At 50.8% G+C, this 57,671-nt stretch carries 42 protein-coding genes (1 of these 42 running past the window's edge); 1 reads left to right on the plus strand and 41 read right to left on the minus strand.

From position 1 onward, the window contains the following. The 23 genes from NNL21_RS24430 to NNL21_RS24540 all read right to left on the minus strand — a co-directional run. A partial coding sequence (locus tag NNL21_RS24430) for a hypothetical protein (RefSeq protein WP_256555453.1) occupies positions 1 to 753 on the minus strand: 753 nt, incomplete at its 3' end. A 376-nt stretch (positions 754 to 1,129) separates the two neighbouring features. Continuing rightward, the gene (locus tag NNL21_RS24435; RefSeq protein ID WP_204820043.1) at positions 1,130 to 1,846 is read right to left on the minus strand and encodes a glycosyltransferase family A protein; all 717 of its coding nucleotides are present in this window, start codon (positions 1,844 to 1,846) and stop codon (positions 1,130 to 1,132) included. Positions 1,847 to 2,051: 205 nt separating this feature from the next. Then, positions 2,052 to 2,771 (minus strand): hypothetical protein, encoded by a 720-nt coding sequence (locus NNL21_RS24440; protein ID WP_204820044.1) that lies wholly within the window; start codon positions 2,769 to 2,771, stop codon positions 2,052 to 2,054. Continuing rightward, the gene (locus NNL21_RS24445) at positions 2,768 to 3,994 is read right to left on the minus strand and encodes a hypothetical protein (RefSeq protein ID WP_204820045.1); all 1,227 of its coding nucleotides are present in this window, start codon (positions 3,992 to 3,994) and stop codon (positions 2,768 to 2,770) included. The genes NNL21_RS24440 and NNL21_RS24445 overlap by 4 nt, the downstream gene beginning before the upstream one ends. Positions 3,995 to 3,996: 2 nt before the next feature. After that, entirely contained in the window at positions 3,997 to 4,509 is a 513-nt protein-coding gene (locus NNL21_RS24450; protein WP_204820046.1) for an anti-sigma factor, read from the minus strand. After that, a complete protein-coding gene (locus tag NNL21_RS24455) occupies positions 4,506 to 5,156 on the minus strand; it encodes an RNA polymerase sigma factor (protein WP_309145356.1) in 651 nt (216 codons plus the stop codon). The genes NNL21_RS24450 and NNL21_RS24455 overlap by 4 nt, the downstream gene beginning before the upstream one ends. 191 nt (positions 5,157 to 5,347) lie before the next feature. Continuing rightward, positions 5,348 to 6,079 (minus strand): response regulator, encoded by a 732-nt coding sequence (locus NNL21_RS24460; protein WP_204820048.1) that lies wholly within the window; start codon positions 6,077 to 6,079, stop codon positions 5,348 to 5,350. Between the two features lie 6 nt (positions 6,080 to 6,085). Next, positions 6,086 to 7,246 carry a sensor histidine kinase gene (locus tag NNL21_RS24465; RefSeq protein WP_204820049.1) on the minus strand — a complete coding sequence of 387 codons (1,161 nt, stop codon included), beginning with the start codon at positions 7,244 to 7,246 and terminating at the stop codon, positions 6,086 to 6,088. 73 nt (positions 7,247 to 7,319) lie between these two features. After that, positions 7,320 to 10,019, minus strand: coding sequence for a stalk domain-containing protein (locus NNL21_RS24470; RefSeq protein WP_204820050.1), 2,700 nt, complete (start codon positions 10,017 to 10,019; stop codon positions 7,320 to 7,322). A gap of 283 nt (positions 10,020 to 10,302) precedes the next feature. Beyond that, positions 10,303 to 14,703: an Ig-like domain-containing protein gene (locus tag NNL21_RS24475; protein ID WP_204820051.1), complete on the minus strand. Its 4,401-nt coding sequence runs from the start codon at positions 14,701 to 14,703 to the stop codon at positions 10,303 to 10,305. 291 nt (positions 14,704 to 14,994) lie between these two features. Beyond that, the gene (metK, locus tag NNL21_RS24480) at positions 14,995 to 16,197 is read right to left on the minus strand and encodes a methionine adenosyltransferase (RefSeq protein ID WP_204820052.1); all 1,203 of its coding nucleotides are present in this window, start codon (positions 16,195 to 16,197) and stop codon (positions 14,995 to 14,997) included. Between the two features lie 220 nt (positions 16,198 to 16,417). Then, positions 16,418 to 16,702: an alpha/beta-type small acid-soluble spore protein gene (locus tag NNL21_RS24485; protein WP_204820053.1), complete on the minus strand. Its 285-nt coding sequence runs from the start codon at positions 16,700 to 16,702 to the stop codon at positions 16,418 to 16,420. A 156-nt stretch (positions 16,703 to 16,858) separates the two neighbouring features. Further along, positions 16,859 to 17,377, minus strand: a complete 519-nt coding sequence (locus NNL21_RS24490; protein ID WP_204820054.1) for a hypothetical protein — start codon at positions 17,375 to 17,377, stop codon at positions 16,859 to 16,861. Between the two features lie 32 nt (positions 17,378 to 17,409). Further along, positions 17,410 to 19,923: a hypothetical protein gene (locus NNL21_RS24495; RefSeq protein ID WP_204820055.1), complete on the minus strand. Its 2,514-nt coding sequence runs from the start codon at positions 19,921 to 19,923 to the stop codon at positions 17,410 to 17,412. A 136-nt stretch (positions 19,924 to 20,059) separates the two neighbouring features. Beyond that, positions 20,060 to 23,059: an S-layer homology domain-containing protein gene (locus tag NNL21_RS24500; RefSeq protein ID WP_204820056.1), complete on the minus strand. Its 3,000-nt coding sequence runs from the start codon at positions 23,057 to 23,059 to the stop codon at positions 20,060 to 20,062. A gap of 515 nt (positions 23,060 to 23,574) precedes the next feature. Further along, entirely contained in the window at positions 23,575 to 27,723 is a 4,149-nt protein-coding gene (locus NNL21_RS36615; protein WP_204820057.1) for an S-layer homology domain-containing protein, read from the minus strand. 235 nt (positions 27,724 to 27,958) lie between these two features. Beyond that, positions 27,959 to 29,089 (minus strand): glycosyltransferase family 4 protein, encoded by a 1,131-nt coding sequence (locus NNL21_RS24510; protein WP_204820058.1) that lies wholly within the window; start codon positions 29,087 to 29,089, stop codon positions 27,959 to 27,961. Positions 29,090 to 29,304: 215 nt separating this feature from the next. Next, positions 29,305 to 30,120 (minus strand): WecB/TagA/CpsF family glycosyltransferase, encoded by an 816-nt coding sequence (locus NNL21_RS24515; protein WP_204820059.1) that lies wholly within the window; start codon positions 30,118 to 30,120, stop codon positions 29,305 to 29,307. Positions 30,121 to 30,144: 24 nt separating this feature from the next. Then, the gene (gene csaB / locus NNL21_RS24520; RefSeq protein WP_204820060.1) at positions 30,145 to 31,356 is read right to left on the minus strand and encodes a polysaccharide pyruvyl transferase CsaB; all 1,212 of its coding nucleotides are present in this window, start codon (positions 31,354 to 31,356) and stop codon (positions 30,145 to 30,147) included. After that, positions 31,302 to 33,407 carry a DUF5693 family protein gene (locus NNL21_RS24525; protein WP_204820061.1) on the minus strand — a complete coding sequence of 702 codons (2,106 nt, stop codon included), beginning with the start codon at positions 33,405 to 33,407 and terminating at the stop codon, positions 31,302 to 31,304. The genes csaB and NNL21_RS24525 overlap by 55 nt, the downstream gene beginning before the upstream one ends. An 18-nt stretch (positions 33,408 to 33,425) precedes the next feature. Then, positions 33,426 to 35,123, minus strand: coding sequence for a phospho-sugar mutase (locus tag NNL21_RS24530; RefSeq protein ID WP_204820062.1), 1,698 nt, complete (start codon positions 35,121 to 35,123; stop codon positions 33,426 to 33,428). 69 nt (positions 35,124 to 35,192) lie between these two features. Next, positions 35,193 to 35,630 carry a 3-hydroxyacyl-ACP dehydratase FabZ gene (gene fabZ, locus NNL21_RS24535; RefSeq protein WP_204820063.1) on the minus strand — a complete coding sequence of 146 codons (438 nt, stop codon included), beginning with the start codon at positions 35,628 to 35,630 and terminating at the stop codon, positions 35,193 to 35,195. Between the two features lie 206 nt (positions 35,631 to 35,836). Continuing rightward, positions 35,837 to 36,412, minus strand: a complete 576-nt coding sequence (locus NNL21_RS24540; protein ID WP_204820064.1) for a CDP-alcohol phosphatidyltransferase family protein — start codon at positions 36,410 to 36,412, stop codon at positions 35,837 to 35,839. Between the two features lie 253 nt (positions 36,413 to 36,665). On the opposite strand from NNL21_RS24540, the gene NNL21_RS24545 reads away from it, so the two are divergent. Continuing rightward, positions 36,666 to 38,852, plus strand: a complete 2,187-nt coding sequence (locus tag NNL21_RS24545; RefSeq protein WP_204820065.1) for an Ig-like domain-containing protein — start codon at positions 36,666 to 36,668, stop codon at positions 38,850 to 38,852. 193 nt (positions 38,853 to 39,045) lie between these two features. Here NNL21_RS24545 and NNL21_RS24550 read toward each other — a convergent pair whose 3' ends face one another. From NNL21_RS24550 to NNL21_RS24635, 18 genes are all read right to left on the minus strand, one after another. Further along, the gene (locus NNL21_RS24550) at positions 39,046 to 39,390 is read right to left on the minus strand and encodes a DNA-directed RNA polymerase subunit beta (RefSeq protein WP_256555454.1); all 345 of its coding nucleotides are present in this window, start codon (positions 39,388 to 39,390) and stop codon (positions 39,046 to 39,048) included. Positions 39,391 to 39,404: 14 nt separating this feature from the next. Then, positions 39,405 to 40,226 (minus strand): flagellar hook-basal body protein, encoded by an 822-nt coding sequence (locus tag NNL21_RS24555; RefSeq protein ID WP_204820066.1) that lies wholly within the window; start codon positions 40,224 to 40,226, stop codon positions 39,405 to 39,407. A gap of 17 nt (positions 40,227 to 40,243) precedes the next feature. Then, positions 40,244 to 41,107, minus strand: coding sequence for a flagellar hook-basal body protein (locus NNL21_RS24560; protein ID WP_204820067.1), 864 nt, complete (start codon positions 41,105 to 41,107; stop codon positions 40,244 to 40,246). Between the two features lie 232 nt (positions 41,108 to 41,339). Then, the gene (gene mreB, locus NNL21_RS24565) at positions 41,340 to 42,338 is read right to left on the minus strand and encodes a rod shape-determining protein MreB (protein WP_204820068.1); all 999 of its coding nucleotides are present in this window, start codon (positions 42,336 to 42,338) and stop codon (positions 41,340 to 41,342) included. A 103-nt stretch (positions 42,339 to 42,441) separates the two neighbouring features. Continuing rightward, a complete protein-coding gene (gene spoIIID / locus NNL21_RS24570; RefSeq protein WP_125663688.1) occupies positions 42,442 to 42,729 on the minus strand; it encodes a sporulation transcriptional regulator SpoIIID in 288 nt (95 codons plus the stop codon). Between the two features lie 185 nt (positions 42,730 to 42,914). Continuing rightward, the gene (locus NNL21_RS24575) at positions 42,915 to 43,643 is read right to left on the minus strand and encodes a M23 family metallopeptidase (protein ID WP_204820069.1); all 729 of its coding nucleotides are present in this window, start codon (positions 43,641 to 43,643) and stop codon (positions 42,915 to 42,917) included. Between the two features lie 186 nt (positions 43,644 to 43,829). Further along, complete coding sequence (spoIID, locus tag NNL21_RS24580; protein WP_256555455.1) at positions 43,830 to 45,074, minus strand: stage II sporulation protein D; 1,245 nt, start codon at positions 45,072 to 45,074, stop codon at positions 43,830 to 43,832. Positions 45,075 to 45,436: 362 nt separating this feature from the next. Further along, positions 45,437 to 46,879, minus strand: coding sequence for a UDP-N-acetylglucosamine 1-carboxyvinyltransferase (murA, locus tag NNL21_RS24585; RefSeq protein WP_204820070.1), 1,443 nt, complete (start codon positions 46,877 to 46,879; stop codon positions 45,437 to 45,439). Between the two features lie 215 nt (positions 46,880 to 47,094). Continuing rightward, positions 47,095 to 47,340 carry a DUF1146 domain-containing protein gene (locus tag NNL21_RS24590; protein WP_204820071.1) on the minus strand — a complete coding sequence of 82 codons (246 nt, stop codon included), beginning with the start codon at positions 47,338 to 47,340 and terminating at the stop codon, positions 47,095 to 47,097. A 77-nt stretch (positions 47,341 to 47,417) separates the two neighbouring features. After that, the gene (locus NNL21_RS24595; RefSeq protein WP_256555456.1) at positions 47,418 to 49,985 is read right to left on the minus strand and encodes a S8 family serine peptidase; all 2,568 of its coding nucleotides are present in this window, start codon (positions 49,983 to 49,985) and stop codon (positions 47,418 to 47,420) included. Between the two features lie 283 nt (positions 49,986 to 50,268). Then, positions 50,269 to 51,834, minus strand: a complete 1,566-nt coding sequence (locus NNL21_RS24600; protein ID WP_256555457.1) for an NADH-quinone oxidoreductase subunit N — start codon at positions 51,832 to 51,834, stop codon at positions 50,269 to 50,271. Between the two features lies 1 nt (position 51,835). Further along, positions 51,836 to 53,446: a complex I subunit 4 family protein gene (locus NNL21_RS24605; protein WP_204820072.1), complete on the minus strand. Its 1,611-nt coding sequence runs from the start codon at positions 53,444 to 53,446 to the stop codon at positions 51,836 to 51,838. Then, complete coding sequence (gene nuoL, locus NNL21_RS24610; protein WP_204820073.1) at positions 53,446 to 55,317, minus strand: NADH-quinone oxidoreductase subunit L; 1,872 nt, start codon at positions 55,315 to 55,317, stop codon at positions 53,446 to 53,448. Before nuoL ends, NNL21_RS24605 begins: the two co-directional genes overlap by 1 nt. 6 nt (positions 55,318 to 55,323) lie before the next feature. Next, positions 55,324 to 55,626, minus strand: coding sequence for an NADH-quinone oxidoreductase subunit NuoK (nuoK, locus tag NNL21_RS24615; RefSeq protein ID WP_204820074.1), 303 nt, complete (start codon positions 55,624 to 55,626; stop codon positions 55,324 to 55,326). 1 nt (position 55,627) lies between these two features. Next, a complete protein-coding gene (locus NNL21_RS24620) occupies positions 55,628 to 56,143 on the minus strand; it encodes an NADH-quinone oxidoreductase subunit J (RefSeq protein WP_204820075.1) in 516 nt (171 codons plus the stop codon). Beyond that, on the minus strand, positions 56,136 to 56,600 hold the full coding sequence (nuoI, locus tag NNL21_RS24625; RefSeq protein ID WP_204820076.1) for an NADH-quinone oxidoreductase subunit NuoI: 465 nt from the start codon (positions 56,598 to 56,600) through the stop codon (positions 56,136 to 56,138). Before nuoI ends, NNL21_RS24620 begins: the two co-directional genes overlap by 8 nt. A gap of 14 nt (positions 56,601 to 56,614) precedes the next feature. Continuing rightward, a complete protein-coding gene (gene nuoH, locus NNL21_RS24630; RefSeq protein ID WP_204820077.1) occupies positions 56,615 to 57,628 on the minus strand; it encodes an NADH-quinone oxidoreductase subunit NuoH in 1,014 nt (337 codons plus the stop codon). Continuing rightward, positions 57,628 to 57,671 carry the final stretch of an NADH-quinone oxidoreductase subunit D gene (locus tag NNL21_RS24635; protein ID WP_204820078.1) on the minus strand. The gene runs 1,057 nt beyond the window's last position, so 44 of the gene's 1,101 nt are visible here — the last part of the coding sequence; the start codon falls outside the window, past its right edge; it ends in the stop codon at positions 57,628 to 57,630. The genes nuoH and NNL21_RS24635 overlap by 1 nt, the downstream gene beginning before the upstream one ends.

Here is a 57,671-nt window from a genome sequence, read left to right on the forward strand (position 1 = left end):
GGGCGAAGCCCGCCGGCGCAGCAGGCTGCGCGGCGCCCGCTGCGGTGCGAGCGCGCGCCCCAGGCGCAGCAGGCCGAGCAGCTCGGCCAGCTGGAGCGCGGGAGCCGCCGCGCGGAAGCCCGCGGCCGCAGCTGCTCCGTCTGCGCCTACGTCTGCGGCTTCGAGCAGCGCAAGCAGCTCGGCGGTAAGCAGCGCTCGCCCCCTAAGCTGCGCTGCTAACCGGCAAGCTTGGACAGCCAGCGCTTGAATATCGAATTCTGTACGATACGGCGCTGTGAAAACCTGCACATCCCCCGACGTCTTCACTTCCGTTGTGGCCTCCCAAGCGGGGTCAGCAGCTCTCGTCCTGCCATGGTCAGCCTTCTCATCATCAGCCATATAAGCCTGCTTCACGGCTTCGGATAAAGCACGTACAACAGCAGGCTTATCCCACTCGCGCCTAGCATGAATTGACCACACTTCAACCAGATCAACCGCTCTGCCAAGTGGAATCGGCTTCGACCAGAACAGGCATTGACGCCCTGGAAGTTGTCCCCTGCTCTGCCTAGCTCCTCCTTCCCGGTCCGTTTCTGAACGCCCTTCCACCGACACTGCCCCGCCTCGTCTCTCCCCCGAACGCCATGCGCCAACTACCCGCTCCGCTGCCTCCTTACAGCCCAAACCTAACCAATACGCGCAATCGACCTCCGGCGCAACCGTCCAGTAGGCCTGAGCCCCATCAGCGTCCAATACCACATAAACATGTACTTGCATCCCGCATTCCCCCCTATCGCCCTTTAACTTGAGCTCTCCCCCAGCACCGCAGTATGTTTCACCATATCCGGTAAAGAGAACCGGCTCACGCAGTCCATTACGGCGCAGCTCGTTTCTTTCCATAGACCTGAACGATGTTTGCACATGTGTAACTTACAGAATCGATAAGGCTAACACAAAAAAAAGCACAGCGCTGGCTGCCTCAGGCAGCCGTACGCGTGTGCTTCACTCGTCCGTATTAGATGATCTCATTATACATGGCCGGCTGGACGCAGGCAATGTGTAATGGCGCATTCTCTCTAATACCACTCTCTCTTTCCTATCAGCCGCCCGGACACGATTATGCCGCTGGACTCTGCACTCCTCGTCTCACTCTCTACAAGGGAAGCTTAGAGAGATCGGAAGGATTTCTTAAATCGATGAGAACAGCGTGCGCTGCCTCTGTAATAATGCCTTCCGCTTGAAGCATCCACATCAGATGCGTCGGTTCCAAGGCGTCCCCGTGCACTTCTGCACCGTTCTGCCCGGTTAATCCTGACGCTTTGAACCTTCTGCGTAAGCGTTGCCATTTCGAGGGGCGCTTCTGTTGAATACGAGCATCCACGCGGATATCGTGCTCACCGTCCCCCTCATCAATCTCACCGCCCTGCTTGCGATCCGCCATTAACCGCTGCCGATAGATCCATCCTTCCTCATCCCCAGGGCCGTTCCAGCTCTCATCATCGCTGGTGCCGAAGCTCCCCGAATGAAAGCCGAATTCATGCGTGCCGTAACCGATTCGCCCGGAGCTTCCGAAGGGCAAGCCAGACGCGATGTTCACATTCATCCCCCGGCGCACGAATAACCGCGCGATATCCATCGTCTCGTCATCCGAACCGCGATTGACGACCGTCACCTGCACTTCCTTGCCGGTCTGAATCGCATAACGCCGCAGCGATCGCATATACCATTCCATATGCAGCTGTTCATTGCCTGCCAGAAGCACATAATGCTGTATCTTCCGTTCTTGCTTCCATGTATATCGGAACGCTGCATGCACAGCTATCGCAGCTAAGGCGTAACAACCGCAGACCCAGAGCAGGATTGGAATCATGGCCGCCACCTCCTTTTTGTGACATGATATGCTTCGATCCGCCCAGTGGTTCCGGGTATTGACAGACAAGTCGCAATAAACAGGCATCTGCCGTAAGCCAACAAAAAGAACCGGCATCCCTGCCGGCCCTTCACACTCCCTTATTCACCAATAAGCTGACCTGCACGCCAGCAGCTATCGCAGCATAGCACGCATGATACACCGATTAATACGAGGCAAACGTCCATTTCTTCGGAAGCTTTGCCTCCGATACCAGCACGGCGTTCACACTCCGCTGTACTTCCACGATTTTGTCGCTGGGCAGTACAACCGTTAGCATGCAGGATGTCTGGTTGTCGGTAAACAACAGACGGGGTTCTACCGGACGATTCACCGTCAGGTAGAGGGTATCGCCCGCTTGATGCGTACGAATCAGCTCCACCCCATCCGGCTGCTGCTCGGCTTTTCCGATGGTATATTTGCAGGCTCCGAATGCATGGATAGCCGGACTGCCCGCTTTGGAAGGATCCACCTGCAGGCGTCCGCCCCAGACATTATCCCCCTGCAAGACGATTCGTACAACTTCTGCCGGGATCGCAAGCTTCAGCGGCTGCGCCTCCACCTGAACCTCACGAGCCCCGAGCGTGCTGCGTAATTCGTCTATGATTCCGGTCGCGCTGGCGGTTGTGAACAGGAGGCAGCCTGCTCCCAGTAACCCGATGAAAAACATGCTGAAGACATCGTATCGGAGCACGGGATGCTCACCAGGACTGCGCCACAGGTACACCAGAATCTCCATACCCACGAGTATGAACAGAAGCGGCCACCACAGCAGACCTTGATCAAGCCACCTTGCGCCATTGAACTGCGAAGTGACCAGCAGCACCCCCATAACCGTCAGCGCAATACCCATCGACCACGTCCCGACACGCCATTGCCTGCTCATTCCGAGGAGTCTCCTCTGCTCTTCGTGCCGCTCACAAGAAGCTTAATACCCGCCGCGACGAGCAGCAGTGACGTGAATCCGGTTTTCAAATAGTAGCGGATATCGCTCGTCAGCTGGAAATTATCAAAGATCCGTTGAATGAAATCGATCAGCAGACGGTCTGCCATATAGTACAAGCCGAGCAGGAGAAGCGTGATTCCGATCCATTTTTGCCGGTGCATAAGCCAGTCAACGACCGGAACGTCCTCCACTCTACCGTCTTCAGCGGCATATCGGGATTGCTGCTGCAGCGAGTCAAAGAAGGAGAAGCACCATATGATCGGGACGATAAACAGGAACAGAGACAGCTGCAGGACATCCAACAAATAAATCGACAGCAGGAATCCTGCCATCAGCTGCAGGCCGCGTTTTTGCTGTCCGAGGTACATATGGCCTGCCCCTGGCAAAATGGAGAGGACCGTTGCGAACCAACGGCTGCGTTTGCCCCCTTGCCGGTGCTCGTCCCAATCATCCATAATGGACCGGTCTACGAGCTGCTCTCCCGCATGCTTGCGCTGCACAAGTCGAATGGCGTCAAACATCCCATACAGCCACACGATCGGCAGTGCAACGAGAAAGACGAGAAACCCATCTTCATTCGCTAGAATGGACACGAACATAATCATTGTCAGCAATCCGAAGAACCCGATCAATAACGTCAATCCGCGCTGCATCAGCCCCAGCTGCAGGTGACCGAGACCTGGAACGAACGACAGCAGAATGGTATAAAAGCGTTCTCCTGCGTCATCCCGTCTTGGATTCACAGGCATGGGGCCCCCTGGATAGGCACCACCGTATCCATATGCACGTTCATGCGCTCCCAAAGGAGGCGGAGGTGGACTGCCAAGCGGCATATCCGCCGGTGTATACGGAGCATCAACGCCCCCCGCATAGCCGTGATCGTATGGCGCCCCAAGGACGCCCCCCATCCGGTTCCCGTTGTTATGCCGAAGCAAGTAGATGACCAAATCTAGAATGTTAATGAGCCAGATGAAAAGCGCAACGAATGCTGCAAAAACGAGTGGCACTCCATCCCCTTCTGCAACAGCAATCAAAAAGCCTACTCCCAAAATGCCCAAAAACAGAAAAGGGTAGATGAAGCCTCTTCCCTTTCGATTGACCGCAAAATGGCCCAGTCCTGGCACAAGCCCGAGTAACAGGGCAACAATCGGATTTCTTACCATTCTTAATGCTCCTTCCCCGGGTTATGATGGGACATCGGTTTTTCAACCAAGGCTCCGATAACCGATGTCGTTTTTTCCATGATGGCGGTTGTCAGTGAGGCTCGCTCCGGTTCTTCCCGTTCCGCTCTCCACTGATTCGGTTGATTCGCTAACCGATCAAACACGCCTGTAGAGATGAGCAGCAGCATACAGCATACGGCAATGACATAGTGCAGCGCCGTCTGCCTGCGATTGCTGCCGCTGCGTGCGATCCTTCTTGTGGAACCTGATTCCTTCGATGATGCCTGACTCTCAAGCGGCGGCAATTCGCTGACCCACTCCATCACCTGATCTGTCAATACATCCGCCTGCTGCGGCGTCAAAGCCTCCGCGGTGTCGAGTCTCGCCATTAACTCAATGTAGACGGCCAAGCATTCATCGCATTCAGCCAAGTGATCATACGCCCACTCTCTGTCTTGGTCAGAGAGCATGTCATCCGCAAATGCTTTCCACATGGATCCCGCAGGGTGCTTCATTCCAGGTCCTCCTCCTTCCAGTGCTTGCGCATCCAACGCTTGGCGCGATAAAGTCTCGATTCCACGCTTTTCAGCTCAATTTGCTCCTGGGCTGCAATTTCTCGCTGATTCTTATCCTCCAAATAATAAGACCGCACTACTGTGCCATAGCCTGTCGGCATCGCTTCCACCAGCTCGCGGACACGCTCACGTCTCTCCCGTTCCATCGCTTCGGCTTCCGCCGGCGGAGAGTGACTGGCTAACGCCTCATCCTTCCTGCCGTCCGCCTCCACAGCTCCAACCCCTTCTCCCGATGATCGTCCGAGCTGGCTTTGACCTCTGCCTGCCCCTCTATCATCTGAAGCGTATCCGGTACCTTCATAGGCCCCTATTAGAATCTCGGATTTGCGAACGCGCTTCCGCTTCGCGTCGATCGCGATATTAACCGCAATGCGCGAAGACCATGCCTTGAATCCTTGGCCGCGATATTGCGGAAGGGAGAGATAGATCCGCACAAGCGCTTCCTGCAGAGCATCCTCTGCATCCTTGGCATGGCGAAGCACGCCCCATATCAAGCCGTACAGCGCATCGCGATGACATTCCACGAGCTTCCGATACGCTTCCTTGTCGCCTTCCCGTATACGGCTTATCCATTCTTCATCCTGAATCTCTCTCTCCCTCCCTTCTTCCGCGCGTCATTCTCTACTAGTAAGACGAATCAAACAGCCGTTAGCACTGCCTCCTATGAAAAATTATTTTTTCAGCCGTTGCCGTGAGTGTCTCAGACTCGCCTGTAAACACAAAAAAGCCCCGCCTACTTCATGGCGGAAGCTCTTCCTGACTATGTACAATGCTTGTCTTACAGCGTTACCCATCCGAACTTGATTGAGTTGATTACCGCTTGAGTGCGATCATCAACCTCCATCTTTTGGAGGATGCTGCTGACGTGGTTTTTAACGGTTTTCTCGCTAATGAACAGATATTCGCCGATCATCTTATTGCTCTTGCCCTCCGCCATGAGACGAAGCACCTCAGCTTCACGCCGCGTCAGCGGATTATTCTCGCCGGCAATGAATTTCACACCCGCTTCACGGCCTGCAGCAGCTCCCGAGACGGCGCCGATATCGTCCAAGTACGTCATTCGGCGCAGCTGATTGATCAGCTTGCCTGTCACCTTCGGATGGATGTAGGCATGTCCTCCTACTACCGAACGGATAGCGTTGATCAGCGCTTCCGCTTCCATGTCCTTCAGGAGATATCCGGTTGCGCCCTTGCGCAGCGTCTCGAACACGTAGCTCTCGTCATCATGAATAGAGAGAATGATTACTTTCACTTCCGGGAACATGTCCCGAAGCCGTTCCGTCGCGACAACCCCGTTCTCAATCGGCATATTAATGTCCATGAGAACGACCTCGGGCTTGGTGTGGTTGCAGAACTCCAGCACCTGAATCCCGTCGTTGCACTCGCCGATGACTTCCAAGTCATCCTCCATGTTCAGGATCCGTTTCAAGCCCTCACGGAATAGTTGATGATCGTCGGCGATTAACACTTTGATTTTTCGTTTGCCGTTTGCTGCTGGTTTTAGCTCCATCGTCAATTACTCCTTTCTTTGCTCCGCGTTAATGGGGACATGAATGGTAACCTTCGTCCCCTCATTTATGGCCGAATCGATCTCCATCCTCCCTTCTAATAGCTCGACTCGCTCGCGCATTCCGATTAATCCGAAATGAGTGCTGTCCTTCGCACGGGATTCAATTAGATCGACATGGAATCCGCTGCCGTTATCTCGAACGACAATCTTCACCATCTGTGCCTGGTACGTAATCTCCAGTGCTACATAAGTTGGGTTCGCATGCTTGAATGCGTTGCTGAACGCTTCTTGAATCATTCGATAGATGCCTGCCTCCATTGCGGAGGGCAATCTCATCTCCTTGCCGACCGTGTCGAATTTCGTCCTAATTCTTGTTTTCTCCTCAAAATCCTGGACATACTTCCTCAGAGTTGGCACCAGTCCCAAATCATCTAAGGCCATTGGACGCAAGTTGAAAATGATCTTTCGAATTTCTTCGAGGCCGGATCGCACTTGTCCCTTTAAGTCTATTAATTCTTCCTGCACTATTTGAAATTCCTGCTTACTTAGTAATCTTTCTGCAATTTCCGTCCTAAGAACTATATTGGCCAGGGACTGTGCAGGACCATCATGAATTTCCCGGGCAATACGCTTGCGCTCTTCCTCCTGGGCCAAAATAATCTTAAGACCGATTTGCTGTCGGTTCTTGGCTGATTCCAGAATACGGGTCACCTGATTAAGGTCGCCGGACAAGTACTCCAGCACCACATTAATCTGGGACCCGATCGATTCGGCGCGCTCAATCGATTTCTCGACGTTGCGCACCCTCTTCTGCAGATCGTCACGCCTGGCCTTCAGGTAGCCTTCCTTCTCTCGAAATACCATCAGGTCGAGCTGGAGATGTGTGGCTTTCTCATAGGCATTCTTAATGTCTTCTTCCTTGTACCTGACAAAATCCCGGCTGACTTCCGTAAGCCGGATGCGTGCACGGCGATAATCCAGCTCGAGCTTGTCGACCTTGTCGATAATCTCGGCTGTTTCGGCCAGGACTTGATTGAGCTCCTGGCCGAGCGAGTACAGCTCCTTGCGTGCAGATTCGCATATTTCGTATATTTGATATTTGCTTTCTTCCATAACGAGGACCGCGTTCTTGATCACACGATCAATATCGGTTATTCGATAATCCACTTTGGGCTCGGCTCACTTTCATCTATGGCGTTACCTTACTATCATATCACATATTGACGGGGGCGCGTCCATATCATTCGACTGTAATCGAGTTGGTTTTCGCATCCCATTTGACAACTAGGCCCAATCGCTCCGATACCAGCCTGATTGGAACCAATGTGCGTCCATTGCGAGAGATTGGCGCTACCGCTGCCTCCATCTTCGTTCCATTCAGAATATAGCTTTTCTTCCCGAGCCACATCTCGAGCAGATTGCTTCCGCGCAGCACGGTAACCCGCTTGAGCGTTTGATCCCAGTCCACTTGCGCACCCATTGCTTCGGTTACGAAGCGCAGCGGCAAATAGGTCGTTCCATGCAGTGCGATCGGCGCTGCATCCAGATTGTATGGCTTGCCGCCGACCTTTGCCGCCTTGGAACCGATATTCAGCAGAATAGACTGCTTGGCCGGCTCCGGCACCAGTGCCGGATATTGGAAAGTAATGTTATCGAATACAACTCCGCCCGAAAGTGCTCTTTCATCCTGACCTTCCTCAATCGAAGCGATATACAACCGTTTCAACGTGATTGGATGCGCCATATTCGCAGGCAGGTTTACTTTAATTTGCTTCCAGCCGCTCCAGGTCACTTTGTCGGCCAGTGTCACCAGATGGGCCTTCCCGCTCTTGTCGATGAACTCGGCACGCAGCCAGTTCAAGCTCTCGTCTCCCAATACGTCCAGCGTCATCGCGGATGGCGAGCCTTCCAATTGACGACCTGTTTCGTTCAGTACAGCGTAGGCTGCCTTCGTCCCTGTCGCTCCCGTGAAGTCATAGGTCAATTGAAGCGCTTGGGAGGCATTGCTTCCCGGAAGTCCTGTCACAAGACCAACGTTGCCCACTACATTATTCGTACCTTGGTACTTAATTGAGTACGTCGGTGCTTCAAAATCTTCAAATTTTTTGTCTGCTCCTGTCGCAAGCACGGTCACTGCGGAGAATCCGTCGTAACGCGCAATGGCGTAGCCCGCCGTCACCCCTGGAGTCACTGCCCCGACCGTTAACGTGCCATCCTGGACGGTGCCGCTGAAGCCGCGCAGCTCCCATTTGACAGAGGATGCCGGCAGTGTCAGCTTACGTCCATCGTTAAGCGTAACGCTAACTGGAACGGACAGCGATTTGCCTTGCTCCAGAACCGGTGAGCTCGCATCAATCGACATACGGGCGATTTGCTCTCCGCCGATGACCTCGACGGCCAGCTTGTCGCTGATGTCGCCTGCTTTGACCGATACGGTCGTTTTGCCGGACTTAGAGGCTGTGAATACGTTACCGCTGAATCCCCCGATTGCATTGTCCACTTTCCATACCGGTGTCATGCTGCCGGGATCTACAGGATTATAGAAGGTATCATAGCCTTTGATCTGATAGGATGCTTGCTGGCCCACAAACAGCACCGTACTGCCGCTCGCTTTAATGCCGCGCAGCTGGCCTTGCGGTGCTGTCGTAAACACGCCAATACCATTGGCTACTCCACGCTGGGAACCATTCTCCGTCGGATGCGCAAGGCCCGTCTCCACTTCGCCCAATGGACGGGTAATCATCGTCGTCGAGCCGCCGCCATCGAGGTTAATACCGCGCCACACCCCGAGCTTAACCATCATTTTCTGAAGCTCTGCCAGAGTCATCCCGTCACTGCTGCCCACATCCTCCACCGTGATAAGCATGACTTTGCCGCTATCCTGCGTGTAGCCGACCGCTGTCCGGGAACGCTCATAAGCGCCGCTAATGCCGCTCGTATCCCGCGAGAATGCCGTCGTCTTGCCTTGATCGACAAGAATGGTGTGACCGCCTACAAGCATCTGCAATGCCGCAGGATCCACCTTCTGTCCCGTCGATTGGGCGGTCAGCGCATAGTTTGAACTCACCGTCTGCCCGATCTGCAGGTGCTCAAGAACAAAGGTTGTCGCTTTCCCGTGTGTACGGAGTATGTAGCCGTTTGCCGGAGGCGTCCCCGGAATGGTTCCGTTCTCGGCAATTTGCTGGACGAACCCGTCCACCACCAATACCTCTGTTGGTGTCGTTGCGCTTTCTGCAACCGTTGGCCGCGCTGCCGTCCAAGCACTCGTATAGATATACATCGCATTCGAATGGCTGTAGCCATTGCCCGGTTCAGTTCGATAGGCGGCCTTATTGATGCCAGCCAGCTGGAAGGCGGACCCGTCACCTGATGTAACCGTCCCGTCGAAGCTGAATAAATCAATCATCGGCTTACGCTCGGCCGTTACCGCAAAGGCATACATTCCTTTTAGTTGGGAGGGGCTCGCAACCAGCGTACCGCTCGTCACCTGTGCGCCGAGGGTGGAGCCTTTGCCTGATGTATTAAAGAAATCCGCGTTCACGCCTGCAACGGCGCCGCTGTTCTTGACCATACTGCCGACAGAGCCAAGACCAGTCGCCAAGCCTTGCTTACCGCTCATTACATCCAATTTGACATAGGGGTTCGTCAAATCGATCTCGATGACATGAACATTGGAGTAACCGCCTTTACTCTTCGTCCACTTATAATCAATCCGCTTTGCGCCGGAAGTGATCATCTCTTCACTTTGCTTGATAAGCTGCTGTTGGACCGCAGCTGCGGTTTGCACGGCCGATTCGGCGGCTGCAGCCGTTGACATTGGTATTGTAAGACTAAGCGGCTGTACGAGAAGCGCAGTTCCAAGCGCTACTACGAGCAGCTTCTGGCCTTTTTTATTGGAACCTCTACGACCTTGCGTCTGATTGAAACTTCCATTATGCATAAACTAGCAACTCTCCCATCTCGAAATCTAATAGTAATAGACTCACGTTAGATGGAAAAAGTTACGGCCGATAGAAGACTCCTATCAACAAATTCCGACCGAAAAGAATAACCTATACGCTATAATTCGCCAATAAACCCATATATTATTGGGTATTCGATAGAGTCCCATTCTGCTTTCCTTCAACCCTATCCTTTCGCTTACTATCGATTCAATCTATCAGCAGTTGAAAGCAGAAACGGAGTCACCGTAGGCGCTCCGCTTCTGCTCTAGCTGCTTACTGCTAGCTATCGATAAATTCGACATATTCCAGCAGCCGTTTAATCATAACTGCGGCTTCTGCACGTGAGGCGTTGGACTTGGCTCCGTATGCCCCATTCGACATGCCGTTAATAATGCCGGACTGGACGGCTTTGGCTACATCGTTCTTGGCCCATGTTCCGATCTTGGCACGGTCGGTGAAACGTTTGAGAAGTGCCGTTACATCCTGCGACAGATCGATCTGTACGCCGGCTGCTCTCGCGGCACGAACCATCATGGTTGCGATTTCCTCACGCGTAATCGGACTGTTTGGCTTGAAGCTTCCATCCGTCATCCCCTGCACGATACCGGCCTTCGAGGCTGCACCGATGTAAGCGGCAAGTACAGTGGATGTATTCACATCCTTGAACTTCCCTGCTGCCTGCTTATCGCCTGAGAGTCCCAGACCTTTGGCGATAAACATCGCGAACTCTCCGCGTGTAATCGGCTTCGCAGGCTCGAACGCCGTGAGTGTCCGGCCTTCGACAATATATTTGTTGGCCATCAGCAGAATATCATTGCGTGCCCAATGCTTGCCGAGATCCGTATACGTTACCGAGCCCTTAATAAAGGCATACGTACTGTTCCCCTTACGTTCGAACGAAATGATAGACTTGCTGTTCTTGCTCTCCACGCGTGTCGGCACATAAGATAGCTTGCCGGTCTGCGGATCAAACCAGACGACCGCGGTCGACCGCGGATCAATAGCGACTGCCGTCGAGACGGTCCGTTTCACATAACTGCTGAAGTTCTCGATGACTTTGGTTGGACCGTTGTTCACAACCGAAGCCTCGAAATTAATGGGGCTAATCAGCTGCTGAGCTCTCGCGCCGCTAAGAGCCGTAACCAGCTGTGGCGTAACGCTGCCCGCGTTTGTATCGATTTGGATGAGCAACTGAGCACCTGATCCTGCACTCGACTGCAGAGCATCCAGCGCACTCAAAGGGATTTCGTACGTCACATCACGGTAAGCCACGACGAAAGTGGCATTAGCCGCATTCTTCTTGGCATCGTTAAGCGCACTTAGTGGCACTGCTACGATAGCAGCAAGTTCACTCTCAGGTACGGTGAAGACGACGCGCGGCTCCATGCCTCCTACCGAATTGACCGTATTGTAGGCTCCAGCCACTTTGTCAGCCGACAGCACATAGCGCTTGGCATTCCGATTTGCCGGCGAGGTGTCCGATTGAGTTGTTGCCGCAGATAGCTTGATACCGATACCACCATCGGCTGCCGTCTCGTAATCTCCATTCGGGTTATCGGCCCAAGTGGTTTGGTTCGCCACGCCAACATCCCCGAAGGCTGGAATTAGAGTGCCGTTCGTCGTCTGCAGGGCTGTCCCGCTAGTTAAGTAGCTGACGGAAACGCGATCTCCGATCGCGACCGGCGTGGAGAGCGTGAGCAGCACGTTCGAGTCGACAATCGATACTGAAGAGACATTCCGGAATGCATCATTGACTTTGACGGTAAACTGTGATGTCGATGGCTTATAGCTGCTATTCATCGTCGATGAGAACGACATCGTCAGGAGTGCGCCCTTGACGACTGCTCCATACAACGAATGTACATTCGAACCCGCATTGGCTGTCATCCCGCTGAATGCCGGTACAGAATTTCCGCCAAAATCCGCTATGCCCGGATATCCGCCTAAGTAGGAGACGAGAACCGTTTGCCCCGACGTAATGCCCGACGACAGGGTCAGAATAACCTGCGAACCCGAAACCTTCACTTGCGTTACCGATCTTGCGCTGCCGTTTACTGTAACGGCAAAAGCGCTGGTTGACGGTACCACATTCGGATTCAATGGCTCATCATAGGTCAATGTGACGGTTGATGAGACGGCAGTTACCGTTTGCAGCACTGGCGTTCTCGTATCCTGACCGTTCTGGATGAAGAAGCCGCTGAACGACGATACTCCATTGCCCGCTAAGTCACGGAGCGGATAAGACGACGCCGTATAGCTTAACGTCACATTCTGACCGTTTGTTACCGCACTGCCGTTGAACGTGAGGAATAGAAGGCTTCCCACGCCGGTAATGTTCGTTACGGATCGGTAAGATCCGGCCACATTTACGGAAAACTGGCTATAACCGTAAGAACTCACCGCCGCAAGTTCTTCATTAAACGTAAGCGTAATCGAGTTGCCCGTCACGCTGCCGTTCAATGGCTTAGGTAATGTGGTATCCGGTGAGTTCGTCACATCCCGGTTAGAAAAACCAACTGCCTTTAACCCGGTCAGATCCTGAATGGCGTATGTCGTGCCCGGCGTGTAAGACAATTTAATAACTTGTCCGTACACGATTCCGCTGGAAAGCGTCAAGATCACCGTCTGGCCGGTAACCTCCACCTTCGTAACGGTACGACCGGAATTGTTAACTGTCACATAGAAGCTCGCAGGCAGCGGAGCCACAGCAACAGCAGGATCGAGCGCCTTATTGTACGTCAGCACAATTCTTGTCGTGCCTGACATCTCGGATTTGAGAATGGCCGGCGCTCCAGTTGCACTGGTCGTATTGAACGTCCACTGATACTGATTCAGAATGCCGTCATACGCATTACCGGCCATATCTATAACCGCAGCTGCAGGTATTTCGACGTAATATTTGGTGTTGGCAGCAAGCGTGCCGTTAACGGCAAGATTCAGCTTCCGGTTATTTGACGGATCAATGGTGACCGAAGTCGTATACTCGGCATTGCCTGAGGAGCCTGAGATCCGCTTCACTCTAATTGTCCCGCTGCCAGGCTGTACCTGCTCGCTGAAGGTAGCGGTCAGAATGATTCCTGTAAGGCCCACATCTACGGCATTATTAACCGGCGTAATTGTAGCAAGCGTCGGCTTCACATTATCCTGCGTTACCCTGAAGCTCCAGCTTGTCGTGTCTGAGATGCCTGGATAATTGTTACCGCTGGCATCTACCAGGGCCTGACTGCCAATTTGAACATAATAAGACGTATTGTTGGTGAAGACGATACCAGGCTTCACCGTAATTTTGCTCGTGCCGCCACCCGTTACTTTATTGGATGTGATCGGGATGGTAGCCACCGCGGCTCCACTCGGATACGATTTGATGACGACGTTACCGGTACCTGGATACACCGGTTCATCGAAGTTCATCTCCAGATCGAACGAGGTCGTTGGCTGCGTACCGCCTGCAGCTGGTTTCCGCTCGGTTAATAAACGCGGCGCTTGTATGTCAAAGCCCGAATTTGTCGAGAATGTCCACTTCCTCGCATCTGTGATACCTTCATATAAATTCGTTCCAGTAGCGGTATCCTTGAAGGCGCCTGGATCGATCAGCACATAATAGCCCGTATTCGGTTTGAGATTGCTTGGTGGATTAATGATGACCTTGTTGCCGCCTTCAATTCTTACAGCTGATGGGGCCACCTGATAGAACAGCTCATTATTCGAGACTTGATTGATGGAAATCCATTTCGTCAATCCTGTTTCCGCAGTAACATTACCCGGGAACGTCAAAACCAAATCTCTGTCCACTTCAAAGCCATACGAATTGTTAAGCGGCGATAGCGATGGTACGCCTAGAGGAGGTAAAGCCGTGCGCCAGCTCCAATTGCCCGCGTTAACGCCTGTAAAAGAATTGCCTGAGGCATCCTGGAAAGCACCGGAAGGAATCGTAACCTCATATGGGCTGTCCCCTCTAAGCGGATACAGAGGTGATATCGTGACCGTATTTGTGCCGCTGCCCGTCACACTGGCGGATACGACAGGTATGTATTGCGTATCGCTGCTTTGGCCAGTCGCCGTATTGCGAATCACGATGTTATTGTTTACCGCATAGACCGGCTCGTCGAAGGTCAATCTCAATACGGAACCGATGGCAACGTTGGTTTCCCCATTGGCCGGCGACAGAGGCGAATTCAACACCAGCTCCGGCGATTTGTTATCCACGTCGCTAACCGTCCTGAAATTCCACTCCATCGTACTCGTAAGTCCATCATATGCAGCACTGTTCGACTCATTGAGGAACGCACCCGGATCAATATACACATAATAGCTCGTATTCAGCGCAAACGGTTTGGATGCGCCCGGATTGATCGTGACCACGTTCTTGCTGCTGCCCGGTCCGATCGTTACCCGATTGTCTGTCACGGCAAACGAATCGAATAATGTGCCGCTGTCCAGATTGCGAATATAAATCATCGCATTTCCGGTACCCTTTTTGACATTCTCATCAAAGGTCAGGATCAGCTTTGCATTCAGCGGTACATTGCTTGCACCGGAAGACGGCGACACGCTCTGCTTGACCGGTCCGGAGGATGCGGCCACCGCCTTCTGAGGCATGGTCACCAAACCGCCGAATCCGAGTTGGAACATTAGAAGAGCTGCAATAAAATAAATAAACATTTTACAATTACGGATCACCAATTACCCACTCCCTATAAAGACACTCGTACTTTATTTTTCGGTATATCGTGGGGAGAAATGAAGAGTTGGAGCGCTTTTTCTAATACAAAACCACTGCACCGGCAGAATGTTCTTCCGATCGGTGTTGTTTCTGAATTTCTTTGAGTTATTGAACGATGGTCGAAAAATCCGTGAACAAAAGACGAACGCTAACGCTTCTTCATTCTTCTTGCTCCGCTCGTTATGATTACACAAGGCAAAAGAAAAACCGCTCCTAGGAAGGAGCGGCTTGTGTATGATATGTGCAGCTTAAGCTTCTGCGTCGGCTTTCAATTGCTCCGCTTTGTCTACGCGTTCCCATGGCAAATCGATGTCTGTACGGCCGAAGTGACCGTAAGCTGCTGTCTTGCCATAGATCGGACGACGAAGGTCAAGCATCTTAATGATGCCAGCAGGACGAAGATCGAAGTTCTTCTGGATGACTTCAACCAGCTTCTCTTCGCTTACTTTGCCTGTCCCATAAGTGTCCACGCTGATGGATACCGGGTTTGCCACGCCAATTGCATAAGCAAGCTGAATTTCGCACTTGTCAGCCAGTCCGGCAGCGACCAGGTTCTTGGCTACATAACGGGCTGCATAAGCTGCAGAACGGTCAACTTTTGTTGGATCCTTACCGGAGAATGCGCCGCCGCCATGACGTGCATAGCCGCCATACGTATCTACGATGATTTTACGGCCGGTAAGACCTGCATCGCCTTGCGGTCCGCCAATAACGAAACGGCCCGTTGGATTGATGTAGTATTTGGTTTGGTCATCTAACCATTCCGTAGGTACAACCGGTTTGATAACATGCTCAAGGATGTCCGCTTGAATCTGCTCCAGCGTTACTTCTTCAGCATGCTGTGTCGAAACGACGATTGTATCCACGCGTTGCGGGAGACCATCCACATACTCGATTGTGACTTGCGTCTTTCCATCCGGACGGAGGTATTCCAGCGTGCCATTCTTCCGCACTTCTGCCAGACGGCGGGCAATACGGTGAGAGAGCGCAATTGGAAGCGGCATAAGCTCAGGTGTTTCATTGGTGGCAAAGCCGAACATCAGACCTTGGTCGCCTGCTCCGATATCTTCGTTCTCTTCACGGATATTCTTGCCATCACGTGTCTCAATTGCTGCATTGACACCTTGTGCAATGTCGGCCGATTGCTCGTTAAGCGAAGTCAATACGGCGCAAGTGCTGGAGTCAAAGCCAAACTTCGCGCGTGTATAGCCGATTTCCTTAATTGTACGGCGGGCAATCGCCGAAATATCGACATAATCCGCACGGCTGCTAATTTCACCAATAACGAGAACAAGACCCGTTGCGACGGAAACTTCGCAAGCTACGCGTGCATATGGGTCAACTTCCAAGAACGCATCCAATACCGCGTCCGAGATTTGGTCACAGATTTTGTCGGGATGACCTTCTGTAACCGATTCCGATGTAAACAAGTGTCGTCCTTTAAGAGACATTTGCTCAACCTCCTACAGCTCAAAATAAGTAAGTATGATGGATAATTCATGCATGGCTTCGGGACAATAGAAAAGTCGACGTTTCCATACACGGATCTAACGTTAACGTTTCGATTCCCAAAAAATGAACCTTTTCCGAGGTGGAAAAGGTCTCTAGTCAACTCTCTAAAACAATATGATACCGAAACTGTCGCTTTGTGTCAATAACAGATACCTTTGGTTACAGCCCGTTGAGTACGCGCTCTGCTTGTTCAACCAAACGGCGTGTGATCGAACCGCCCACGGAACCAACATCCCGTGTAGCCAAGCGAGACCATGGCACACTGTTGGGATCGCTTGACACGCCAGCAGCTCCGAAATCTTCAGATGCAAACTCTGTCATCCCAAACCTGTCCGCCGTAATGGAGCCCGAAGTTAATCCAAGCTCTGCTGCGATTTCATATTTCATTTGATTCAGCGCTTCCTTACAATTCGGTACAACCACTTTATTCGAACGACTAGCCATTGATCAAGCACCTCCTGAAGTTGATACACGTAGTGTGTACCGACCGCAGCGTTCCGAAGCGCATAAGTTGTTGACAGTTCGGGTAAAAATACCTAATGCAAAGGTGAAAAAAAAGCCCGCTGTGCTGAATTTCGCACAACAGGCTGATTCACAAACTTATTCCTGGGCTTGTAGAACATAGGCGCCGCGGACAAGTACAACAAGTCCGGCCTTCGCACCCTCAGCCGACATAATGCCTCGGCCCCCACGCGGGATGAGAATCTGATGATTAGTCGGAACAGTCTTACCATCCGTTATGTCCGTTCCTTCCGTTAGATCGGCAATTCCATTCGTGTCAGGGACATATGCAATGGCTTTGCCAGCACGAACGACGAATTCAGCACTGTCCTTGGCGATCAGCTTCTTACCGAGTGGAACAGACACCACCTCATATTGTGAACTGGATGCTGCACTATCGGGCTTCTCCCCGCCGCCTGTACCCTGCTTGGCCAGCTCCGCCTTGACCAACGCAGCCACCTGCTGCTCTACGTAGCTCTTGGTGACAACAGGATCTTGAACGGACCCAGGTGTTATCGCATCTTCACCGTCGGCTTGTGACGACCACGTCGTGCCAATCACCAATCCCGTGCCTAAGCAAACCACTGCGATTGCAAGCATACCTCTGAGTCTTTTCATTGCAAAGATCCTCTTTTCGTTAGTTTGCTAGATTAGTAGATGGGGAGTAGATCGACCTTATCCACCTTTTTAGTAGCAAGTAGTCTACGATTGCCTTCATATTCCTCATAGATATTAAGATCGTAGCCTCTGTACATAACCGAGGTGATATAAGTCCCCTTAAGTTCTACAGAATATTCTAGTTTTTCCCCTGCTTTCAACCCATTAGGCTGTTCAATTTCTATTGGTGTTGCCTCATAATTATAAGTCCCATCCGTTACTTCAACGATTAGTTTACGCTTTGTTTCATCGCTCTCATACTTGTTTAGCTTCTTCAAGTCATATTTCATATTTACTTTTAAAGTGGATCCCTCACTAATGATAGAGCTTATATCATTAATGGTCAATGAATAATTATGCAAGAAAATATCTTTCAAGCTGGTATTCACAGCTGTATCAACTTCTGATAATCGCAACCCTTTGGCATTAATGTAGCTGTCTGGTTCACCCTCAATCGTAGAATATTGACCATCTTTCATGGCTTCGCCGAGGATCAATTGAATATCTTTAGGATCAAAGTTTTTAGGGACAACTGCTGTAACGATAAGCGAAGAGTTTCCGTTAGGGCTGATACGATTCTTGTTATTCAAAACTTTAGCTTCTAAGTAATCTTTATTTTTAGTCCGAATATAAGCTTTCAGAACTGGTAATGTGCTGTAGCGAATTTCTTTGTTTACATAGTTCAAATCAATATATAGCAACTTAGAATTCTCTGATTCAAACATTTGCACTTGCTCTACAGTAGCTTCCGAACGTCGACCAACAGAATCAATAACGATTGAGTCCAATACTTGTCCTACTGGAATCTCTGCGACTCGCTTAGCAGTAAATACTCCGATCGACTTCTTCTTATCTTCACCTAGCGTCTCATTTAGGGTCAATTTTAAATCACTATATTTATAAGTATACGGCACTTTAGCGCTTATCACATAACGTGTTGTTTCATTTGGTGCAATTGAAATAGAATTATCTAATTTTATTAGTTTGGTTTTAGACTCATCTAGAGTCAGTCCGCTCATTGCAAGCACGCCAGTGATATTTGGCACTTCCTGCATTTTTTGGCCAATGTTTTTAATCTCTAAATAGACATTAACCAAATCTTGATCGTTGTAAGGTAACCGTTCCACCCGATCAATACCGATTTGATATTTTCCTTTAGCGTTTTGATAAGTTTTCTTAGATACATCAGTTACAGTGGATTGAGCTGGCAAACGCATCGCAGATACCATATATTCTTGTGTTTTCGAATCTTCTGCAGCTGGTTGCGTAATGACAAGAACAAAATTATCTTTCGCATTGATCGGTAAATTTGCTGTTCCTGTGATTTCTTGTCTGATTTCAGGAGCAAGTTCTAACTCGGCTTCACCGAAATTAACCGGATATCTAGCGCCATCCTCTGTAAGAATCTCGTATTTATATTTTGGCAGCTTGATGGTTTGCGTTCCTTTATTATTCAATGCCAGTGAAATCGAAAGTTCATTGGTGGTTTCCTGGTTTGATAGAAATACGTTTTCGATATAAGCATTTATTTTATTATTGCTGATATTTAATTGGCTTGCTTTACCTGAAGGTACAATACCATTGTTATAAGCTCCCCACGAAGTAGCATATAGGGCAACGGGAATCTCCAGCTTAGACTCTTCATCTAATCGTGTCACAACCAATTGGGCGCCCGTTACATCCATTGTTGAGTTTAATTTTGTCGAGAGTGGAATATCTAATTTCTCATTTGGCGACAACAGTTTATTCGCTTCATAACTGGCATTTAATTTAATCGTATAGCCTTGTTTCGTTTTTAAGTAGAATTGATAGTTCGGAATTTGACTGCCGAAGAAACCGATATTCTCAATCGTATAATTTAACTGAACCTGCTTTTGGGTTCCCATTTTTAGTGAAGCACCTTGCGAAACAGAGGTTTTAAGCTTTTCATTATCTTTACGCAGCACATAATAATAGTTGTTAGGCACAACATTCTGATATTGATTGGTTATCTTCACACTGCCCAGTGCACGTTCATAATTAGGCATGTTAAAATCCCATTTCAACAGACGGAAGGTAAGATCAGAGTAGTTCAACTTCACATTTACTTTAGAGTAGAAGCTATATTCCCGAGTTGTATTAGAAGCTACTTTCATAGACTTGGGATTAGTTGGCGATGCAGTAGGACGATATTTCATTCCACCCGTGGCAAGAATTTCAGACCAATAATCGATCATATCCAGTTCCCGACTATCCCCATTATAGACGGATAATGTATAGTGAACCGTCTTTTCCTGATTGTTCGTAAGAAAATAAACATCCTTAATTTGTATGTAACTTTTAGACGAAATCATAAACGTTTTCAACTTGGTACCTGCAAAAGCTTTCGGTACTTGTACCGCAGGTTTTGCTGTAGCTGTGGTTTTGTTCGTTGTGGCCGCAGAGGCCGTGAGATTCGGCATAACGGGGGTTAGCAACAAGCTGGTTGCCATAATGGTTGAAACCGTGGTTTTTGCAATTTTATTCATGTTTTCCGCTCTCCTCCGAATACATGGACTGCTGTCCTTATAATGTATTAGACGGAGTTGTTATAGGAAAAGTTTCGCAATTAATAAAAGAAAAAAGAGCCTGCATGCGCAGGCTCTTTCTCTTAGCGGCTAAGAATTAGTTAGCTACTACTTTGAATTCAGCAGATTTACCAGTGGCCACGCTATCTACAGTTAGATTGAACGTAGAGCCAGCAGATGCAGTGATTTCAATTCCGCTAGCAAGCGTACCGTTGCCCGTACCACCAACAGTGACCGTACCAGTTTGGTTAGTTACAGTGAAGCGAACAGCAGAATCTGCGCCAGTCAGATCAACACCGTATTGGTCTTTGAAAGTAAGTGCTGCAAACAGCTTATCTGCGCTTACCGTACCAGTTAAGAGGTTACCATCAACCTGAACACCACCGGTAACAGAAGCTGCAGAGATGCTCTCAATCTTCGGAGCAACATCAGAGATCGTTACGGTTTTTTCAACACGTACTGGTTTATCAGCAGCGTCAACGATTACACTGAAGTTTGCCGTTTCTTCCGTAATAGCATCATCTGCATTGGCACCAATTACAGCACCGTTTGCAGACAATTTACCAGAAGCTAGGGACAATTTGCCTGAAGGTACAATAGTAATCATGTTAGAAGGCAGAATGATTTTGGAACCGTCTGCTTTCTTACCGCTTACGTCAACTGCTTTATCATGGGAAGTGGCAACATACAATTTGCCAAGGTCACCCACAACATATTCGGAGACATCAGCTTTGTCAAGTACGTTGATGTTGAATTCATAAGCAGATCCGGAGAGTGCAACACCAGTATCTTTAGTTACGATTTCAGCACGTACGCGTTCAACACCTGCTTGAGTTGCGCTTGCTTTGAAAAGAAGTGCACTGTCATCAGCTACATATGTGCTTGGATTTGGAACTACTACTTTGTCAAACGCACCATCAACAGCAGTCAACTTAATTGCATAGGTATCGAAGAAGTTTGCATCAGTTGTGAAGTCACGACCATGCTGGTCTTTAATAACGAAATTACCTTCTTTGACTGTTTGCTCTGCACCTTTAACGAAATTCAATGCAATATCTTTCGTTCCGGAAATCGTCGCTGGCGTTGCAGCTGCTTTAACATCAATGTTAACTTGTGACGTTTTTCCAGTATTTGTGATAGCTAGAATTGTGTAACTTCCAACTTGCAGGCCAGTCGTATCAAATTTAACTACGCCCTTACCAGTTTTGTAATCTTGTACTAGCGTAACTTTTGCTGGCGGGTTGAAAGTTACTTTAGTGTTAAGATCGTTGAATTTCTCAATAGCTGTTCCGTATTGGTCAGCTGCTGCAAAAGGAATATCTACTGTTTGACCAACAGATACTGCTTGTGCTGGGCTTCTCAGTTCAAATGTGTCCAGACCAGCTGCTTTTTTAACTGGAACATCAATTTTAACGGTTTTGACGTTGATTTTCGAAACGATCGTCACCGTGTTAGTACCATCAAGGGAAATACCAAGTCCATTTACCAATGGAATACCGATATCCTTACCTTCTGGACCTACACCGTCAACAGCAGCACCTGTTTGGAAGATTGCTTGGTTCGATGCCATTACAACCGTATCATCATTGAATTTTTTTGCATTAACCGCGTTACCATATTGGTCTTTAGCGGAAACAAGGATGTAGTATTCGCCGAAGTTCGAAGCTGTCGACAACTCTTTCTTGTCAGCGCTGTACAGACCTTTAATTTCAACTGTATCAACCATTGCAACTTGACCAACCGTCAGTGTGCCAGATACATAGGCATTAGACGAGCTGTGTACGCCGGAAACAATAACAGTTTGACCGATTTGGAATTTCGCACCGCCCGAAAGAGTCACGCGCACAGCACCGTTAGAAGCTGTAGCTGTACCAGTACCTGTGGAAGCTGTCCAGTTGATACCGGAAGTAGTTTGCGTAATATCTTCTTCGTATTGGTTCGTTACTTTGTACGATACAATTGCAGTATCAAGCGTGTCATTGACTGCAAGTTTGTCGCTCAAGAATTCGACTTTCGCGATTTTCTCGTTCTCAGCTTTGATCGTCGATTTAATCGGATCAGTTGTCAAGCCGGAAACAGTAACCTCATAATCGCCAGCAAAGAATTTGCTCGAAAGAACCACGGTTGCACTCGTTTTGTCTTCCGAGAATTTCACGGAGTCCGTTTTAACTTCAGTTCCGTTTTTCTTCACTTCGACTTTCGCTTTAGCAGGGTCAACAGCACGGTTGAACTTCACTTCGAATTTTTGTGCACCAGTTGCAGCAATTTCTGCAGCCAGAGCTTTCAACGTTACTTTAACGTCGTATTTCTTACCTTCGTACTCAACGGAAACCGTAGTTTCAGCACCTTCTACAAGTGCAGTGTCAAGTGTTTTCTTAACGGATTTACCGTCAGTGAAGACCACTTCGATGTTTTTCTCGTCGATTACTTTAACTTCTTTAACCGACACTTGACCTTGCTCGAATACTGTGTAAGAAGCATCTACCAAGTCGCCACGATTAGCAAGAACTGTGTAGTCAGCGGATTTTGCAATCAGACCAGCTTCAACAGCTGCTGCTACATAACCAGTTGCCCAAACAGAAGTTTTGCCTTCTACTTCAGCGTCTTCTTTTGGCTCCAAGCCCATAGCGCCAACTACGATCTTAGCAAGTTGCTCGATCGAAACGTTAACTTTAGGACCGAATTTGCCAGCGCCAGTGCCGTTCATGATTTCTTCAGCAGTCAAGGCACCGATCTCGCCGATTGCCCAGTGGTTAGCAGCAACGTCGCTGTATACTTTTGCAGCAGCAGCGTCGTCTTCAAGACCAAGAAGGGCAGCCAATGCTTTAGCAAACTCTGCACGAGTCATGTTTGCTTCCAGGTGGGACTTGCCATCTGGGTAGCCTTGGAAGATACCTGCTTCTTTCATTGCTTGGAACTTGCCTTCTGTATCCAGTGCTGGGTCAGCAGCGAATGCTGCAGATGCGAACATCGAGAATGCCATAGAAGCGGCTAAAATTGCAGACAAACTTTTTTTCATAACCTTTTTTTCTCCTCCTCTAATGTGTTTCGGGTCTTGAGTGTTATGTGTAGAATATTGTTTGCTCGATTCACTCATCAGGTGATTCACCCCCTTCCCAGAGTTGAGCTTTGTTCTTATAAATAATGTCTACGATCATGTCTGTCGAATTCGAGAGATTCACGTCGCAGAAACTTGTAAACTAGCAAAAAAATCCATAAAAGATCGATAGAGTTGCTGCACCACTTTAACATTATACAATGGGCGAATTGCTCAGTAAAGAGAATTTTGAGAATATGTTCCAAGCTTCTCAAAAGCCCGCTGTTGTGGTGTTGTTTTGTGTTACATGTAATTAAACGCAGTAGGTTCGAAAAAGTTGCGATGTCGCTCAAAAAACTTTGAAAAAATTTTTACACGAAGATCATTATGTATTCAAGGCCGTGATCGAGATATCTGACAACCATGTAGTACTTTGTCGATCACCTACCCAGTATAGCTTGTTTACCCAGCTGTCGTCGATATAAAACATTTGCCAAGTCATGATAGTTCTTACAATTAGAAACATAGCGACCGTACAGGACTTTTCCTGTGACGGCCGCTACTCAAATATGCTGCTAGTTGAGCTTAGGTAGGCGTTTCTGATCAGCGAGCACTTTACCGATAATGATGGATGCATCAGAACGAAGCAAATTCGACTTCGGTTCGAATACGTAGCCTTTCTTCGGATCGGTCGCATCGACTGGTGAGCCTTGAATGTAGCCCTTCTTAGCTATCGCAAGTACAGAAGCTTTCGCGTAGTAGCTAATGTCACCATAATCCTTGAAGACCTTCTGCAATCCTTTATCAATCTTCGTCGGATCGGTTTCGAGCTTTAGTTCAAGTGCACGAGCTAGAATGACAGCTGCCTCTGCACGTGACAGATTTGTGGACGGTTCGAAAGTCCGCGGCTGTGTACCGCGAATAATGCCATCGCGCGCTGCAGTCTCAATATAGCTGTAATCCCATAACGCATCTTGATTAATAATAGGCGGTACATCGTCAAAGTGTGGCTTACTGAGCTCATAGTTAAGCGGAATTTCCAGACCCTTGACAACCATCCGTGCGAACTCGCCGCGGCTAGTGAACAAGTCAGCTCCGAAATCATCGAAATTGGCTGCGTTCATTACGCCCTTCGAGAAAATGGCTTCCATGTAGTTACGTGCATATGGATGATTCGTTACATCAGCGAATGAGTATACCATCTTCCCAACGACATAATAGCCGAACTGATCGAATGGAACAGTTATCGTGTTCTTCTTCGTATCCACTACTCCGCCAAGATTAACCCAGAACTTGTTTTTCACATCATAACGGAAGACGGAAATAATCGTTCCGATTCCCTCTCTCATGCTCGGATCAAACGCAAGCGTGATCGTACCGCGCTTGGATGCGACTAGCTCACGATCATCCGGACGCTCATCATAAGTTGGAATCTTGGTATTATTCGGACCCTTAGCTCCTGGATATTGATAGGGGTCAACACCCTGCGTTAGTGGATCGTACCCCGGCGTAGATAGGTCATCCGCTAAACCTGCGTCAACCCAGAAGACTGGGCTGGACTTTGTAAATCGGGTCGGGAACGATACTCTGAAGCGCGTACCAAAATTTTGCATAATTAAGTCAAAGCCTGCAGGTGGGTTATCGTACTCACGCCGATCTACCACACCGTCTTCAGGGTTAGCGATAGCAAACATCAGCTTGTGGCCTGTAAACACTTGTCCTTTGAATTGGCTTGGAACATTATAATCGCGACGGATCAGCGAAGTTCCTTTCGGGAACGTCAGTGTGAGCGCACCGTCGAACACTTTGTTGCTGTTCTTCATTTCCTCAAGCAATTGCGCTCCAGGAATAGAAGTCGGCGTGTAAGTAATTTCAAAAAAGTTCGTAACCTTATCTGTTCCACTTTCAATAGTAAAGCTGATTTTATTTTTGCCCGGTTTAAGCCCGGACACGGTGGCCTTGAAAGCATGCGGGTAGTCTACCCCGTCTTGAATGACACCGTCATTGTTATAGTCGTATTCATACTTATCTGCGACCTGCTTGTTGATCGTAACTTTGTCAGCACCTTTGGCATTGATAATGACGTCTACAAAGTTCTTGTTCACGATTCCCTCAGCTGGAAGATACGGGCGCAGGATTTTGTAAGGCAGCACTGTAGGGTCTACTTCCAATCGATAGGTTGCTTTCGGACCAGTTTCACCACTGTTATAGACATTAAACAGATAGACACTGGAGCTTCCGTCGGCAGTAAGTTCTTGTCTCTTCAAAATAAAGGAGAAGTATTCTTTATTTATATCGTACCTTACAATTAAATCCCCTGTAATACTGCCTTGAGCTGGGTACATCCCTAAGACAGTGTCACCATCGACGATCTGGAATGGATCGGAAAGCTTCCAAACGATATCATTCGCAAGTGTGGATCCTGTTATTTTTAGGATGTAATCATTAGCAGGTATGCTTACTATACCATCATTAAGATCCGGATCGGTTAGAAGATGCTGCATCTTGCTGTTTACTTCACTAAGGGATCTCCCTAGATCGATAAAGTCAAAAGTACCAAAGATATTCATATACGGCTCAGTCGTTGTAAAGATTGCACCCTGTTTAGGGAATTTCGGGTCATTGGCAATCGGCTTCGGATCTAGCACGGTATCTTGATAGGTGAACGGGTATACTCCCGCAGCTTCTTTTGGAATAACTGGCAGATTGGTTGGAATCAGATTGACCTTCACGACTTTCTCGTAATAGGTCTTCGAACCTTGGAACACGAGCTTAATGATGTTCTCGCCGCTAAACATGGCATCCAAAGCACTAGCCGCCAAAGAGTCCTTCAATTTGAAGCGCGTATCGTTTGCTCCGCTAATAGGAACCAATTCAAAAGGTTTGTTATTGATATAGAAATATATCGTTCTTGGCCCTACTGCAGCGTCATAACGTATTTCACTCGTATTATTAATATTTTGCAATTCGCCTTCAAAAAGTCCCAGCTTAGACTTGTCGTCTCCAGGTGTAGGATCAAAAATAATATCTTTAATCCGATCTGCTGGTGATCTCGTTGTATCGTCATAGATTGTCATGCTGTCATACATCTTTGTGTAATTGACATAGGGTCCATATAATAGTGTGAATGTAGCTTGTGAAATAACGGTGTTTGAACTTAAATTCATCATAATCGTTTGCGTACCTTCAAACGGCATCTTAGAGAATTCAAGAATGACACGTTGGAACGTTTGCGCTTCACCATTAATCATTTTGGTTACTCTATCTTGTACCAAGTTCTTCACAACGTGCGGAGGAAGCGGATTGGCACTGATATTAGATGCGTTCTTAATATCTGTAACGTTTACGGTACTATTCGTACTAGGATTGGCAATCAACACTTCAATTCCAACGGGCAGGCCAAATAAGTTTTTACCATTTAAAGAGACGCCTTCAATACCTTCATAATTCGTAGATTTATAACCAGGCAGGTAATTGATCTGGCTAATATAAGGTTTATTCTTGTCACGAAGCGAGAAGAATAGCGCATCCGTGCCTTCATCTGTCGGTGTCAGATTGTTGTGAATGTTCTCTTCATTGCGTGTTGTGAGCTTAATATTGTAGAGCTGGTCCATCATGTAATCTGTATCAACTGTACCGAGATCTATTCGATACTCATAGGTAAAGAACTTATCATTCACAGAAGGATTGCCCAGGACCTTCACATAAGAGATTTTACCCGAAATATCGGCGAAAGCTGAATCAGTTACGAGTTTACTGTAAGCCATTAAACCAAACAAGGTATCTGGATTTCCGCCTAGACTTGGAATAGGGTTGGGATGTGGCTTAATAGTCGGATCACCCAGATCCGCATACGCGCTGTTTGGAACGATTACCTTACCCGTTAGTGTTAAGTCGCTGCCTGATGGGACAACAAAATCAGGGCTCCGTTCGATAGAAACCGAGTTCGTCGTTCCGACTTCATTTATATTGACATCATAGAAGGTAACACTACCATTGTAGAATGCAATATCTCTAGTTGTCTCAATAACCTGCGTTCCATTGGAAATCTTAATCGTAACCAGATTCTTGCCCTTCTGGAGCGTAATTGGTGACGCAGCAAATGTATTATTGTTCGTATTGTTAACCGAGTACGTCTTACTGCTTCCGTTAACAATGATTGTAACCTGTTGTGCGTTCGGCGCCTTACCGGTAATACTGATGTCGGCACTGCCTTTTCCCTTGGAAGTTTGGGATTGAACTACTGTCGTCCCATCTTCAACAATCGGGAAATTATTACCATCCAGTGACGCAGTCAAATCAAACAGCATGGGTCCATTACGGTAATCGACATATATAGAATTCGTTACTTCTCCGCCACTTTGTGTTCCTTTGAACGTAATCTTATTCAACCCCGGGAACAGCTGAATGTTAAAAATTTGAATCGCGAACCCATTCACCGAAACGTTACTGGTGAGATTCTCCCGTTTATTGCCTACTTCTTCCGTAGCCGGGTTAACGATCTGATAAACATTATAGGAAATTGACTTAGGATCGACATTACTTAATGTGCCTGACAAGGTGACGCGTTCATCTGTTGTAACTCTTGGTGAACCAATAACGTCGCTTTCACCTGGGAAATTGAAATTCCCCGTGGCCGCTGTGGCCGTCTGAACACTACCGGAAGGCAGTAGTTGAACGACTAATGCCAGCATTACGAGCCACATACCCAATTTCTTAATCACGGTAAACCTCCTCCAAATCTGGTCCATCATCGAATTTTGTTGTAATGCTTTTATCGGCCTCTGATTGGAAAAAGTTTAGGTTTATCGCATATTTGGAAGAGGAAATTACCGACTCCGGAAGCTAGCTCGACTTCCTGATCCATCTTAATAATAGGATGTTAAATATTCAGCACAACAAAAAAAGCCCCAGCTCCTTATTAATGAAGGAACTGAGGCTTTCATGACTTATAAGCTATTATTCCGAGCGCTGCTCGGTACGCAGCAGTACGCGCTGCAGGAAGTTCAGAACGGGACGTCGCGTCTTATCCACGATGCCGATGAACTCTGCGCCAATCTGAAGGACGAAGATCAGTACGCAGATAACGGCGAATGTGATCCAGTTGCCTGCATTCGACTGAACGATAGCGGATTGAACGATCGCACACAGTCCGAAGAATGTAGCAATTCCGTAGATGATCAGTACCGTACGACGATGGCTGTAGCCAAGCTCCCGCAGACAATGATGCAGGTGACCTTTGTCCGGAGCGAAGATCGGTTTTTTGTTAATCCAACGGCGTACGATGGCAAAGAAGGTGTCCGACAGCGGAACGCCAATGATTAGAAGCGGCGTAACGAACGATACCATCGTCACCTGCTTGAACCCTAGCATGGAGAGCGTCGCCAGACCGAAGCCTAAGAACAGCGAGCCCGTATCTCCCATGAAGATCTTCGCCGGGTGAAAGTTGTAGACCAGGAAGCCGATCACACCGCCAAGCAGAATCGCGCTAAGCAGGATGACAGGAGCAAAGCCCATGAAGGCTGCCATTACAAGTATGGTACCAATCGCGATACCGGATACGCCTGCAGCAAGACCATCCAGGCCATCGATCAGGTTGATCGCATTCGTCACGCCAACGATCCAGAGAATCGTCAGCGGAATGCTGATCCAGGATGCAATAGGCTGCATCGTCTCGCCGAATGGAATATTCAGCAGATCAATCTTAATCCCGAAGCCGAGTACGACCACACATGCAGCAATGATTTGCCCAAGCAGCTTTACTTTAGCCGACAGCTCGAAGCGGTCGTCCAGCGCACCAATAATGACAATGATCGTGCCGCCCGTTAACAGGGCATTGATCAGATTGACGTCATAGTTCCGAAGCAGCCCTTCCGGCAGGAAAGGCTTGATGGCGAAGTATCCGCCCACGAAAGCAGCATATATGCCTAAACCGCCAAGCCGCGGCATGATTTTCGTATGAACTTTCCGATGGTTAGGCTTGTCGATCGCCCCCACCTTGTACGCCAGCTTAATGACGAACGGAGTTAGAACGAGCGCAAGACATAATGAAATGATAAATCCGATTGCGTAAAGAAAGCCAACAGCCATCTCCATCTCCCTCTCATGTTAGGAACCGGGATGCTTCTGCATTCGCCCCTTGGATCAAGGAGGAAAACAATCCGATTCACTACCTGTGACAGTGTATGTGGGACGTACAATGGAACATCCGTCTAAACAAACTATCACCGGAATGAATTATACTCCGATTTAATTCGAAACTCCACTCTCATTTTCAAGCAATTTTGATGAAATACCCGAAAATTTCACGTGGTAGGACGATGTTTTGTGACGTTTTCTTTATCGCGCATCACTTTCACTGCGAATTTCGGCAGTGCAAGCATCCTTTTGTAGCGCGTTGGCTGCTTCATCAGCCGATAGAACCATTCCAGTCGAAGCCGCTGAAAGACGACGGGTGCACGCTTAACGACTCCTGCGATAACATCGAAGCTCCCGCCAACGCCCATCATGATGGGGACGTCTAGGGCAAATTTATGCTGCGAAAGCCAGGGCTCCTGCGTCTCGACGGATCGCGCTACGAAGAGCAGGTCTGGCTGCGCCGCGCGCACTTGGGCGATAACCTCATCATCCTGATCGGGTCCGAAGAAGCCGTTCCGGTAACCCGCGATCGTGATTCGCGGATACTGCTGCTTCAGACGCTTGGCCGTTTCTTCAATAACCTCTTGTGACGTGCCGAGCAGAAACACTCGCCACCCCCGTGTCTCCCCAACCCTCAGCAGCTCATGCATGAGATCGTATCCCGCTACCCGCTCCGCTACCGGCTGTCCGACGCGGGAGGCCGCCCAGACAACGCCGGTTCCGTCAGGAACTACTAGCTCTGCGGCTCTCATCGCTTGATCGTAGATGGGATTCTCAATCGCGGCCATCACCATGATCGGATTTCCTGTAATCACATGGGTGAGCGTCCGGTTGTCCACACGCTCCGTCAAGAAGCGAACCGTATCGGCCATATTTAGTTTAGAGAAAGGGATACCGTAGATCGATACGGTCGGAAATCCCGCTTTAGATGCCGCTGCAGCTTGCACTGCACCCGGTTGACTCTTGGGAGTGGACTGGCTCATGATTGCATTTCACCTCAATTTAAATTAACGAAGCAGACTAACGATTTGTTGCGCCGGTCTGCGCGCTTCCTGCTTCAATTGCTCAATCCTCGCACGATGCTCCTCAAGCCATTCATCGCGATGATCCAGGAGCCGCATTGCTTCAGATGTAAACCCCTCAGGATCCAGCGCCTCGGTCGTTCCAATTGGCTTCATACCAAGCCGGTTAAGGAACTGATCGATCTTCGGATCGTACGACAGCCCAAGCATCGGTACCGACTGATTCGCGGCATAGATTAGCGCGTGAAGCCTCATGCCGAACAGCAAATCGCACTGGCTCACCTCCAGCAGCATGCGCTGGGGGTTATCGCCAGGCTCGGCGAGCTCGGCCGAACTGCCGGGGCCGAGTTCGCCGAGCTGCCCAATCACCCATTGCGACGTTTCCGCGTCTGATGGGGTGTGAAAGGGCAAGAACCGCAGCCGCACGGCCCGGCTGCGGGCCAGCGCGCCAAGCGCGGCCGCTGCGCGCGCCAGGTCCGCCCCATCTTTGCGCCAATGGCGCAAAGATACACCGACCAGCGGCACCTGCGCCGCTTCGCCTGGCGCCATGCCGCCTGCGGCGGCCGGCCTCGCGGCCGCGGCTGCGCCAGCGGCACCGCCGCCAACTGCCAGCCCGGCTTCGCCCGGCGCCGGCAGCGGCAACCCCATAACCGGATCGGGTACAACCTCGATCCGGCCTTCCTCCACGCCCATCCGCCCCAATAAAGCGGCGGATTCGGCGTCGCGCACGGACACGTACGCGCTGCGGCGCATAACGCAGCGGATGAGCCGGTCCATCCACCGGCGGTTCACCGGCCCGATGCCTTGCGCGTACACGAACGTCGGCTTGCGGAGCAGCTGCGCGAGCCGCAGAACGCCCGTGTAATACGGGATCGTCAGCGCGCCTGTCGCATCCTGCAGCAGGCTGCCGCCGCCGCTGATGAGGCCGTCGCTGCTGCGAATGGCCTTCAGGACATCTAGCAGGCGCATGCGATGCACGGATTCAACGCCATACATCTCGCTCGTCCAGGCCGGATCGATCGATAAGACAATCGGCTCGATCCGTATGCCTTGACTAGCGCCTTCGTCCGCAAGCGCGGTAAGAATCGACTTTAATACCGCTTCATCCCCGCTGTTGTCGAACCCGTAATAACCCGAGACGACTACGCGCCGGACTTGAAGCTGTGCTGCACCTTCAGCGCGATGCGCGATAGCCATCGTTTCCATACCCCTTCCAGTACCTGCCATACGGCAATGAACACCAAACCGATAATCGCGCCCATTCCGAGGCCCAGAGCCACGCGAATGAGTGAAATGTAGAGCGGTGTATGAATATGGGCAAGTGTGTCCACCATCGACAGCTGGCCAATGGAGCCTACGATAAAGAATACCCACGCGGCGCGATAACGAAGCGCGAGGAACAGCCCGAATAAGAATAACGGATGCGACAGCATAAATTCTTTGAACCGCGGCCGAACGCCGAAGGCGGATTCAAGAATGTTACGGAAGACCAGCTCCAGCTGGGGAGCTTGTCCTTCATTGCCGGTACGGGACAGATAATACATGCCTGCGATACCTAGCACAGCCACTACTACGACCCACAGCACGGTAATTTGCATCATGAGAAGCTTGCGGATATTACCGATCACCGAATCTCCTGTAAATAAGAAGACATACAGGGCCGATAAGGCGATTGGCGCCAGATGCAGCAGGCTAACCCCGCGGAACTGTTCCAGAACGAGCGAATACGTAATATTATTCAGCAGCCCGAACACATAAGGAGTGCCGAGCATGGAGATGACGGACGTCATCGCGAAGATCGACAATGCCATCGTTAGACGGCGTCCTGCGGACAATCCAGGGAAGAACCATCTCATGCCTGTCGCTGGCGGTGTATCAGCAGCTCCGCCAACAGGACGCAAATTGCCTGTTGTATGGGCTCTCACGCGGCCGATGGCCCATATAATCCCCAGCGTCGGTGCGCTAATGGCAGCCCCGAGCGCAAGACCCTGCTCCAGCATTGGCTTGGATACCACATACAGTCCTGCGCAGCCGAGCAGGCCGAGCAGAAACACCGGAATCGCTACGCTTGGCAGGAATGCGCTGACCAGCAGGGCAATAAGGGCAACCGCTCCGAGACAGATGACCGCTTTAAGCGGCTTATGCCAGGATGGTGACTGATAATCGAACGGTTCCGCGTAACCCATCGAGAACCCGAGCCCTTCGAGCTTAGCTACAGCTCCTTCCGGTCCCTTCAAAGCGTCATAGATGTTGTTCAGAGGATGCACGACAGATGATTTCTCGCTATTGCGGGAAGGTGCCGCCTTCAGGAAGAACATCCGGATGTTACGGTCTTTTGCAGCTAACTGGAATCGATCAGAGATCGCCTCCGGAGACATCGTAGCCGCATCGCTATCAGACAGCGAATACAAACGGGCTACATTATAGTCGGTCAGATAAGCAAGCGAATTTAACCCCTTCTGAGGCTTAGAATTCTCGATTGTTACGATTCCAATACCATATTGTTTAAGAAGTGACGCAAAGCCGGCGATACTTTTCATCTCCGGATTGTCGCGGTAGCCTTTGACGGCAGTGCCGTCGAACAAAATCCGCTTCACGCCCATCTCCTGGTATGAAGCGAGCAGTTGATCCGTCGCCTCCTGATCGTAGGTCATCCGATCGGACAGCCGGAGAAGAATGGCCAGCCCCTTGTCGCGAATCGTCTGCACCGACATGGGATCGGGATACATGGGCTTGAGAAGTGCGTTCTCAGTAGGCGTCTCCAGGATCAGTCCGGAACCTCCTTCGAAGCTCCAGGGCTTTACGGGAATGTCCCAGCCTGCGAAGGTCGCCTCGATCATCGGGCGCAGAGCTGTTTCCTCTTCTTTGCCCGCAAACTGGATATAGGTGTAATTCTCATCCCGGGGTACCGGTTTACCTGCAAGCTCGCTTGCGCTCTCAGAATTGTAGACCGACAGACGGTCCGCCCAAATCATCTCTTCCAAGGTACTCTCATAAACAGCCATCGAATGGATGCCGGCATCCTTCATATTCGTCAGCTGCTCATCGATAAATTCCTTCGGATGCGCTTGATACGACGCCACCTGGACGAGAGCACGATAATCAAAGACAAACTCCACTTTCTTTGCCGTTTCTTCCATTTGCCAGCGCGTCGCGCCGAGCGGCAGAGCCGCAAGGACGCCGACGAGCGTCAGCACCCACATCAACGCGCGCGCCTTTCGATTCCATTGCTGCCAAGATTGTTGCACGCCTTCCACTCCTTAAGCCTAGTTGTCGACCCGTTTCATAACCGCTTGCGTCAGGCGCTTAACCGCCACAGCTGCTTCATCCTGCGAGCTGCCGCGCACAGCAAAATACACTTTGATTTTCGGTTCCGTGCCTGACGGACGGAGACAGAACCACGAGCCATCGGCCAGCATGAATTTCAGCACATTCTCCGGTGGCAGTCCGTCAAGACCAGGCGCATAATCAAGCACCTTCTCGACCTTCACACAATCCACCTCGGAAGGCGGATTATTGCGCCAATCATCCATGATGGATGCGATTTGCTGCACGCCGTCCAAGCCCTTCAGCGTTCGTGACTCCAAGTGCTCCAAGTATGTGCCGAATTGTGCATACAACTCTTGCAGGATGTCATACAGCGTCTTGCCTTGACTCTTATAATAAGCGGCTGCTTCCGCGATAAGCATCGATGCGATCACGGCATCCTTGTCGCGTGCATAAGTACCCGTCAAATAACCATAGCTTTCCTCATAACCGAACAAAAATGTCTTTTCGCCCGTATGCTCGTAGCTCGTCATTTTTTCACCGATGTATTTAAAGCCCGTTAATGTATTGACGACATCTACGCCATAATGGCTTGCAATATCGGCTCCCATCTCGCTCGTGACAATCGTCTTCACAACGACGCCATTTGTCGGCAGCTGCCCGCGTTCCTTCAGCGTACTAAGCAGGTAATGAACCATAAGCGCCCCAGACTGGTTGCCGGAGAGCACCACATAGCTGCCTTCATTGTTGCGAACGACCGCTCCCATGCGGTCACAGTCCGGATCCGTTCCGATAATGATATCGGCCTGGGCTTCCTCGCCGAGCTTCATGGCGAGCGTAAAGGCTTCACGTTCCTCGGGATTGGGAGATTTCACAGTGCTGAAATAACCATCCGGCTGTTCCTGCTCCGCGACGATATGCACATTGGAGAAGCCAGCTTGTTTCAATACATGGCGCACCGGCATATTGCCCGCACCGTGCAGAGGCGTGAATACGACCGAGAACGATTCTCCCAGACCGCTCTTGAGCAGCTCACTGTTCAAGCTATGGGACACGACGGTGTCCACATAGTGCTGGTCATCCTCTTCGCCCAGCCATCGAAGGAGTCCCTTTCCTTCCGCTTCCTCACGGCAGATCCGCTTCACTTGATCGAAGCCCGAAACCTGTTGAATAGCGCTTATCGCCTGCTCGGCATCCGCCGGGACAAGCTGGCCGCCATCACTCCCATAAACCTTGTATCCATTATACTCCGGCGGGTTATGGCTGGCTGTGATCACAATTCCGCCTGCCGCCCCAAGCGCACGAACCGCGAATGACAGCTGGGGGGTTGGCCTCAGCGATGGGAACAAATAAGTCGTAATGCCATTAGCCGCCAGCACTAATGCGGAATCATGCGCAAATTCAGGCGAATAATTACGGGAATCATGCGCAATGACAACCGAAGGGTTAGCGCTCTTCTGGTTCAACCAATTCGCTAATCCTTGTGTCGCTTTACCGACCGTATAGGGATTCATCCGATTCGTGCCCGCGCCCATAACGCCGCGCAATCCGCCTGTCCCGAATTCCAAGTCCCGGTAGAAGCGGTCCTCGATTTCTTTCACATTGCCTGCTAGAGCGGACAGCTCGTCCTTCGTGGCTGAATCAATCGATGTGTCGCCCAGCCATGCTTGATAACGTTCCTGTGCGGTTTGAGTCATGGTTTCCTTACCGTCCTCTCCAGTTTTTGTTTCCTATTACTATGCATTCCATTCTTTGTCTGTGTACGACTAGTCTTTCTTCGGGTCAGACAGAGCGAACATAATTTCGCCTTCCGCCACGACTTTGTCTCCAACCTTGGCCGTAGCTTGTCCTTTGCCGATCGGCCCCTTCAAGCGCGTGATCTCCACTTCGAGTACGAGCGTATCGCCCGGCGTGACCTGTCCGCGGAAGCGGAAATTATCGATTCCAGCGAAGAAGCCGATTTTGCCGCGGTTTGCTTCAACCCTGAGCATGGCCACTGTACCGACCTGCGCAAGTGCTTCTACAATAAGAACACCCGGCATAACCGCATACCCTGGAAAATGGCCTACAAAGAAGGGTTCATTCATCGTGACGTTCTTAATGCCCACGGCACGCTTCCCATCCTCCACCTCCAGAATTCGATCGACGAGCAGGAACGGCGGGCGATGGGGGATAATTTCTTGAATTTGTTGTATGTCGAGCATATTTTCATACTCCTTTCATGATCTACGTTTAATTTACAAGGAATTGGTCCACACTATAGCATATCCTTCGTGAAACTGCAGTCATGGGGGTTAAGATAAGGGAGCTTGGCTGCCAGACCGAAGCGTCAACGGCCAAGCTTCTTTTTTATGCTTGTTGGCGCTATGCCGAACTATCCCTCTATCAGGTTACCCGCCTTGACCATCCATTAAGCTTGATGCGTATCGTCTTCCGCTTGCCCCTTTTCCACTCGTTTCGCAGCGGCCTCATCGAGCCGCCCCTCTCTGTTGAGCGCAACGAATAGAAATATGTAGATAAACGACGTTATAAACGAAAAAATAATGACCCCCCATAGATAGGTCCGCGCAAAAGAAAGCTCAAAGAAAATGAACATGATGGCAAAGTAATACAGCACCGTTGTCAATTTCCCCATCCAATTCGCCGGCACGGTCTTCTTCCCTCGAAAGTGAAAAAAAGCCGAGCCCGCAATCATCCCTAAATCTCGAATGAAAATAGCCGCACCCGCGCTCCACGGTATATATCCCGTGATCAATAACGACAAAATAACCGTAATCATCATCGTTTTATCGGCGAGCGGATCGAGCATGGCTCCTACCGTTGTCACCTGACCATGCTTACGGGCCAAGTAACCATCCAATATATCCGTCAATCCGGCAGCAACAACGATGGCGAAGGACCCGATCATTTGACCCGATGCAAAAACAGAGATGTAGACGGGGATAAGCGCAAATCGCAGCATCGTGAGCAAATTTGGCAGATTCAACTGTCACCGCCCCTAACCTTTTCTATCTTTTTTCTAAGGATGACGCTTCAAAGTTCCTCAATCATTATACCTCTACCTATGCAAAAATAAAACCACCGACAGCCTCAAAACCCGTGTAATCCCCCAGTCTTGGGTCGGGTTTATGAAAAATAAAAATGGCAGTCTTTCCCACTAGTCTTCAATTTTACCGCATTCAAACCGTTAATAACAGAAGGAGTAGAAATAACACGAAGCTGGAGGTAACTTAAAAACCATGATGAGTAGACAGAAGTCTTCACCGGCACGGACGCTTCGCGCCGCGCTTGCTGCAGGACTTGCACTTGTTCTGATGTTGTCCGCTATGTCTGGCGCAGCGATTGCTGCAGAGGAAACGGTAACCGGCATTGCATTCGAGACTGTACCCTCGCCCGCTAAGATTTATATCGATGACGAGACCATCGCACTGCGTGCCAATGCAACGATTTCTGGCGCAACATCCGCTAAAGATGTGACACTCGATGCCGTTTGGACATCTTCCAACACCTCAGCCATTAAAGTCGATAAAGGCATACTTACCGCTATTTCAAGCGGAACCTCGACGATCAGGGCCCAATATAAAGGATTTACCGTATCGGTCATCATGACGTCGGAGTACAAATACGACAGCATTACGATGAAATCTAACGGTGTAGCTCTGGACGAGAAAGAGGACGTTGAGCTCGGCGCAAACCCAAGTTACACGTTAACCGCCGCGAAGGGCGATACAGATACGGAAATTACGAAGCTCGCTTCATGGACCAGCTCCAACGAGACGGTCGCTACCGTTTCAGAGGGTAAGGTCACGCTGTTAGCCGCAGGCGAAACAACGATCACGGCCAAGTATAGAGGAAGAACGGATTCCGTAAAATTGAAAGTTACCTCCCCATACAAGAAGCTGACAATTACGCCACGCAGCTTGATGGAGTTTGAAATCGGCGACCCGACCAAATCGGTTACAGCATCAGCCGAGCGAATTAACGGCGGTGCCAACGATGTATTAACCGATAAAGTCACATGGTTGAGTGCGAATACGGCTGTCGCTACAGTTGAGAAAGGCGTTGTCACTGCTGTGGGGGCAGGAACAACAACGATCACGGCGGATTACCTTGGCGTCAGCGATTCATTCACTGTCGTTGTGCGACCGCCTTACGAAGCTATGCGCATCACCCCTGATTTAGCCCAGCATATCCTTCTGAAGGACAAGGGGACGGGTATTCAATTCAAAGTGGAAGCACTTGACCCTCCAGCGAGTCCGATCGACGTTACATCATCTGCAACCTGGACATCAGATAACGTATTCGCAGCAACCGTCAGCGACTCGGGTCTCGTGACACCGAAGGCGATCGGCAAGACGACGATTAAAGCCGAATATAAGGGAATCAGCCGTCAAGTCGTCGTGACCGTTTACCCATCCATTTCGAAGCTTGAAGTTGCGAAGGACAAAGTTGATGTTTTTGTAGACGATACCGTCACGATGCCTAAAGTAACAGCCAAATCGCTTACGGATGAAATCGTGGATGTCTCAGATCTCGTCAAATGGACAAGCAATGATAACACAGTGGTCACTCTAGACGACGACAAATGGGTTGCCAAGAAGGTCGGCACGGCTACAATGACAGCTGAAATCGATGGCAACACGGTGACGGTCAAAGTTACTGTGAATGAAAAGCCATTGATTCTTATCCCAGAAGTATCGGAAATGTCTATTGTAATCGGCCAAGAAGTAAAGCTTCCAACCATCAACGTTACCTACGAGAGTGGTAATGAAGCGGACGTGAGCAGCCTGGTAACATGGAAGACGACCTCTACCAACATTCTGGTGAAAGCACCTAATGTCCGAGGCCTCGTCAAGACCACCGCTACGTTGACGGCCACCTATCTCGGCAAATCCACAACTGTTCGTGTGACAGTCGAAGAAGAAATTACGAAAATCTATGTGGAAGCGACGTCTCTTCTGTTAAATCCGGGACGTTCCAAATCCATTAAAGTGACCGGCGTGTATAAAAGCGGCAAATCGGTTTCCCTCGGATCCAAAATGAACTGGACCATCGATCCGGATACTCTCGCCACCGTTAAGGGTGCCACGGTCAAAGCGTTAGTCGAAGGAACCGGCAAGCTGTCCGGCAGCTATCAGGGCAAGGCCGTCCAAATCGCTCTTGTTGTGAAGCAGAAGCTGAACAAGCTGACAACTTCCGATAAATCACTGCTCCTTGCAGTAGGCGGCACAGGCACATTTAAGATAACCGGCGAGTACGTAGGAGGACGCCTCGTCGATGCAACGAATAGTGCCGTATGGACCTCATCCAAAGCTTCTGTCGTTAAAGTAGAAGACGGGGTCGTGACCGCCATCGCGAAAGGCACTGCCACCATCAAAGCAACCTTCGAAGGCAAGAGCGTATCCATGCGCGTAACCGTAAAATAATTTCTGTCTCCTTATTAATCGGCCAACAGCAACCGCTGTAGGCCGATTTTTTTATGGGCTGTTAATCGGCGTGGCCAAACATTATGCTGCAATTAAGGGGTTGACTGCACGAGCTATCCTCGCACGGCCAACCCCCATAATGGTCCAGAAATAAAAAAACAGGAGCCCGGGTTAATCCCTGCTCCCGCATAAATTATGAATCCGCGAATACGAGGTCATACATATGTCTCCATGTTGACCATTCAAACACTTCGCTTCCAGGCTGCTTGCCTATGACCGTAAAGCCGAGATACAGGCCGCCTACTACGGCAATTAGACAGAGCAGCGGAACGATGCTTTTGCGAAGCAGCCACAGGAAGACGCGCAGCGCCGGATTGCGCTTGACGCGTACGTTGTTCTTGACAGGCTGTTCAGTATCGGCTTTTCGCTTCGGCTCACTGTTGCTCTTATAGGAAGTTGTCGCTCCCTGTAAACCGGAACGTTCCGCGGAGGTTAATCCCTCCAGCGCAGCGGCCGTTTCTTTCTTCGATTCCATCATGCTCCACTCATTTCTTACCCGCGCAGGCTATTGGCCAGTCCCAGCATCGTATCGCTTGAGGACAACGCTCTCGAACTCAACTGGTAAGCCCGCTGCACGTTGATCAATTCCGTCATCTCATTGGCCAAGTTGACGTTGGATTGTTCTAGATAGCCTTGCCGGATCGAGATGTCGCTATCCGCGGCAGCTGTTACCGTCCGCAGAACGTCTGTAACGTTGATGCCGTCTGCAACCGTATATAGATTATCTGCCACTTGCGAGAGCAGAGAAGGCTTCATCGCTTGAACCAGTCTCATCTGGCCAAGAGCAACCGCCCCGGCAGCAGTCTCGCCAATCAGACTTCCGTCCGGATTAATGCGAAGCGACTGGATCTCGCTAGGAATTTCAATCGGGTTGCCATCTACATCCGAAATTGCGTATCCTTCCTTCGTTGTGAGGAAGGATGAGGTTCCTGTGTCATCCAGCGTTAACTGCAGGGCTCCGTTCCGCGTGTAAGCACGCGTACCCGCAGCATCTGTAATGACCTCAAGCAGCGCGTCGCCGGTTAAAGCCACGTCGTACTGCTCGTCTGTTTGTTTCAGCGGCCCTTGTGCCAGGTCCGGCTGAATCATGCCAAGCTTGGAGCCCCAGCCCTGGTTAAAGCCAAGCGGTGTTAGCCGGCCAGGCTGCGTGAAGCCACTGGGCTGCTGTGTCTTCGTTGCAAGCAAGTCCTCGAATGAGGCTTCCTTACGTTTATATCCTACCGTATTTGCGTTCGCAATGTTATCCGCCAGCAGATCCAATTTTTGCTGCAGACCATTCATGGATACCATCGCGTTAATCATTGAGCCATTCATGCAGCGGCCTCCTTAAGTTATACGCGTCCGATTTCATTGACCGCTTTATCCAAGCTGCGATCATAGAACTGAACCACTTTCTGATTCGCTTCATAAGCACGCAATGCCGACATGAGATCGATCATCGATTGGGCGGAATCCACGTTGGAGCGTTCAATGTAGCCTTGACGCACTTCAACGCGATCGCCGGCAGCGGTCGCACGTGCCATGTTGGGATCCCCCATTAAACGGAACTTGCCGTCGCCTTCCCGAACGAGATTGTTCGGATTATCCACTCGCGTAATGAGCAGCTGGCCGACGGGCGTTCCTGTGCGCGAGTCCACCAATTGATGATTGCCCGTAATCGTCACCTGATCCAAAGATACATTGGCTGGAAGCTGAATCGGAGTACCGCCTGGGCCAAGAACCTGCGAGCCGTCGCCTGTAATCAGATAGCCCTGCGTATCCAGCGAGAACTTACCCCCGCGCGTGTAGCGCGTTTCCCCGGCTGCATCTTGAACCGTGAAGAAAGCTTGAGGCTGGAATGTCACCTGCCCGTCAGGAGATACGTACTTGCCGGATGCATCAAACGCGATACCGGGTACTTCGATGTCTGACATAATGGCAAAATCAGAGGAACGGTTCGTCTGCGTCAAATCCCCTTGAAGCTGAATGGACAGACTTTCCTCTGCGAAGACACCTGTGTTGACGCGCCCGATTGTCCCGCCCTGCCCCTCCTCCACTCCCGTTAGCGAGAGCAGCATCTCGGGAAAAGAGCGTGTAACCGCATTGGCTTGCTTATATCCGGGCGTATTAATGTTGGCAATATTGTTCGTTACGGTATCATGACGGTGCTGCTGGGCAATCATGCCTGCTGCTGCCATATAAAGACCTCTTAGCATGGAGCCGACCTCCTGAGAATAAACGGTTTCGTATAGTTCTATCGTATATATCGGCATCCGTATCGCTGGGCTGAATAGATTGGCTATGCGTCTTTAGACTCATTTGCGCTTCGGCACGCCCCCCTATAAGCGTCCTACCTGCGCAAAACTGCAATATATATTCTCTTCCCCAATCATTCAGTGCCGGTTCCGGCAGCTTGTCCTTCTCAGCAGCTCCCACGCTTCTATGAGATCATGACCGTTTGCGGGGAGACCGGTCCAGATGATCCAGCAGCAGGCCTGTCCCTTTCACGACGCAGTGCATCGGATTCTCTGCAATAAGCACGGGAACCTTCAGCTCCTCTGCAAGCAGCGCATCCAGCCCGTCCAGCAAAGCGCCGCCGCCCGTCAGGATAACGCCCCGGTCGATAATATCCGCCGAAAGCTCCGGCGGCGTCCGTTCCAGAACTGACTTTGCCGCTGACACGATCGAAATCACCGATTCCCACAGTGCTTCTCGCACTTCGTCGGAATGAATCGTCATTGTCAGCGGCAAGCCGGATACCATGTCCCGACCGCGGATGTCCATTTCATCTCTGCGGCCGCTCTGGTATACTGTTCCGATTTTGATTTTGATATCCTCGCTCGTACGTTCCCCGATCAACAGCTTATACTTATTCTTGATGTACTTCATAATAGCCGAGTCGAATTTATCTCCGGCCACTTTAATAGAAGAGGCGGTAACGACGTCGCCCATAGAAAGCACAGCTACATCTGTCGTCCCTCCGCCGATATCGACGACCATATTTCCGCTTGGCTGATAAATGTCCATTCCTGCGCCGATCGCAGCCGCTTTCGGTTCTTCTTCCAAAAAGACGTCTCTTGCCCCGCTTCTCTCAGCCGCTTCACGGATTGCCTTCTGCTCAACCGACGTAATATTGGTGGGCGCACAAATCAGGATGCGAGGACGGCTATACCACGAACGTCCGCCAACCCGGTCTATGAACGCCTTGAGCATAATTTCCGTGATTTCGAAATCGGCGATAACACCGTCCCGAAGCGGCCGGATTGCGATGATGTTCCCCGGAGTACGTCCTACCATCCGGTGCGCCTCTTCTCCTACGGCAAGCACGCGCTTGGTCTCACTTTCGATCGCAACGACCGAAGGCTCATCTAGGACAATACCCTTACCTTTCACATGAATGGACACATTAGCCGTGCCTAAATCGATCCCGATATCCTTACTAAACATAAGTCGTAAGTCCCCCAAAGCGAATAGTAGTCGATCCAATACTGATATCGTACAGTATTCGCTGAATTGAACGAAAATCCTCTATTTTTGTAGAAAAAATCGCTTACGATTTCGCGGCTGCCAACACTTCGCGTTTACGCCCTGTGCTTTTCTTATATTTAATTTTCGTTGCTTCTCCTCCCCTCAGGTGCCGGATCGATTTGTGGTATTCCAGTATATGTTTAACCTGGTCTGCCAAATCGGGATTTATTTCCGGCAATCGCTCGGTCAAATCCTTGTGCACCGTGCTTTTGGATACACCAAACTCTTTGGCGATCGTTCGTACCGTATGCTTCGTCTCGACGATACAACGGCCGATTTTTATGGTCCGCTCTTTGATGTAATCGTGCACGCTCCCGCCTCCCTACTCGAGATAGTTTGGTACATTATATGAGGGGTACGGGTATATATTCTTTGTGTCCAAGCGTGACAAGCCTAGTTATGCAAAAATTTTCAAAAATGATGCCCAAAAACACAAAAAAGGCAGGGTTTCCCCTGCCTTTCCAATTTTTCATGGGTGCATGCTTTTTTTTTCGTTTATTGCTCCAGAAGCGTATTCGGGTTAATCGAGTTGCCGTTCTGACGGACTTCGAAGTGCAGGTGGTTGCCATAATCCTTCTCGATTTCACTGCGTCCGGATTTCCCGATGAGGGAACCCTGCTTCACTTCTTCGTTTACCTTCACCTGAACTTCGCTCAGGCTTTGGTACACGGTGACGATACCATCTGCATGTTTAATCTCGATGACGTTGCCGTTGATCGGGTGCTTGTCGACGACGATCACTCGTCCGCTAAGTGCGGCTACGACGTCGAAGGGCTTATCGGCCGAGCTCGTCAGATCGATACCCATATGAGGCGTGAAGGTGTTGCCCGTCTGCACCATTGCGGCTTGGCGCTCTTCATTCGATGCGCTTGCTTCATAGAAAGGTGTTGCAACCGTCAGCTCGCTGCGGTTGACCACCGGCCATTGCAGCGTCTCGTTGGAAGATGCAACTTCAAGTGTGTCGTCAATCGGTGTCTCGATGGCTTCCTCATTCGTACCTTGGCTGACTTCGAGGCTGTCGTTGCCGGTTGTCGTAGGTGTCTCTTCCGCTCCCCGATAGATCCACATTAAGGTTACGATGATTGCTGCCGCGGCCATGAACGCTGCTGGTGCTGCCCATTTTTTCGACAGCAGCTTTCTCCATGCAGAAGGTTTGACGGCAGTTCCTCCCATAGAAGTTTTGGGAGATTCTTCTTTCAGCTTTGGTTTGTTTTGATCATTCATTGTTTGATCACCTCACTAGCCATTGTTGCCACAACCTAGCAGTTTATACGTGAGGATCTCGGATTTTTTAAGATTGCAAGTTTCATGCTCTACGAAATGAAACGGTAGAGCCGAATCAGAGCCGTTTCAGTCCCCTAGTTCCCGTAATGAAGCTATCGTTCCGCTATATCTAAAAGGGTTGACGCCCTATGATCGCAGTGGTAGCTTCGAAGCTTGTTCCACCTTCGCGCCCGAATAATAGTATTCCACAATTTGCTGGGCACTCTTGCCTGCTTGGGCCATCCCATTGGCTCCCCATTGACTCATCCCAACACCATGACCGTAACCAAAGGTCGTTATAATAATTTCACCGCCATCGATCTTCCAGCTGAATTGAGAGGAAGCAAGACCCAGCTTCTCTCTGACTTGCCGGCCCGTGAACGTCTTATTCCCGGCAGCCACCGATTTGATCCGTTTCCCCTCCGTCGTCTCTATGACACGCATGGAACGAATAGCGCTCTTTTTCACACCGAGTTTGCTCGCAAAGGTGCTTAGCTTCATCGTAACCGTCTCTTTATATCGCGGCGAAATCGCTTTATCCCACGGACTGGTAACGCTGCGCAGGTACGGCAAGTCGATCGCCCAATAATCTGAAGCGTTCTCTGTATAACCATTGCTTGTTGAGAAGAAGGCCGCTTGAATAGGTTCGCCGTTATAAGTAAGGATCTGTCCCTTGGTTTCTTCCACCGCGCGGTTTAATCTGGTCAGGTTGTCTTCCTTCGCTTCACCCTTCCAGCGGGTTAATAGCGTTTCTAGCGGAACATAGACCTGATGCTGTACGGTATCGGTCACATCGGCCTTCACGGCCTTCATGCCGCTCCGGTCACCGCTGCTCAACCTCCGATAAATATAGGTTCGCGCTGCGATTGCTTGTGCCTTCAAAGCCTCAAGCTCAAAGTCGAGGGGCATCTCGCCGGCAAGTACTCCGCGAACATAGAGTTCAATAGGCATGGATTCAACTTGCTTCTCCTCCGTCAAATAAACCTGAACCCGCAGCCGGTCATACCAGCTTTGCGCAAGTACCGGCTTTGCCTCATCGCCCGCAGGCGATTGGCCGGATGCGCCGTTTGTGTGACCAGAGGCAGCCCTGCTCGAACTATCCGTACTCTGATTAGACTGCACATCTTGGATTGGCTTGCCTTGCTCTGCGCGACTAGGGTTAAGGCTGCCTGCATCTAGTGCTTCCTTGCTAGTGAATGGAGCCGGCTCTATGATCGGGGCTGACTCGAGCTTCTCTTTAAGCAGACCCTTCTCAGCCGCTCCATTCGTTGCATCTAGTATTCCGTTGATAATCAGGATCGCTGCAGCCCCGCTCATAAATCCAAGCCACCAACGCTTCGACCCCAGCCTCTTCCCTCGCTTTTGCACGATTCTCCATTTCATCCGTCCCATGATTGGCTCCTTCCATCCAGGCAGATATCTGTAACTCTCTCGACTCTCAACCTTCTTGCTCTGCTATAGTCTATGAACCCCGCTACTAGGATAGAACGTCCCCGTCCTCTACTCAATCATGACGGATGTAAGAGTCATAGGCTTTGATCGTCACGGCAAAAAAGCCACAAGACCACTCGGGGCCTGCAGCTTCGTAATTCTATTCTTAAGCCCTTGAACCTAGGAACCGAATATCTCACCGAAGGAAGTATTCTTGTATGAATAAATGACCTCATAAAAAAACCTGCTCGCTTGTTAGCCAGCAGGTCCCATTCATTATGTACGCCCAACAGGGCGAATGCACTTCATGCCTTGCCGGCCTCTTATGCCCAGGTCGGTTGTGCTTTGATGCGGGGAACTTCCTTCTCCCGCTTAAATTCAGGCTTCTCGGCCGGACTATCGGATGCTGAGGCTGCGATGACGGCGTCGGCTTGTGCAACCGTGCTGACCGCTGCTTCAACACTTGAAGTAAAGGCATACATAGCATCGGCGCTAGCCGATTCCTCCACGGCTTCAATCCGTCTGATATCGGCACCCAATCCTGCCAGCTTGCCGGTAATATCGACATAACCCCGATCGACGTGGTGAATGCCGGTAATTTCCGTCTCGCCGTCGGCATAGAGAGCCGCGCAAACAAGAGCCGCACCTGCTCGAAGATCAGTCGCGCATACCTTCGCGCCTGCAAGCTGCATTCCGCCGCTTATGATTGCGGTGCGACCTTCTACCTTGATCTGTCCGCTCATCTTGCGGAATTCCTCAACATGCATGTAACGGTTCTCGAACACCGTTTCCGTTACAATACTCGTACCTTCGGACACCATTAAGAGCGCCATCATTTGAGATTGCATGTCTGTCGGGAAGCCCGGGTAAGGCAGCGTCTTGACGTCGACCGACTTCAGCGGACTTGCAGCTCTTACATGAAGGCCATTATCCGTCTCTTCAATCTCCACACCCATCTCCTGCAGCTTCGAAATGACCGGTGCAAGATGATCGGCAATGGCGCCTTCCACATGCACGTCGCCGCCTGTAATGGCAGCGGCAATCATATAAGTACCCGCTTCAACGCGGTCAGGAATCACGGTATGTGCAACACCGCTGAGCTGTTCAACGCCCTCGATCCGGATAACACCGGTTCCGGCTCCGCGAACTTTGGCGCCCATGGCGTTCAAATAATTAGCCAAATCGACGATTTCCGGTTCTTTGGCTGCATTCTCAATTATAGTTGTGCCTTGTGCGAGTACAGCCGCCATCATAATATTCTCCGTTGCGCCTACGCTGGCAACGTCCAAATAAATTTTGGCACCCTTCAGCTTTCCGTTGGCACGGGCATCGATAAAACCTTGGCCGAGTACGATTTCTGCACCCATGGCTTCAAAGCCCTTCAAGTGCTGGTCGATTGCTCTCGTACCGATTGCACACCCACCCGGGAGTGAAATTTTTGCTCTGCCTAGCCTTGCAAGCAGCGGACCCAGAACCAAGAAGGAAGCACGCATCTTACGAACCAGCTCATATGGCGCTTCGAAGGTCGTAAGCTTCTGTGCCGAGATGCGCATCGTCTCATTCTCGTATGTTAGGCTCGCCCCTAATGCGGCAAGCACTTGTTGGATCGTATTAACATCGTCTAGAAAAGGTACGTCAGCAATGACACTTTCTCCCTCTTGTGCAAGTAACGTGGCCGCGAGAATTGGCAGTACGGCATTCTTGGCGCCGCTGACACGAACGTTTCCGGTTAGTCGTTGGCCGCCGCGGACGATTATTTTGCTCATCTTCAGGTTTCCCTCCGCGCGCAGTAGATTCTTCTTCCTAATACTGAAATAAATGGCACCCTTGCTTAATACACAGTCTCCATCTTATCATCGGTTTACACAAATCGACAAGCGTTATTTTCTCCCTGTCGAAAACCACATCATATAGTATTCGTAAGCGGTTTAGCTTTTCGTACCGTCCTTGTATTACCCATTGTTAACATGTTTCATCGTTGTTATTCGACAAGCCATCTGAGCGCATTCGACCATTGCCAATACGTAAATAAAAAGGATGCGAAGAGGTGTCCGATGACGACTGCAAGCATGACCTGCAGTATTCGTGCCCTCGGGCTTCCCGGCTTGCGCAGAAATAAATCAAATCGAACCTCTTGTATGACAAACCATGCGACCGTAATGGAAAACAATTCAATAATGATTTTCATAAGGCCCTGCATGCCGGCTTCCGCCGCAAGTTGATCCAAGTTCATCATACGCCTCCAAGGTACAGGTGGTGACCACCTTATCGCTATAAATAATATCGGAATAAATACGTTTTTTGTTAACGGGGGGCAGGAACAGCACGGCCATTGTTTTGGAGCATCGCTTGAGGTGCAAACTCCCGCATCCCGGAGACCTTTCTGTCGGCATCCATGCGCAGCTCATAGTACTGGCGGTCGAACGGAATATCCGCCGTCATCTTCACATAGTACACGCCTGGATCCAGCAGCTGCTCGCGTACCATATTGGTACGATTGGGCTCCGACTTCATGCTTGTGATAAGCTTCTGACGTTTATCGTACAGCTCCGCTTTCATGCGAACACCCGAAGGAATGCCATCGATGGTAAGCCGTACAATCGTTCGGGAGGTAAGCCTCAACTGATACCAGTCCATGTCTGCTTTCGAATCGATGACGCCGACATAATCGGAACCGAGCCCGATAACGGTTGCCTCATACGCCTTATTGTTGGGCTCATTCGGATCCGTATACTTCGTGCGGTACTCCATTCGCAATACATATTGCCCCGCTGTCGGGCTGGCTTGCGCCGACATGGCATTATGAACGCGGATGTAATACGTGCCGGGCGTTATCGTAAGTTCTTGCGAAAATTCCGCCTCCCCTTCACCGTTCTCATCCGTCACAATGAGCTTCCCTCCCTTGCGTTGAATGCCAAGCGCGGGGTCGATTCGTACCGAGTCCGGTTTTACGGTTACGCGGAGTGTCCCGCCATTCTCGAAGTGTACGGCGTACCAGTCCCGATCTCCCGTCTGATGGAAGCTTCCGGTCAAGGTTTGCGTCTTCGGCATCAGCGTGAACGCCTGATACTGCTTATCGTTCTTCTCGTACGCATCCGGTCCATTCTTAAAGGATGTCGTGAGCAAGTACGGAAGCTGTGTTTTATTACGCTTATCGTACAGCTGGAGCTGTATGTAGTTTCGTCCCTTTTTCACATTCCATTCGACCGTTTGGTTTCCTAATTTCGTATCCTTCATGCTCTTCGATTGATCCCCTGCATAATGAATCATTCGAACGGGCGGAACGGCCTGACCTGCTGCAACGATGCCCTGGAATTGAAGGGATAGCAACCCGTCGTATGGGGCGTCGACGATATACCAGTCTTTATCGCTGCCGCCCCTTAAATCGGCTGAAATCTTCGTGCCGAACGGAAATTTCTTTGCATAGTCACGAGTATTGTTCGGTTCATAGCCATCCGTCTTCAGCTCAGCTGTAACGGCTCGATTCACTTGCAGCAGCCCATAGCCGGTTGCATTGTCGACGCCCGCCGCTCCAATATCCTTCGCACTTTGCCGGAGCAGTGCTCTGATTTGATAAGGCTTATAGGCCGGATGAGCAGCCCAGATCAATGCAGCGGCCGCGGCGGCTTGAGGAGCGGCCATTGAGGTGCCTTGCTCCTTCTTGTACCCGCCTCCGACAGCTGTTGTATATACATGCCATGGCGCCGCTATATCGATTTCCGGTCCCGGATTCGAACGCGGCTCCGGTTTACTGTATGGCGTGGCTCCTGCAACGGCTAATACCGATGGGTATGCAGCCGGATATTTAACCTCCGCCTTCGCACCCAGAGCAAGCCCGTCGTTGCCGCTTGCCGCTACAAGCAGAACGCCTTTGCTTTCCGCATAAATCGCGATATCTTCTAAATAAGGGGAATACCGATATAACCCGACGGAGAGCACGACGATGCGGGCACCGTTCTTCACGGCATAGAGAATCGCATCACCTAAGCGTTCCTCATCCCCGTACCCGCTGGCATCCAGCGCTTTGATCGGCATAATCTTAGCCTTCCACAGGATGCCGGATATACCGGTCTTATTGTTGCCCACGCCCGCCAGAACTCCAGCCACACTGGTACCATGCCCATTGTCGTCCTCCGGCGGTTTACCTGGAGTAACGAGATTTGTGCCCGGCACCAGATTATCCTTCAGATCGGGATGATCCAAATCGACGCCTGTGTCGATGAGGGCAATGGTAAAACGGGTCTGCTCGCGCACGGTCGACCATGCGCTCTTCGCCCCAATTTGATCAAGATAATGCTGCTTCGGCAGCTCTGGATCATCGGTTGCAGCCTGTGCCGCGAGCAGCGTTACTTGGCTGTTCGGGTGCACATATTCGACGCCCGGCGTTTCGCGCAGCCGCCGGAGCCATTCCTCCGTATCCGCCCCCGGTTCCGCGGGGCGGATCACGTCCACCGCCGCAGGCTCTGCCTGGCGGTGAATGACGTGCGTTCCCCGCAGCGGCTTCGCCTGCGCGGGGTCGCGCCACTTGAGGAGCCAGCTATGCGGCTCCTCTTGAGCGCCGCCTGCGGCGCCTCCGGCGGGCTGCTGCGCAGCGCCGCCGCTGGCCGCCACAGGCGGCTGGGCCGCGGCAGCGGCCCAGCTGGCAGCGGCCGCTGCCAGTGGGGCGCTGCCAAGCAGCAGCGCTGCGAGCACGCCCAGCAGCGCCCGGCGCAAGGCGCGCGGCAGCGCCGCCCAAGCGAAGCTCGGCGCTTGCGCGGCTCGTGTTCCAGAGCCGCCTTGAGGAGCGACTGAAGCACGCGCCGGGATGGCCGTTCTGCAGTCCGTTCCATTACTTTTGTAGGAATTCCAATCCCAGCTCGTTAGCTTCATCATAGTATGCCTTTAACCTTGCAAATTGTTATATGAAACCTTTCGCTTAAGCAGTACCCTTCTCCTTGTGACAAAATGATTAAATCTTCATAAAGGTCCATAAAGGGAGGTTAGTCATGGGTCTGCGGTCGCCTTTTTATCGGCTCTAGTACGATTACCACAACATCCGTGTTTTGAACACAGGTCTTGAAATAAAAAAAGGTTGAGGCGGCCGCCGACCGCTCCCAACCTTAAGTGACAGATTCCTGCATCTTACAGCCTTCCTTATACACTATAATCCGAATCGTTATGGACTCATTATAAACAGATCCCGAATGATGGAGAAGTGCTCATTCACCCAGCCGATTACCGGTCCCGGAACGATACCAAGCGCTACGGTGAGCACGGCGCATAGCCAAACAACGACACCTGTGGTTGCAGGCATGTCAACCTCGGCTTCATCGCCGCCTCCGCGCATGAACATCTGCCGAATAATGCCAAAGTAGAAATAATAAGAGATGACGCTGCTTACCACCATAATCGCTACAATCCAATAGGCCTGGGATTGTGCCGCACCCAGCAGAATAAACAGCTTTCCGAAGAATCCGCCTGTTACCGGCAACCCGGCTAGCGATAAGACGAATACGATCATGGCCGCAGCCGTCCAGGGTGCCCGATAATATAAGCCGGCAAACCCTTTCAGCTCTTCATGCCCGGTTGCCTTGCTTACGACGGAGATCACGGCGAACGCGCCGACATTCATAAGGATGTAAGCCGCAAGATAGAACATGAACTCGCCGACATTCTGCATGTGCAGACCTTTGAACGAAACACCAATCGGTACGAGTAGATAACCGGCGTTAGCCACACCGGATAGAGCCATTAACCGCTTCGCATTACGCTGTCTTAAAGCCGATGTCGTACCTACAATCATCGCAGCTGCAGCCAACACCAGGATGGTCAGGAAGATGTCCTGACTGAGGTACATGTCGGTTGCGTTCGATAAGGGAAATACCACATTAAATGTGATTCGGAATAATACAGCCAAAGCCGCAGCCTTCGATACGATAGCAAGAAATGCAGTGATCGGCGTCGGTGCGCCTTGGTACACATCAGGCGCCCAAAAATGGAACGGCGCTGCTCCAATCTTAATCCCGAAGCCTGCAAGCATGAGGAAGAAGGATACGTACAACAGCTCTTGGATGTCCCCCGCCGCGCCTTGCACCAGAAGCGCATCTTTAATTGCGCCGAGGTTGGTCGCACCCGTTAAGCCGTATAAGTATGACATCCCGAACAATAAGAGCGCTGACGAGATCCCGCCCGTCACTACATACTTGAACGCGCCTTCAGCAGACTTCACCGAATGCTTGCGAATACCCACTAACACATACGTTGTGATGCTAAGCAGCTCCAAGCCGACATAGAGCGTGATCATATCGCCTGAAGAAGCCATCATCATTGCGCCGGTAACGGCCGGAAGCAGGAGATAGTAGAACTCCCCTTTATCCGGAATGTCCTCCCGCTTCACCGTTCCGATACTCATCAATACAATCAATGCCGTTGCGGATAGGAACAAGATTTTGAGTAAGCTGCCAAAAGCATCGATCCGGTAGCTGTCGCCGAGCAGCCGGATCGGCCATTCTGTTCCGGCGTTCATATCGAGGACCTGCCCGATTACGAAACCAAGTGAAGTCAATAGCCCGGCTAGCGTCAACCAACCAATAACCTTTCGTCCCGACCTCCTCGGCAATGCCAAGTCCAGCACGACAAGCACGATCATGAATGCGATTAGAATCCATTCCGGGGCGAGATACATCGCATCGCTCCAGGTTAGCGGCAGAAAGGATTGCTGCGCCATGTTATCCACGCTCATCTCATCCCCCCACCTTCACGTTAAGCTGCTGCAGAAGCGCATCGAACCCATGCTTCATCGGTTCGGTCAATACAGATGGGTAGACCCCGATCAGGATAATGAAGGCGAGCAAAGCAATCATCGGCACAGCCTCGACGAGACGCGCGTCCCGCAAAGCGCCGAACCTCTCCGGCATCGGGCCGAATGTAATCGCCAGCACGCTGCGCAGCACATAGACGGCGGTTAGAATAACACCAAGCACCGCTACAGCTGTCAGCACCCTCATTGAGTCGAACAATCCCAGAAGCGACAGAAACTCGCCGATAAAACCGGATAATCCAGGCAGTCCAAGCGAAGCCATGCCGGCAGTCAGCAGAATGCCGCTCATGAATGGCAGACTGCGCGCCAGCCCTCCAAGCTCGCCCAGCTCCGTCGTACCTGTCCTTTCCTGCAGGCTGCCTACGATTAAGAACAGCAGCGCCGAAATCAAACCGTGCGACACAAGCTGAATCATCGCACCCTGCAGACCAATTTCGTTCAATGATGCAATACCGAGCAGCACGATACCCATGTGGCTGATGGAGGAATAAGCCAGTACGAGCTTAAATTCCTTCTGCCTGAATGCGAGCACTGCCCCATACAAGATATTAATGACACCCAGGATCGCCAACACCGTTGCCCAATCTCTCATCTGAGAAGGGAAGAGAAACACACCGAATCGCAGGAGACCATACGCGCCCATCTTCAGCAGAACGCCGGAGTGAATCATCACGATCGCAGGGTGCGCCTCCGCATGTACGCGCAGCATCCAGGTATGGAACGGGAAGATCGGCAGCTTGATGCCGAAGGCGATCAACAGCAGAATAAAGATCGACCAGCGCATCGTATCCGACATATGGAGCGGACTTTCGGGAGCCGCGTTGACAAACGAATCCGGGTCTGTCAAGTTGTCTTTAATGACCTCGTAACTGCCGCTGTAATACACATGCTGCGTCTGTTGATCGACCTGGTCCACCCGGAAACCTGCAGTCATAACGAGCATCACGAAGGCAAGAAGCATAAGCGCCGAGCCAATCCCATTGTAGATCAGGAACCGGTTGGCCGCCTTCTCGCGTCCCCCGAAGCCCCAAATGCCGATTAAGAAGAACATGGGAATAAGCGTGAGCTCGAAAAAGATGAAGAACAGAAAAACATCTCTTGCCATAAACACGCCGAGCATGCCGATTTCAAGCAGTAGAAACCATAAATAGAAGGCTTTCCACCGCTTCTTCACATGGACGGAAGCGAGCGCTGCCATGACAGCTACGATCGTAGTGAGCAGCAGCAGGGGCAGCGATATCCCGTCAATCCCCATTTGATACTGGAATTTGAATAGATATGATGCAATATCAGGCATTGTTTCTTTGTTCAGCGCAGCATTGACCCAGGTCACGGATTCTTTGTAAGGTTTGCCACCTAACGTCCCATCAAAATCGGCATACAGCCATAAAGAGAGTGCAAGAGGGATAAGCGTCGCTGTAACGGCTGTCACCTTTAGCCATCGGCTGTTCTGTTTAGGCAGGAGGAGCAGCACGAGAATGCCGATTAGAGGTGAGAAGGTAATGAGTGACAAAATCGGAATATCAGCCAGCATTACCAAAACCTCCTTCCAGCAATCGCCACGATCAGAATGACGAGACCAAGCAGCGTGATCACGCCATACGTCTGCACTTGTCCGTTCTGGAGACGGGTACCGCCTCTGCCGAGCAGAACCGCCGCTCCGCCGACGCAGCGGACGATGCCATCAATGATGAAGTCATCCATAGCTTGCAGCAGCAGACCGAGTCCGCGCAGACCGCGAACGAAAACAACCTGGTACAGCTCATCGATATAATATTTGCGCTCAAGCAGCCGGAGCAGCCATGGCATACGAGAGGATACCGCGTCTCGCGCAATTGTACCCTTAACGTACATGAGCCAGCCGAGATAAATGCCGAGTACACCAACGGCTGCGGATATAACCATCACCAAGCCGCCGCCGGTATGCGTGGTTTCCGTACCGCCCGAGAGCCATGTACCGAGTGTATTGTTCCAAGGCGTCTCCACAAAACCGGTGACCACCGCAAGCACAGCCAATATGATCAGCGGCAAGGTCATCGTCCATGAAGAGTCATGCGCCTGCTTCTCGCCCTTGGGCCTGCCGGCAAAGACGAGGAAGAATAGCCGCGACATATAGAAGGCTGTGAAGAAAGCCGCCACAACTCCGACGCCGAACAATACCGGATTCTCATGAAGAGCCGTGTTCAGAATGGCGTCCTTGGACCAGAAGCCCGAGAGCGGCGGGATGCCAGAGAGCGCTAACGCGCCGATCCCAAACGTCCAGGCCGTTATTCGCATTCGGGAGCCGAGTCCGCCCATCTCGTGAATATTTTGGGTATGTACGGCATGTATGACGCTGCCTGCGCCAAGAAACAGCAAGGCTTTGAAGAAGGCATGCGTGAATAGGTGAAAGATGCCGCCCGTTAACGAGCCCAGGCCGAGCGCCATCATCATATAGCCCAGCTGGCTGACGGTGGAGAAAGCCAATATTCGTTTAATATCATTCTGCGCGACGCCGATTGTTGCTGCGAATATCGCAGTAAAGGCACCTACATAGGCGACGACATCCATCGCCGCTTGCGAGGCTTGAAAAATATCGAATGTGCGCGCGACCAGATACACCCCTGCGGCTACCATTGTTGCAGCATGAATGAGCGCGCTGATCGGCGTCGGTCCTTCCATCGCATCCGGCAGCCACACGTGAAGCGGGAATTGACCGGATTTGCCCACCGCACCGACGAAGATAAGCAGTGCAATCAGCGTCGTAATGCCTGCCGCGATCGTTCCTGTCTGTTCGTTAAATACGTTCTGGATGTTCACAAAATCAAGAGCATGATTCGGCATATACCAGAACAGCAGGAGGATGGCGATCAACAGACCGGCATCGCCGATCCGTGTAACGATGAACGCCTTCTTCGCTGCCGCTCTTGCCTCAGGCTTCTGGTACCAGAAGCCGACGAGCAGGAACGAGCAGACCCCGACCAGCTCCCAGAATATATAGAGCGCAAGCATATTGTCCGCAAGGACAAGGCCCAGCATGGAGAACGTAAATAATGCGATATATCCATAAAAGACGGTTATTCGCTCATCGCTTTTCATGTAGCCTGCGGAATAGACATTCACTAGAAGGCTAACGATCGTGACAATAACCAGCATAAGCGCTGAGAGATTCGTAACTTCGAATCCGATGTTCAATTGGATTGTACTCAGATCCAACCACTTGAACCCGTCCTGATAATCCTCCACGCCTTCTCCCATACGCTCGAACAGCACAAGCAGCGCCAGAACGAGTGACGCGAGCGATGCTGCAGAGCCGACCATGACGCCCAGCCCCTTGAAGCTGCGGCCGAACGACGTTAGCAGGATGAATGCAGCCAGTGGAAAAAGCGGGATGAGCCAGGCGTATTGCGTAAATACGGTTTCCACGTGCGACTACCTCCTCATCTCGTCGAATTCGTCGACGTTGACCGTGCCGCGAGCGCGGAACAGCGCAATAAGCACCGCGATTCCGACAGCCGCCTCGGCAGCAGCAACCGCTATGGTGAACAGGGTAAACATCTGCCCCGTAAGCGAGGGAACGGCACCGTATTTGGAGAACGCCACCAGATTAAGGTTGACCGCATTGAGCATTAATTCGATCGAGAGCAGGACGACGACCGCATTACGTTTGACCAGCGCGCCGTAGAGCCCGATGCAGAACAGGATTGCGGCTAGCGTCAAATAGGAAGATAGCATCTTATTCCGCCTCCTTCTTCGCAAGCACGATCGCTCCGATAAACGCAACAGTCAGCAGCACGGAGACAAGCTCGAAGGGCACGACGTAACCGGTGAACAGCAGCTTGCCGATCTCCAGCGCGTTATCCTGGGCGGGTTGAAACGGCTGAGCCACTGGAAATTCCGTCTCGCGGATCGCATAGAATAAAAGTCCGAATAGCGCCAGCGCACCTACAGCGGCCAAAGCTTCATGCCAGGATCTGCCCTTCTCCGCCTCTACATCCTGATGCTTCGTCATCATAATCCCGAATATCATCAGAATAGAAACGGCTCCCGCATAGATGAGCACTTGAACGAAAGCGAGAAACTCCGCATTCAGCAGGACGAACATGCCGGCAACACCGATAAATACAGCGGCCAGCGAGACAACCATATGGACGACCTTCGTGAAGCTGACCATGAGCACCGCACCGCTTATAATGATCACGGAGAAGACGAAGAACGCGACGAACTCACCTGTCAATGACACATTAAACATCTTTCTTAGCGCCCCCCTTCCCCGCTTGGGGAGCACCGATATTATTGTTGTCCTTGCGCACGTTCTTGTTATTGCTGTCCAGCCAGTTAATGTCCATGTACAAATCATCGCGGCTGTAGGATGCCAGCTCGAAATTATTCGTCATGACGATTGCTTCGGTTGGACAAACCTCCGTACATAGGTCGCACAATATGCATATTTCAAAGTTGATGTCGAAGGTTTCGATGACCTTCCCTTTTTTCTCCGGATCCGGGTTCGGCTTGCCTGTCAGCGTGATGCATTCGGTCGGACATACGCGTGCACATTGATTGCACACAATGCATTGATCCGGTATAAAATGCTGAATCCCGCGGAAGCGGTCCGGCATGACGAACGGTTCGTCGGGATAGGAAGTGGTGATTTTCTTCGCCGTCATCGATTTGAGCGTGACGCCAAGCCCTTTTAAGAGACCCTTCATTCCTTTTCCCTCCGTTATCCTTTAATGAACAGCTCGAGATAGACAGCCGTTATAAACACATTTAGAATCGCCAGCGGCAGCAGCACCTTCCAGCCCATGCCCATCAGCTGGTCGATCCGGATTCGCGGCATCGTCGCTCTCAACCAGAACAGGAAGAACACGATGAAGGCAAACTTGAGGAGGAACCAGATGATGCCCGGCACAAAATCGAGGAACGCTAGTGGAGCATGCCATCCGCCGAGAAACAGTACCGTCGTTAATGCCGCAATAGCGTAAACATAAACATATTCGGTCAACATGAAGAACGCAAAGCGGAAGCCGCTGTATTCCACGTGATAACCGGCAACAAGCTCCGATTCCGCCTCCGGCAAGTCGAACGGCGTCCGGTTAAGCTCCGAGACGGCCGCTATAATGAAGACGACGAAGCCGATGATCTGAGGGAGAAAATTCCACTGCCAGAACCAGTCACCCTGCTGTTCGCCGATTGAACGGAGGTTCATCGTACCCGATACCATAATAACACCGACCACGGAAATAACCAGCGGTACTTCATAGCTGATCATCTGAGCAGCCGACCGCATGCCGCCCAGCAGCGCATACTTGTTGTTCGAAGCCCAGCCGCCCAAAACGATGGCAATTGTCGTAATGCCCGAGAGTGCAACATAATAGAGCAGCCCGACATTAATATCAGCGAAATATAATTCATTCGTGTATGGGATGACCGCAAGAACACCGAATGCGGGTACATAAGCAAGCGCAGGCGCGAGAATGAAAAGCACCCGATCCGCTTTACGCGGAATCGTGTCTTCTTTAATAAGCAGCTTGGTTATATCCGCTACCGTCTGCAGCAGGCCGAGTGGGCCTACCCGGTTGGGACCGATCCGCAGCTGCATCCAACCAATGACTTTTCGCTCGAAGTAAATCGCATAGGTGACAAAGCCAAGAACCAGCACAAGCAGGATAATACCCCATAAGGCAAAGATAAGGGTGTTGCCCCATGTTAGCGTTTCGTCCAGCCAGGAACCCATCAGCAGTCCACCTCTCCAACGACAATGTCAATGCCGCCTAGAA

This window comes from Paenibacillus mendelii (genome assembly GCF_024498075.1).
In the GTDB taxonomy this organism is placed as follows: Bacteria; Bacillota; Bacilli; order Paenibacillales; family Paenibacillaceae; genus Paenibacillus_Z; species Paenibacillus_Z mendelii.

Excerpts from the sequence above, each read along its gene's own strand:
- NNL21_RS24595 (WP_256555456.1), bottom strand. The coding sequence starts at position 49,985 with ATGATGAAGCTAACGAGCTGGGATTGGAATTCCTACAAAAGTAATGGA.
- spoIID (WP_256555455.1), bottom strand. The coding sequence starts at position 45,074 with ATGGGACGGATGAAATGGAGAATCGTGCAAAAGCGAGGGAAGAGGCTG.
- murA (WP_204820070.1), bottom strand. The coding sequence starts at position 46,879 with ATGAGCAAAATAATCGTCCGCGGCGGCCAACGACTAACCGGAAACGTT.
- NNL21_RS24500 (WP_204820056.1), bottom strand. The coding sequence starts at position 23,059 with ATGAGTGAATCGAGCAAACAATATTCTACACATAACACTCAAGACCCG.
- metK (WP_204820052.1), bottom strand. The coding sequence starts at position 16,197 with ATGTCTCTTAAAGGACGACACTTGTTTACATCGGAATCGGTTACAGAA.
- NNL21_RS24530 (WP_204820062.1), bottom strand. The coding sequence starts at position 35,123 with ATGACTCAAACCGCACAGGAACGTTATCAAGCATGGCTGGGCGACACA.
- nuoI (WP_204820076.1), bottom strand. The coding sequence starts at position 56,600 with ATGAAGGGTCTCTTAAAAGGGCTTGGCGTCACGCTCAAATCGATGACG.
- csaB (WP_204820060.1), bottom strand. The coding sequence starts at position 31,356 with ATGGCTATCGCGCATCGCGCTGAAGGTGCAGCACAGCTTCAAGTCCGG.
- NNL21_RS24440 (WP_204820044.1), bottom strand. The coding sequence starts at position 2,771 with ATGAGCAGGCAATGGCGTGTCGGGACGTGGTCGATGGGTATTGCGCTG.
- fabZ (WP_204820063.1), bottom strand. The coding sequence starts at position 35,630 with ATGCTCGACATACAACAAATTCAAGAAATTATCCCCCATCGCCCGCCG.
- nuoK (WP_204820074.1), bottom strand. The coding sequence starts at position 55,626 with ATGCTATCTTCCTATTTGACGCTAGCCGCAATCCTGTTCTGCATCGGG.
- NNL21_RS24495 (WP_204820055.1), bottom strand. The coding sequence starts at position 19,923 with ATGAATAAAATTGCAAAAACCACGGTTTCAACCATTATGGCAACCAGC.
- NNL21_RS24550 (WP_256555454.1), bottom strand. The coding sequence starts at position 39,390 with ATGATGGAATCGAAGAAAGAAACGGCCGCTGCGCTGGAGGGATTAACC.
- NNL21_RS24555 (WP_204820066.1), bottom strand. The coding sequence starts at position 40,226 with ATGAATGGCTCAATGATTAACGCGATGGTATCCATGAATGGTCTGCAG.
- NNL21_RS24445 (WP_204820045.1), bottom strand. The coding sequence starts at position 3,994 with ATGGTAAGAAATCCGATTGTTGCCCTGTTACTCGGGCTTGTGCCAGGA.
- NNL21_RS24490 (WP_204820054.1), bottom strand. The coding sequence starts at position 17,377 with ATGAAAAGACTCAGAGGTATGCTTGCAATCGCAGTGGTTTGCTTAGGC.
- NNL21_RS24575 (WP_204820069.1), bottom strand. The coding sequence starts at position 43,643 with ATGAATGATCAAAACAAACCAAAGCTGAAAGAAGAATCTCCCAAAACT.
- mreB (WP_204820068.1), bottom strand. The coding sequence starts at position 42,338 with ATGTTTAGTAAGGATATCGGGATCGATTTAGGCACGGCTAATGTGTCC.
- NNL21_RS24605 (WP_204820072.1), bottom strand. The coding sequence starts at position 53,446 with ATGCTGGCTGATATTCCGATTTTGTCACTCATTACCTTCTCACCTCTA.
- NNL21_RS24450 (WP_204820046.1), bottom strand. The coding sequence starts at position 4,509 with ATGAAGCACCCTGCGGGATCCATGTGGAAAGCATTTGCGGATGACATG.
- NNL21_RS24545 (WP_204820065.1), top strand. The coding sequence starts at position 36,666 with ATGATGAGTAGACAGAAGTCTTCACCGGCACGGACGCTTCGCGCCGCG.
- NNL21_RS24620 (WP_204820075.1), bottom strand. The coding sequence starts at position 56,143 with ATGTTTAATGTGTCATTGACAGGTGAGTTCGTCGCGTTCTTCGTCTTC.
- NNL21_RS24515 (WP_204820059.1), bottom strand. The coding sequence starts at position 30,120 with ATGAGCCAGTCCACTCCCAAGAGTCAACCGGGTGCAGTGCAAGCTGCA.
- NNL21_RS24485 (WP_204820053.1), bottom strand. The coding sequence starts at position 16,702 with ATGGCTAGTCGTTCGAATAAAGTGGTTGTACCGAATTGTAAGGAAGCG.
- nuoH (WP_204820077.1), bottom strand. The coding sequence starts at position 57,628 with ATGGGTTCCTGGCTGGACGAAACGCTAACATGGGGCAACACCCTTATC.
- NNL21_RS24600 (WP_256555457.1), bottom strand. The coding sequence starts at position 51,834 with ATGAGCGTGGATAACATGGCGCAGCAATCCTTTCTGCCGCTAACCTGG.
- NNL21_RS24560 (WP_204820067.1), bottom strand. The coding sequence starts at position 41,107 with ATGCTAAGAGGTCTTTATATGGCAGCAGCAGGCATGATTGCCCAGCAG.
- NNL21_RS24460 (WP_204820048.1), bottom strand. The coding sequence starts at position 6,079 with ATGGAGCTAAAACCAGCAGCAAACGGCAAACGAAAAATCAAAGTGTTA.
- NNL21_RS24435 (WP_204820043.1), bottom strand. The coding sequence starts at position 1,846 with ATGATTCCAATCCTGCTCTGGGTCTGCGGTTGTTACGCCTTAGCTGCG.
- NNL21_RS24510 (WP_204820058.1), bottom strand. The coding sequence starts at position 29,089 with ATGGCTGTTGGCTTTCTTTACGCAATCGGATTTATCATTTCATTATGT.
- NNL21_RS24470 (WP_204820050.1), bottom strand. The coding sequence starts at position 10,019 with ATGCATAATGGAAGTTTCAATCAGACGCAAGGTCGTAGAGGTTCCAAT.